The organism is Candidatus Electronema sp. JM, assembly GCF_048287415.1.
Classification (GTDB): Bacteria; Desulfobacterota; Desulfobulbia; order Desulfobulbales; family Desulfobulbaceae; genus Electronema.
Genome location: NZ_JBLWEN010000047.1, coordinates 115,344 through 169,060, shown reverse-complemented (window position 1 = coordinate 169,060; position 53,717 = coordinate 115,344). Strand labels below are relative to the sequence as shown.

General features: G+C 55.6%; 65 protein-coding genes, 1 pseudogene and 1 riboswitch (2 of these 67 cut by a window edge). Of the genes and pseudogenes, 30 read left to right on the top strand and 36 right to left on the bottom strand.

Features of this window, described 5'->3' with window-relative positions:
* Positions 1-1,232: the 3' portion of an OmpP1/FadL family transporter gene (locus ACNKH6_RS10400; RefSeq protein ID WP_417915489.1), read on the top strand. The gene continues 55 nt to the left of window position 1, outside the view; only the last 1,232 of its 1,287 coding nucleotides appear in the window; its start codon lies beyond the left edge, outside the window; the stop codon is at positions 1,230-1,232.
* A gap of 64 nt (positions 1,233-1,296) precedes the next feature.
* Here the strand turns inward: ACNKH6_RS10400 and ACNKH6_RS10395 are convergent, their stop codons facing one another.
* The 6 genes from ACNKH6_RS10395 to lepA form a co-directional block, all read right to left on the bottom strand.
* A complete protein-coding gene (locus ACNKH6_RS10395) occupies positions 1,297-1,668 on the bottom strand; it encodes a YraN family protein (protein ID WP_417915488.1) in 372 nt (123 codons plus the stop codon).
* Positions 1,631-1,900 carry a hypothetical protein gene (locus ACNKH6_RS10390; RefSeq protein WP_417915487.1) on the bottom strand — a complete coding sequence of 90 codons (270 nt, stop codon included), beginning with the start codon at positions 1,898-1,900 and terminating at the stop codon, positions 1,631-1,633. The genes ACNKH6_RS10395 and ACNKH6_RS10390 overlap by 38 nt, the downstream gene beginning before the upstream one ends.
* Before the next feature lie 232 nt (positions 1,901-2,132).
* On the bottom strand, positions 2,133-2,459 hold the full coding sequence (locus ACNKH6_RS10385; protein ID WP_417915486.1) for a hypothetical protein: 327 nt from the start codon (positions 2,457-2,459) through the stop codon (positions 2,133-2,135).
* Positions 2,446-2,589 carry a hypothetical protein gene (locus ACNKH6_RS10380; protein ID WP_417915485.1) on the bottom strand — a complete coding sequence of 48 codons (144 nt, stop codon included), beginning with the start codon at positions 2,587-2,589 and terminating at the stop codon, positions 2,446-2,448. Before ACNKH6_RS10380 ends, ACNKH6_RS10385 begins: the two co-directional genes overlap by 14 nt.
* Before the next feature lie 30 nt (positions 2,590-2,619).
* The gene (locus ACNKH6_RS10375; protein ID WP_417915484.1) at positions 2,620-2,988 is read right to left on the bottom strand and encodes a hypothetical protein; all 369 of its coding nucleotides are present in this window, start codon (positions 2,986-2,988) and stop codon (positions 2,620-2,622) included.
* A gap of 216 nt (positions 2,989-3,204) precedes the next feature.
* Positions 3,205-4,998, bottom strand: a complete 1,794-nt coding sequence (lepA, locus tag ACNKH6_RS10370) for a translation elongation factor 4 (protein ID WP_417915483.1) — start codon at positions 4,996-4,998, stop codon at positions 3,205-3,207.
* A gap of 174 nt (positions 4,999-5,172) precedes the next feature.
* Here lepA and ACNKH6_RS10365 point away from each other — a divergent pair, with 174 nt between their 5' ends.
* The 7 genes from ACNKH6_RS10365 (at position 5,173) to ACNKH6_RS10335 (ending at position 12,106) form a co-directional block, all read left to right on the top strand.
* A complete protein-coding gene (locus tag ACNKH6_RS10365; RefSeq protein ID WP_417915482.1) occupies positions 5,173-6,192 on the top strand; it encodes a sigma-70 family RNA polymerase sigma factor in 1,020 nt (339 codons plus the stop codon).
* A 39-nt stretch (positions 6,193-6,231) separates the two neighbouring features.
* Positions 6,232-7,419 (top strand): DegT/DnrJ/EryC1/StrS family aminotransferase, encoded by a 1,188-nt coding sequence (locus ACNKH6_RS10360; protein ID WP_417915481.1) that lies wholly within the window; start codon positions 6,232-6,234, stop codon positions 7,417-7,419.
* 90 nt (positions 7,420-7,509) lie between these two features.
* Positions 7,510-7,995 (top strand): transcription elongation factor GreA, encoded by a 486-nt coding sequence (gene greA, locus ACNKH6_RS10355; RefSeq protein ID WP_417915480.1) that lies wholly within the window; start codon positions 7,510-7,512, stop codon positions 7,993-7,995.
* A 157-nt stretch (positions 7,996-8,152) separates the two neighbouring features.
* Positions 8,153-9,388 (top strand): aspartate kinase, encoded by a 1,236-nt coding sequence (locus tag ACNKH6_RS10350; protein ID WP_417915479.1) that lies wholly within the window; start codon positions 8,153-8,155, stop codon positions 9,386-9,388.
* Positions 9,389-9,537: 149 nt separating this feature from the next.
* Positions 9,538-10,350: a glycoside hydrolase family 16 protein gene (locus ACNKH6_RS10345; RefSeq protein ID WP_417915478.1), complete on the top strand. Its 813-nt coding sequence runs from the start codon at positions 9,538-9,540 to the stop codon at positions 10,348-10,350.
* 63 nt (positions 10,351-10,413) lie between these two features.
* Positions 10,414-11,355: a cation diffusion facilitator family transporter gene (locus tag ACNKH6_RS10340; protein ID WP_417915477.1), complete on the top strand. Its 942-nt coding sequence runs from the start codon at positions 10,414-10,416 to the stop codon at positions 11,353-11,355.
* A complete protein-coding gene (locus ACNKH6_RS10335; protein ID WP_417915476.1) occupies positions 11,345-12,106 on the top strand; it encodes a metallophosphoesterase family protein in 762 nt (253 codons plus the stop codon). Before ACNKH6_RS10340 ends, ACNKH6_RS10335 begins: the two co-directional genes overlap by 11 nt.
* On the opposite strand, the gene ACNKH6_RS10330 is transcribed toward ACNKH6_RS10335, so the two are convergent.
* The 4 genes from ACNKH6_RS10330 to ACNKH6_RS10315 all read right to left on the bottom strand — a co-directional run bounded on the left by ACNKH6_RS10330 (position 12,011) and on the right by ACNKH6_RS10315 (position 15,274).
* Positions 12,011-13,072 (bottom strand): histone deacetylase, encoded by a 1,062-nt coding sequence (locus ACNKH6_RS10330; protein ID WP_417915475.1) that lies wholly within the window; start codon positions 13,070-13,072, stop codon positions 12,011-12,013. The genes ACNKH6_RS10335 and ACNKH6_RS10330 overlap by 96 nt on opposite strands.
* Complete coding sequence (locus ACNKH6_RS10325) at positions 13,044-13,670, bottom strand: 5-formyltetrahydrofolate cyclo-ligase (RefSeq protein WP_417915474.1); 627 nt, start codon at positions 13,668-13,670, stop codon at positions 13,044-13,046. The genes ACNKH6_RS10330 and ACNKH6_RS10325 overlap by 29 nt, the downstream gene beginning before the upstream one ends.
* Before the next feature lie 102 nt (positions 13,671-13,772).
* On the bottom strand, positions 13,773-14,027 hold the full coding sequence (locus ACNKH6_RS10320; RefSeq protein ID WP_417915473.1) for a hypothetical protein: 255 nt from the start codon (positions 14,025-14,027) through the stop codon (positions 13,773-13,775).
* 32 nt (positions 14,028-14,059) lie between these two features.
* Positions 14,060-15,274, bottom strand: a complete 1,215-nt coding sequence (locus ACNKH6_RS10315; RefSeq protein WP_417915472.1) for a YeeE/YedE thiosulfate transporter family protein — start codon at positions 15,272-15,274, stop codon at positions 14,060-14,062.
* 389 nt (positions 15,275-15,663) lie between these two features.
* Here ACNKH6_RS10315 and ACNKH6_RS10310 point away from each other — a divergent pair, with 389 nt between their 5' ends.
* The 6 genes from ACNKH6_RS10310 (at position 15,664) to ACNKH6_RS10285 (ending at position 19,766) form a co-directional block, all read left to right on the top strand.
* Entirely contained in the window at positions 15,664-15,924 is a 261-nt protein-coding gene (locus ACNKH6_RS10310) for a sulfurtransferase TusA family protein (protein WP_417915471.1), read from the top strand.
* A 49-nt stretch (positions 15,925-15,973) separates the two neighbouring features.
* Entirely contained in the window at positions 15,974-16,306 is a 333-nt protein-coding gene (locus ACNKH6_RS10305; protein ID WP_417915470.1) for a hypothetical protein, read from the top strand.
* A 12-nt stretch (positions 16,307-16,318) separates the two neighbouring features.
* Entirely contained in the window at positions 16,319-16,666 is a 348-nt protein-coding gene (locus ACNKH6_RS10300; RefSeq protein WP_417915469.1) for a hypothetical protein, read from the top strand.
* A 29-nt stretch (positions 16,667-16,695) separates the two neighbouring features.
* Positions 16,696-16,869 (top strand): hypothetical protein, encoded by a 174-nt coding sequence (locus ACNKH6_RS10295; RefSeq protein WP_417915468.1) that lies wholly within the window; start codon positions 16,696-16,698, stop codon positions 16,867-16,869.
* 294 nt (positions 16,870-17,163) lie between these two features.
* A complete protein-coding gene (locus ACNKH6_RS10290) occupies positions 17,164-18,237 on the top strand; it encodes a serine hydrolase domain-containing protein (protein ID WP_417915467.1) in 1,074 nt (357 codons plus the stop codon).
* Between the two features lie 23 nt (positions 18,238-18,260).
* Positions 18,261-19,766 carry a bifunctional metallophosphatase/5'-nucleotidase gene (locus ACNKH6_RS10285; RefSeq protein ID WP_417915466.1) on the top strand — a complete coding sequence of 502 codons (1,506 nt, stop codon included), beginning with the start codon at positions 18,261-18,263 and terminating at the stop codon, positions 19,764-19,766.
* A gap of 70 nt (positions 19,767-19,836) precedes the next feature.
* On the opposite strand, the gene ACNKH6_RS10280 is transcribed toward ACNKH6_RS10285, so the two are convergent.
* The 18 genes and pseudogenes from ACNKH6_RS10280 to rplU all read right to left on the bottom strand — a co-directional run bounded on the left by ACNKH6_RS10280 (position 19,837) and on the right by rplU (position 35,024).
* Positions 19,837-20,934 (bottom strand): glycosyltransferase, encoded by a 1,098-nt coding sequence (locus ACNKH6_RS10280; RefSeq protein WP_417915465.1) that lies wholly within the window; start codon positions 20,932-20,934, stop codon positions 19,837-19,839.
* Positions 20,935-20,946: 12 nt separating this feature from the next.
* Complete coding sequence (locus ACNKH6_RS10275; RefSeq protein WP_417915464.1) at positions 20,947-22,341, bottom strand: sensor histidine kinase; 1,395 nt, start codon at positions 22,339-22,341, stop codon at positions 20,947-20,949.
* A gap of 81 nt (positions 22,342-22,422) precedes the next feature.
* A complete protein-coding gene (locus tag ACNKH6_RS10270) occupies positions 22,423-22,998 on the bottom strand; it encodes a phosphoribosylglycinamide formyltransferase (RefSeq protein ID WP_417915463.1) in 576 nt (191 codons plus the stop codon).
* A gap of 44 nt (positions 22,999-23,042) precedes the next feature.
* Positions 23,043-23,618 (bottom strand): annotated as a pseudogene (locus ACNKH6_RS10265) (IMP cyclohydrolase); the annotation flags it as partial.
* A 165-nt stretch (positions 23,619-23,783) separates the two neighbouring features.
* The gene (locus tag ACNKH6_RS10260) at positions 23,784-24,230 is read right to left on the bottom strand and encodes a hypothetical protein (RefSeq protein WP_417915462.1); all 447 of its coding nucleotides are present in this window, start codon (positions 24,228-24,230) and stop codon (positions 23,784-23,786) included.
* Complete coding sequence (locus ACNKH6_RS10255; RefSeq protein WP_417915461.1) at positions 24,227-24,889, bottom strand: hypothetical protein; 663 nt, start codon at positions 24,887-24,889, stop codon at positions 24,227-24,229. The genes ACNKH6_RS10260 and ACNKH6_RS10255 overlap by 4 nt, the downstream gene beginning before the upstream one ends.
* A 9-nt stretch (positions 24,890-24,898) precedes the next feature.
* On the bottom strand, positions 24,899-25,549 hold the full coding sequence (gene nadD, locus ACNKH6_RS10250) for a nicotinate-nucleotide adenylyltransferase (protein ID WP_417915460.1): 651 nt from the start codon (positions 25,547-25,549) through the stop codon (positions 24,899-24,901).
* Positions 25,550-25,560: 11 nt separating this feature from the next.
* Positions 25,561-26,826 carry a glutamate-5-semialdehyde dehydrogenase gene (locus ACNKH6_RS10245; RefSeq protein ID WP_417915459.1) on the bottom strand — a complete coding sequence of 422 codons (1,266 nt, stop codon included), beginning with the start codon at positions 26,824-26,826 and terminating at the stop codon, positions 25,561-25,563.
* Between the two features lie 25 nt (positions 26,827-26,851).
* Positions 26,852-28,219 (bottom strand): hypothetical protein, encoded by a 1,368-nt coding sequence (locus ACNKH6_RS10240; protein ID WP_417915458.1) that lies wholly within the window; start codon positions 28,217-28,219, stop codon positions 26,852-26,854.
* Positions 28,220-28,342: 123 nt separating this feature from the next.
* Entirely contained in the window at positions 28,343-29,026 is a 684-nt protein-coding gene (bioD, locus tag ACNKH6_RS10235; protein WP_417915457.1) for a dethiobiotin synthase, read from the bottom strand.
* Positions 29,023-29,538 (bottom strand): bacteriohemerythrin, encoded by a 516-nt coding sequence (locus ACNKH6_RS10230; protein WP_417915456.1) that lies wholly within the window; start codon positions 29,536-29,538, stop codon positions 29,023-29,025. The genes bioD and ACNKH6_RS10230 overlap by 4 nt, the downstream gene beginning before the upstream one ends.
* A 69-nt stretch (positions 29,539-29,607) precedes the next feature.
* On the bottom strand, positions 29,608-30,123 hold the full coding sequence (locus ACNKH6_RS10225; RefSeq protein ID WP_417915455.1) for a bacteriohemerythrin: 516 nt from the start codon (positions 30,121-30,123) through the stop codon (positions 29,608-29,610).
* A complete protein-coding gene (proB, locus tag ACNKH6_RS10220) occupies positions 30,120-31,310 on the bottom strand; it encodes a glutamate 5-kinase (protein ID WP_417915454.1) in 1,191 nt (396 codons plus the stop codon). Before proB ends, ACNKH6_RS10225 begins: the two co-directional genes overlap by 4 nt.
* Positions 31,307-32,341, bottom strand: a complete 1,035-nt coding sequence (gene obgE / locus ACNKH6_RS10215; RefSeq protein ID WP_417915453.1) for a GTPase ObgE — start codon at positions 32,339-32,341, stop codon at positions 31,307-31,309. The genes proB and obgE overlap by 4 nt, the downstream gene beginning before the upstream one ends.
* Before the next feature lie 26 nt (positions 32,342-32,367).
* On the bottom strand, positions 32,368-33,318 hold the full coding sequence (locus ACNKH6_RS10210) for a DNA-methyltransferase (RefSeq protein ID WP_417915452.1): 951 nt from the start codon (positions 33,316-33,318) through the stop codon (positions 32,368-32,370).
* 4 nt (positions 33,319-33,322) lie between these two features.
* Positions 33,323-34,228: a HindIII family type II restriction endonuclease gene (locus ACNKH6_RS10205; RefSeq protein ID WP_417915451.1), complete on the bottom strand. Its 906-nt coding sequence runs from the start codon at positions 34,226-34,228 to the stop codon at positions 33,323-33,325.
* A 121-nt stretch (positions 34,229-34,349) separates the two neighbouring features.
* A complete protein-coding gene (gene rpmA, locus ACNKH6_RS10200; protein ID WP_417915450.1) occupies positions 34,350-34,664 on the bottom strand; it encodes a 50S ribosomal protein L27 in 315 nt (104 codons plus the stop codon).
* Between the two features lie 51 nt (positions 34,665-34,715).
* Positions 34,716-35,024, bottom strand: a complete 309-nt coding sequence (gene rplU, locus ACNKH6_RS10195; RefSeq protein WP_417915449.1) for a 50S ribosomal protein L21 — start codon at positions 35,022-35,024, stop codon at positions 34,716-34,718.
* Between the two features lie 285 nt (positions 35,025-35,309).
* On the opposite strand from rplU, the gene ACNKH6_RS10190 reads away from it, so the two are divergent.
* The 3 genes from ACNKH6_RS10190 to ACNKH6_RS10180 all read left to right on the top strand — a co-directional run bounded on the left by ACNKH6_RS10190 (position 35,310) and on the right by ACNKH6_RS10180 (position 38,792).
* A complete protein-coding gene (locus ACNKH6_RS10190) occupies positions 35,310-35,468 on the top strand; it encodes a rubredoxin (protein WP_417915448.1) in 159 nt (52 codons plus the stop codon).
* Between the two features lie 72 nt (positions 35,469-35,540).
* Positions 35,541-36,515 (top strand): lipid-binding SYLF domain-containing protein, encoded by a 975-nt coding sequence (locus ACNKH6_RS10185; protein ID WP_417915447.1) that lies wholly within the window; start codon positions 35,541-35,543, stop codon positions 36,513-36,515.
* 54 nt (positions 36,516-36,569) lie between these two features.
* A riboswitch (cyclic di-AMP (ydaO/yuaA leader) is annotated at positions 36,570-36,703 on the top strand.
* Between the two features lie 64 nt (positions 36,704-36,767).
* Positions 36,768-38,792, top strand: coding sequence for an APC family permease (locus tag ACNKH6_RS10180; protein WP_417915446.1), 2,025 nt, complete (start codon positions 36,768-36,770; stop codon positions 38,790-38,792).
* A 36-nt stretch (positions 38,793-38,828) separates the two neighbouring features.
* Here the strand turns inward: ACNKH6_RS10180 and ACNKH6_RS10175 are convergent, their stop codons facing one another.
* From ACNKH6_RS10175 to ACNKH6_RS10165, 3 genes are all read right to left on the bottom strand, one after another.
* On the bottom strand, positions 38,829-39,485 hold the full coding sequence (locus ACNKH6_RS10175) for a phosphoribosylanthranilate isomerase (protein WP_417915445.1): 657 nt from the start codon (positions 39,483-39,485) through the stop codon (positions 38,829-38,831).
* Between the two features lie 5 nt (positions 39,486-39,490).
* Positions 39,491-40,255, bottom strand: coding sequence for an indole-3-glycerol phosphate synthase TrpC (gene trpC, locus ACNKH6_RS10170; RefSeq protein ID WP_417915522.1), 765 nt, complete (start codon positions 40,253-40,255; stop codon positions 39,491-39,493).
* Between the two features lie 123 nt (positions 40,256-40,378).
* On the bottom strand, positions 40,379-40,666 hold the full coding sequence (locus tag ACNKH6_RS10165; protein WP_417915444.1) for a hypothetical protein: 288 nt from the start codon (positions 40,664-40,666) through the stop codon (positions 40,379-40,381).
* A 24-nt stretch (positions 40,667-40,690) separates the two neighbouring features.
* Here ACNKH6_RS10165 and ACNKH6_RS10160 point away from each other — a divergent pair, with 24 nt between their 5' ends.
* From ACNKH6_RS10160 to ACNKH6_RS10145, 4 genes are all read left to right on the top strand, one after another.
* Positions 40,691-41,146, top strand: a complete 456-nt coding sequence (locus ACNKH6_RS10160) for a CZB domain-containing protein (RefSeq protein WP_417915443.1) — start codon at positions 40,691-40,693, stop codon at positions 41,144-41,146.
* A 19-nt stretch (positions 41,147-41,165) separates the two neighbouring features.
* Positions 41,166-41,294, top strand: a complete 129-nt coding sequence (locus ACNKH6_RS10155; RefSeq protein ID WP_417915442.1) for a hypothetical protein — start codon at positions 41,166-41,168, stop codon at positions 41,292-41,294.
* 273 nt (positions 41,295-41,567) lie between these two features.
* Entirely contained in the window at positions 41,568-41,828 is a 261-nt protein-coding gene (locus tag ACNKH6_RS10150) for a hypothetical protein (RefSeq protein WP_417915441.1), read from the top strand.
* Positions 41,825-42,235 carry a PIN domain-containing protein gene (locus ACNKH6_RS10145; RefSeq protein WP_417915440.1) on the top strand — a complete coding sequence of 137 codons (411 nt, stop codon included), beginning with the start codon at positions 41,825-41,827 and terminating at the stop codon, positions 42,233-42,235. The genes ACNKH6_RS10150 and ACNKH6_RS10145 overlap by 4 nt, the downstream gene beginning before the upstream one ends.
* Positions 42,236-42,865: 630 nt before the next feature.
* On the opposite strand, the gene ACNKH6_RS10140 is transcribed toward ACNKH6_RS10145, so the two are convergent.
* Positions 42,866-43,186: a hypothetical protein gene (locus ACNKH6_RS10140; RefSeq protein ID WP_417915439.1), complete on the bottom strand. Its 321-nt coding sequence runs from the start codon at positions 43,184-43,186 to the stop codon at positions 42,866-42,868.
* Between the two features lie 407 nt (positions 43,187-43,593).
* Here ACNKH6_RS10140 and ACNKH6_RS10135 point away from each other — a divergent pair, with 407 nt between their 5' ends.
* Positions 43,594-44,070, top strand: coding sequence for a Uma2 family endonuclease (locus ACNKH6_RS10135; RefSeq protein ID WP_417915438.1), 477 nt, complete (start codon positions 43,594-43,596; stop codon positions 44,068-44,070).
* Positions 44,071-44,165: 95 nt separating this feature from the next.
* The gene (gene lysA, locus ACNKH6_RS10130) at positions 44,166-45,437 is read left to right on the top strand and encodes a diaminopimelate decarboxylase (RefSeq protein WP_417915437.1); all 1,272 of its coding nucleotides are present in this window, start codon (positions 44,166-44,168) and stop codon (positions 45,435-45,437) included.
* 134 nt (positions 45,438-45,571) lie between these two features.
* Here the strand turns inward: lysA and ACNKH6_RS10125 are convergent, their stop codons facing one another.
* Positions 45,572-46,606, bottom strand: coding sequence for a hypothetical protein (locus ACNKH6_RS10125; RefSeq protein WP_417915436.1), 1,035 nt, complete (start codon positions 46,604-46,606; stop codon positions 45,572-45,574).
* Here ACNKH6_RS10125 and ACNKH6_RS10120 point away from each other — a divergent pair.
* A complete protein-coding gene (locus ACNKH6_RS10120) occupies positions 46,575-46,799 on the top strand; it encodes a hypothetical protein (RefSeq protein ID WP_417915435.1) in 225 nt (74 codons plus the stop codon). The genes ACNKH6_RS10125 and ACNKH6_RS10120 overlap by 32 nt on opposite strands.
* A 56-nt stretch (positions 46,800-46,855) precedes the next feature.
* On the opposite strand, the gene ACNKH6_RS10115 is transcribed toward ACNKH6_RS10120, so the two are convergent.
* The 3 genes from ACNKH6_RS10115 to ACNKH6_RS10105 form a co-directional block, all read right to left on the bottom strand.
* Positions 46,856-47,230, bottom strand: coding sequence for a hypothetical protein (locus ACNKH6_RS10115; RefSeq protein WP_417915434.1), 375 nt, complete (start codon positions 47,228-47,230; stop codon positions 46,856-46,858).
* 11 nt (positions 47,231-47,241) lie between these two features.
* Positions 47,242-47,679, bottom strand: coding sequence for a hypothetical protein (locus ACNKH6_RS10110; protein WP_417915433.1), 438 nt, complete (start codon positions 47,677-47,679; stop codon positions 47,242-47,244).
* A 115-nt stretch (positions 47,680-47,794) separates the two neighbouring features.
* Positions 47,795-48,562, bottom strand: a complete 768-nt coding sequence (locus tag ACNKH6_RS10105) for a hypothetical protein (RefSeq protein WP_417915432.1) — start codon at positions 48,560-48,562, stop codon at positions 47,795-47,797.
* On the opposite strand from ACNKH6_RS10105, the gene ACNKH6_RS10100 reads away from it, so the two are divergent.
* The 6 genes from ACNKH6_RS10100 to ACNKH6_RS10075 all read left to right on the top strand — a co-directional run.
* Positions 48,544-49,146: a YncE family protein gene (locus ACNKH6_RS10100; RefSeq protein WP_417915431.1), complete on the top strand. Its 603-nt coding sequence runs from the start codon at positions 48,544-48,546 to the stop codon at positions 49,144-49,146. The two genes, ACNKH6_RS10105 and ACNKH6_RS10100, sit on opposite strands and share 19 nt — an antisense overlap.
* A gap of 102 nt (positions 49,147-49,248) precedes the next feature.
* Positions 49,249-50,157 carry a DsbA family protein gene (locus ACNKH6_RS10095; protein WP_417915430.1) on the top strand — a complete coding sequence of 303 codons (909 nt, stop codon included), beginning with the start codon at positions 49,249-49,251 and terminating at the stop codon, positions 50,155-50,157.
* Between the two features lie 16 nt (positions 50,158-50,173).
* Positions 50,174-51,169, top strand: coding sequence for a PhoH family protein (locus tag ACNKH6_RS10090; RefSeq protein WP_417915429.1), 996 nt, complete (start codon positions 50,174-50,176; stop codon positions 51,167-51,169).
* A 6-nt stretch (positions 51,170-51,175) separates the two neighbouring features.
* Positions 51,176-52,336, top strand: coding sequence for a pyridoxine 5'-phosphate synthase (locus tag ACNKH6_RS10085; RefSeq protein WP_417915428.1), 1,161 nt, complete (start codon positions 51,176-51,178; stop codon positions 52,334-52,336).
* Positions 52,333-53,070 (top strand): carboxy-S-adenosyl-L-methionine synthase CmoA, encoded by a 738-nt coding sequence (gene cmoA / locus ACNKH6_RS10080; protein WP_417915427.1) that lies wholly within the window; start codon positions 52,333-52,335, stop codon positions 53,068-53,070. The genes ACNKH6_RS10085 and cmoA overlap by 4 nt, the downstream gene beginning before the upstream one ends.
* Positions 53,067-53,717, top strand: partial view of a hypothetical protein gene (locus ACNKH6_RS10075; RefSeq protein ID WP_417915426.1) — the 5' portion only. The gene runs 351 nt beyond the window's last position; the window shows 651 of its 1,002 coding nt (coding positions 1-651); it begins with the start codon at positions 53,067-53,069; the stop codon falls past the right edge of the window. Before cmoA ends, ACNKH6_RS10075 begins: the two co-directional genes overlap by 4 nt.

Below are 53,717 nucleotides of genomic sequence, written 5' to 3'. Positions count from 1 at the left end.
TGAGCGGCATGGCGCAGGCCAATCCGCACGCCCTGAGCAGCAGCGGCCATTGGGCGCTCCACCTGCCCTTTGACCTGGAGCCGTCGGAGCTGACGGGCGGCCGGTATCTCGGCATGGGCAATGCTGCTGCCGCAGTCGCCGATGATGTGCGGGCCGTTGGCCTGAATCCGGCAGGACTGTCCGGCCTGCGCACCATGCAGTTTGCCGCCGACCTCAGCTATTCGTCCTATGAAAAGGACTATATGGACACCTATGCCGCCGTCAACAACATCGGCTTGGGACCAGAGCTGGGAGAAATCAGAACCTTTGACGACAGCCTTGGCGATCTGTCCTTTGCCGGAGCGGCCATGCCGGTGATTCCCGACAAGCTGACCGCTGCTGTCTATTACCGCAGTTCAGCGTTCACCGGCAGCGATACCCAGAATTCCGGGCCGCAGGCTGTGCTCGACGGCTTGGTGCTCCAGCAGAATATTTCGGAAAAAAATATCGAAGAATACCGAAAGAACAGCTACGGGCTTGCCGCCGCTTTTAATTACAGCCGACAGCTCTCTTTCGGCATGACGGCCAGCTTGGAAACGCTGAACACTGATCTGCGCGAAATGTGGACCAGCAACACCTACATTGGCAGCACCCGCAACAGTTCCAGCAGCTACGGCGGCACCATCGAAGGTGACGACAAAGATTACGGCTTCAGCGTCGGTGTGCTGTTCAAGCCGTCGTCCGATCTCTCCGCCGCTGCCTCGTACCGCAAGGGCAGCTCATTCAGCATTGATTACCGCAGCATGGAGTCCGCCTGCTCTTTTGGCAACTGCTACAATGCCGCTGAAAATTCGCAGGCCGCCTTTGACACCCCGGATATCTGGACTCTTGGCGTGGGCTGGAATCCGGCTCCTGACTGGCTGCTTTCCGCACAGACCGACTGGGTGGAATACTCCGCGCTGGCTGATGCCAGCACCAGCGGCAACACGCTGGATGAGGCCATTGACGACGGCGTGATTCTCCGCTTTGGCGCGGAAAAAACCTTTGCCATGTCCAACGGGCTGGCCTGTCAGCTCCGGGCGGGCTTCTTCCGCATCCCGGATCATGACGGCTTTCAGGCAATTGACTCCGACCAGCTGCACTACACGCTGGGCGGCGGCATGAACTGGAACAAGCAGCTCCGGCTGGATTTGGGCGCAAGCATATCCGAAGACACCTTCAACAGCCTGCTGTCGTTGACCTACAATCTGTAAGTACCCGTAGGGGCGAAAAATTTTTCGCCCCTACATCTCGCATACTCCTTCCCGCAGCAGTCTTTCAGTCCAAGCCCCCGCAGTCAAAGGCGTTGCGCAGCAGCTCCACCCGGAACGAATCTTTTTCAGCAAAGACAGCGGCCACATCAAAACGCAGCGGCATTTCCAGCCCGTGCGCGGTCAGGTATTCCAGCGCGGCAGCAGCCAGCCTGCGCTGCTTGCGCAAATCCACTGCCTCGAAAGGACTGCCAAACTTGCCGCTGCGCCGGGTTTTCACCTCAACTACGACCAGGCAGCCGCCGTCTATGGCGATGATGTCAATTTCCCCGGAAGGCAGGCGGCAGTTGCGCTCGGCAACCGTCCAGCCCAGCCGCTCTAAATGGCGGGCCGCTGCTTCCTCACCGGCTTGGCCGGTTCTTTTGCCGGAAGGATTCAAGGGCATTTTGGGAAAGAAGGAATTTTTTGCTTTGTGCAGCGTATTTCTTTGTATTATTAGCCATATCGCTGACTTGATAATCAAAGGAGCCGCAGCAGTCCTGTGTCAGCGATTTGAGCTTGTCGTAGAAGTCGACCTCGGCAAGCTGCAGCTCGCAGTGCAGCTCAATCCGGCCCGGCGTTGGGTAGTTGTAGGTGATGTTCTCGCCGCGTTTCTCCACGCAGAGGTTCATCAGGCCGCCAAGATTGTCCCCCGCTGCTGTTTAGTTTGAGGGCAGAGATGCAATTGCAGATTGAACATGTTTTTCCTCATTGGCGGCGGCGAATTATTGCTGCTCCGCCATCTTGCGTTTCAGGTCGTCGTAATTTTTCTGATAAAGATCAAGGTATGGATGATAGGAAATTTTTTCTTCATGATGGCGATAGCCTTATGGTTGATGCAAATGGCACATCATCCAGAACAATCTATTTTTCTATAATGCACTGTGCCAAATTGGAGATCATAGACTGCGAAATCACCTTTATCACCTTTGCGTGCTTCTGGAATAATGAACAACATTTTCCCACTAAAATAAAAGACTGTCGGTCACCAATTGGTGAACCGAATATTGCCATTCTTAGACTTTTTTTATCAATCTTCTGGAGAATATCCTCCAATACGTCATTGCTTTTTTTCTCTGCAACTATATCGCGCTCAAGGTTCTTGTCCTTCAGCGCAATTTTGTACTGCCGCATATAGGGCTGCGCCTTTTCGATCTGGGCTTCAGGAATCAACCTTTTATAACTGCTCAAGGGCCGCTCCTGCCGCCTTGCGGCGCGACAGCTCCTCCTTCCAGCTTTTCTCTGTGTCGGCAAATTTTTCCTGCACATTTTTTAACTGCTGTTCTAAAAGTGCACGCTGTCCGGCATCGGCATTCTGCATCCTGCGGACAATCTCATCCGCCAGCTTCTTCTATCCTTCCTCGTACTGCTCCTTATTGAGACCATAATTATTGACAGTGACTTCACCAGGGCCGGTGTTGTTCACCGAAACATTTTGATTGTCCCCACTGCGTTCGGCAGCAGGCTTCGCGCCTTTTCCTTCATCCGCGCCAGCCTTGCCGCTGCTCTTCCAACTCAGCAGCAAACCGCCTGCAATAGCCAGCAGGGCCAGCACAAAGGCAAAATTCATCCCTTTGTGCAGCAGCCGCTCCATTGCTGTGCCGGAGAGCTTCTTGTTGTTGAGAAATAACGGCTTGATCAAGGCCGCGAAAAGAAAAAGGCCGAATCCGGCAAGCACCAAAGGGTGCTGCAACGCCTCAATCCATTTGTCAACATTCATCGCCGATGTCTCTTTGTCCTACAGGGGTGAAAAATAATCCACTGCGCCTGCCAGAAAGCATATTTTTTATACCTTTTCATCCAAAAAATATATGAGCAAACAGTCCGCGTCTATTTCCTCATATATTTTTCCTATTAAAAGATAGTCGCGGACTATGAGCAGATATAAAAAATATACTTTCTCATAGTCCGCGACTGATTCTTTCTCTGTCCCGCCTCAATGCTCCGTCTTCAGCACGGACAGAAAGGCCGACTGGGGAATGTCGACATTGCCCACGGTTTTCATCCGCTTTTTGCCCGCCTTCTGCTTCTCCAGCAGCTTGCGTTTGCGGCTGATGTCGCCGCCGTAGCATTTGGCCGTGACATCCTTGCGCAAGGCCGAGATGTTCGTCCGTGCCACCACGTTGCCGCCAATGCTGGCCTGAATGGCAATTTTGAACATCTGGCGGGGAATCTCCTCCTGCAAACGCTCGCAGGCAGCCAAGCCGCGCTCCCGCGCCCTCACCCGGTGCGTGAGCTGGGACAGCGCATCCACCCGCTCGCCGTTCACCAAAATATCCAGCTTGACCAGATCGCTGGCGCGGTAGTCAATAAGCTGATAATCAAAGGAGCCGTAGCCCTGGGTCAGCGACTTGAGCTTGTCGTAGAAGTCGTAAATGACCTCCGCTAAGGGCAGTTCGCAGTGCAGCTCAATCCGGCCCGGCGTGGGGTAGTTGTAGGTGATGTTCTCGCCGCGTTTTTCCACGCAGAGGTTCATCAGGCCGCCCATGTAGCGTTCCGGGATGAGGATGTTGGCCTTGATGAACGGCTCCTCGACCTGCTCAATGGTGCTGGGATCAGGGAAATAGGATGGGTTGTCGATCATCTGCACCACGCCGTTCTGGAGGGTGATGCGGTATTTGACCGAAGGCACGGTGAGAATGATGGAGATGTCGAACTCGCGCTCGATGCGCTCCTGAATGACTTCCAGATGAAGCAGGCCGAGGAAGCCGCAGCGGAAGCCAAAGCCTAAGGCTGCCGAGGAATCCTTTTGGAAGGTCAGCGAAGCGTCGTTGAGCTGGAGTTTTTCCAAGGCAGCGGCCAGCTCCTCGTAATCGTCGGCGGAAATGGGATAAATGGAAGAAAAGACAACCTGCTGCACTTCTTTGAAGCCGGGCAGGGCGACAGCGCAAGGGTCGTCCTTTCTGGTGATGGTGTCGCCGGGCTTGGCATCAGACAGGGTTTTAATCCCAGCAATGACATAGCCGACCTCGCCTGCTGACAGGATGTCCTTCTGGTTGCGGGTGATCTGAAACCAGCCCACTTCCTCGACTTTATATTCCGAGCCGTTGTGCATGAAAACAATCGTGTCGCCCGGCTTGAGCGTGCCGTTGACTATGCGCACGGAAATGACCGTGCCCCGGTAGGGGTCGTATTTCGCGTCAAAAATCAGGGCTTGCAGCGGAGCCTCAGGGTCGCCCTGCGGTGGCGGCAGGTATTTGACGATGGCCTCCAGAATATTTTCCACACCAAGGCCTGTTTTTGCCGAGCATTTCTGCACGGTCTCCAAGCTCAGGCCGAGATCGTGGCTGATCTCATGGGCCACCTTTTCTGGTTCAGCGGCAGGCAGGTCAATCTTGTTGATCACCGGAATAATTTCCAAATCGTTCTCCATCGCCAGATAGAGGTTGGCGAGGGTTTGCGCTTCCACGCCTTGGGCCGCGTCAACTAAGAGCAAAGCACCCTCGCAGGCGGAGAGGGCACGAGAGACCTCATAACTGAAGTCCACATGGCCGGGGGTGTCGACCAGATTAAGGACATACTGCTGGCCGTCCTTGGCCTTGTAAGGCAGGCGCACGGTCTGGCTTTTGATGGTGATGCCGCGCTCCCGCTCAATGTCCATGTTGTCCAGAAGCTGATCTTGGAATTCCCGCGCCGTGATCACGCCGCAGAGCTGAATGAGACGGTCGGAGAGCGTTGACTTGCCGTGGTCAATATGGGCAATCACGCTGAAGTTGCGGATGTTTTTCATATTCTCTTGTATCTTGTCTGAAAAGGGGGTATTCTTGGCCGCTGGCAGATGGAAGGCAGTATAAATATACTGAATTTGAAACTTTTTCAAGCAATAGAGCGCAGAACCGGCCCGGCGGCCTGTTTTCCCTGCGCAATGCGTGAATTTTCTGCCGGAATGCGGTAAGCTGAAGCCATGATTGACGAGACCGAACAGAGCATTCAGGACGACGAGGAACTCCGCGAGGAGGAGCCGGAAGCCGAAGACGGGCAGCCGTATTATCCGGTGACGTTAGTCACGCCCAGTGATGACGCGAACCTGCCTGCGGTCAGCAACCCGGCCTTGCACCGTTATTTGCAGGAAATCAGCCAGTATGAGCTGCTTTCCCGTGAGGAGACCGAGGAGCTGGCCATCCGCTTCCGTGAAACCGGCGACCCGGAGGCCGCCTACCGCCTTGTTTCCGCCAACCTGCGGCTGGTGGTCAAGGTGGCGATGGATTTTCAGAAATACTGGATGCAGAATTTCATGGATTTGGTGCAGGAAGGCAATGTCGGCCTCGTCCAGGCGACGAAAAAATTCGATCCGTACCGGGGGGTGAAGTTTTCTTATTACGCCGCCTACTGGATCCGCGCCTATATCCTCAAATTTATTATGGACAACTGGCGGCTGGTGAAGATCGGCACCACCCAGACCCAACGCCGCCTCTTTTTCAGCCTGAATAAAGAAAAGAAGCTGCTGGAGGCGCAGGGCTTCAAGCCGGATGTCAAGCTCTTGGCCGAGCGGCTTCAGGTCAAGGAAAGTGAAGTGGTGGAGATGGGCCAGCGCATGGACAGCTGGGATGTCTCCTTAGAAGCCCCGGTGCTCGGCGATTCCGATGACGAGCAGAAGGAGTTCTTCCCAGCCAGCGGCCCGGCGGTGGAGGACATCGTTGCCCTGAATGAGGTGCGGGAGCGCATCGCCAAAATTCTCGGCCATGTGGACGAGGTGCTGAATGAGAAAGAAAAAGTCATTCTCAACAGCCGTTTGCTCAGTGACGAGCCGGAAACCCTGCAAGTCATCGCCGAGCAGTTTAAGATTTCGCGGGAACGGGTGCGGCAGATTGAGGCCAACCTGCTGAAAAAGTTGAGAGCTATTTTTGAAAAAGAACTGCCCGATGTCCGGGATTATCTTGATGTTGAACCAAATGCGCCTGCCGCCAGCTCCAGCCGTTATTGAGCCGGGTTTTCTCTGTTATTTTTTGCCGTTGAGGTGAACATGAATGTTCCTCTGCTGGATCTGCATCCGCAGACCGCCGCCCTGCGTGACGAAATCCTCCGGGCTGTCACTGAGGTGCTTGATTCCACTGCCTACATCCTTGGCCCCAAGGTCACGCGGCTGGAGGAGGAGGTTGCCGCGTATTCCGGCGCGGGCTTCGGCATTGGTGTGAGCAGCGGCACCGATGCCCTGCTGATGGCCCTGATGGCTTTGGAAATCGGGCCGGGCGACCGCGTTCTGACCACGCCATATTCCTTCTTCGCCACAGTCGGGGCGATTTTGCGCGTGGGTGCACTGCCGGTCTTTGCTGACATTCAGGCAGAGACCTTCAATATTGATCCCGACAAAATGGCCGAGCTGCTTGCCGACGATGCCAAGAAGGGTAAGAGCATCAAAGCGATTATTCCGGTGCATCTTTTCGGCCAATGCGCGGACATGGGCAAAATCGTAGCCTTGGCCGAACAATACGGCATCCCGGTGATCGAGGACGCAGCGCAGGCCATTGGCTCCGAATATCCAATGTCGGAGAAAGACGGCTCGGTGCGGTGGCGCAGGGCAGGTTCAATGGGATTGGCAGGCTGCTTTTCCTTCTTCCCGTCGAAAAACCTTGGCTGCTTGGGCGACGGCGGCATGGTCATCAGCTCCGACAAAGCCTTTGCCGACAACCTGCGCTGCTACCGCAATCACGGGGCGCAGCCGAAATATTATCATGCCAAGATCGGCGGCAACTTCCGTCTTGATCCGCTTCAGGCCGCTGTTCTCAGCGTCAAGCTGCCGCATCTGGAACAATGGCACAAGCAGCGGCAGGAAAACAGCCGCATCTATCGGGAGCTGTTCGTTCAGGCCGGACTGACGGACAATCCGGTGATTTTGCCCAAAGCGGTTTATGCCAACAGCCCGGACGCAGCGGCCCACCATCACCATATTTACAACCAGTTCGTCATCCGTGCGCCGCGCCGCGAGGAGTTGCGCAATTATCTGCACAAGCAGGGCGTGGGCTGCGAGGTTTATTACCCGGTCTGCCTGCACAAGCAGGATTGCATGAAAAAATACGGCACAATCGAGCTGTCTCTGCCAATCGCCGAGCAGCTGGCGCAGGACTCGCTCGCCCTGCCGATTTTCCCGGAACTGGGCCGCGAGCAGCTTGCCCGCGTGGTTGAGGTTATTGCCGAGTTTTACCGTTCCTGAATCCGGCTGAAGAAGACTGTCCTTTTCCTTCCGCTGCGGCCTGCGCCGTCAGCGGAGGATTTTTTATTTTTATTTCACGAGTGCTGAATCATGGTTGAACGCATCCCCATGTCCCAAAATGGCTATGCCAAGATGAAACAGGAGCTGGAGCGGCTGGAGAAAATCGAGCGGCCCGATGTGGTCAAGGCGATTGAAACCGCCCGCGCCCACGGCGATTTGAAGGAAAACGCCGAATATCACGCGGCCAAGGAACGGCAGAGCCTGATTGAAGGCCGCATTCTGGAGCTGAAGGACAAGCTGGGCCGGGCCGAGGTGATTGATTGCACCAAGGTCAGCACCAAGCGGGCCGTCTTTGGCGCGGTCATCACGCTGATGGACATGAAGACCGACGAGGAAGTGACCTACCAGCTCTTGGGGCCGGAAGAATCGGACGTGAAAAGCGGCTCGATCTCCGTGCTGGCGCCGCTGGGCCGCTCCATTCTCGGCAAGGCCGTGGGTGATGAAATCACCGCCAAAACGCCGGGCGGGGTGCGGGAGTTCGAGGTGATTGAAATTAAGGCGGGGACGTTTTGCTGAGATATTCTTATCCGCCAGCAGTTTTTCTCACGTTGCTTTTATCAGCATAATATTACCTTGCTTATTTCGTTGGCAATACCAACGAAAGCAGTTTGGAAATCGCAACAGTGGATTATAAGCAATCAATGAAATCAACCTTCAACCAAGCAAAACAGCTATGGCGCTGATTGTGCAGAAATTCGGCGGAACCTCGGTCGGTTCCACGGATAAGATAAAGAATGTGGCCAAGCGGGTGCTGCGCTACAAGGAGCAGGGCCACCAAGTGGTGGTGGTGCTCTCGGCAATGTCTGGCCAGACCGACAAATTGCTCGGCATGGCGGCGGAGATGCAGCGGCTGCCTGATCTCCGCGAGACCGACATGCTTATTTCCACCGGCGAGCAGGTGACGATTTCCCTTTTCGCGATGGCGGTGAAAGAGGCGGGCAGCGACGCGGTCTCCCTGCTCGGCGATCAGGTGCGGATCATCACTGACGCGATGCACACCAAGGCCCGCATCCGCGACATCGAAACTGACTTGATCCGCAGGCATCTGGATGCGGGCCGGGTGGTGGTTGTCGCCGGTTTCCAAGGTGTGACTGCCGAGGGCGAGATCACCACGCTGGGCCGTGGCGGCTCCGACACCACGGCAGTGGCACTGGCCGCTGCGCTCAAGGCCGACAGCTGCGAGATTTACACCGATGTTGAGGGCGTGTACACCACCGATCCCAACATCTGCGCCCAGGCGCGCAAAATCAAGATGATCACCTATGACGAAATGCTGGAGCTGGCCAGCCTCGGCGCCAAGGTGCTGGAAATCCGCTCCGTGGGCCTGGCCAAACGCTACAAGGTTCCGCTGCATGTTCGTTCCACTTTTTCAGAAAACGAAGGCACTTGGGTCGTCGAGGAGGACAGACTTATGGAGTCCATGCTGGTCTCAGGCATCACCTACAGCAGAAAGGAAGCCCGCATCACCATCAAAGGCGTGCCGGATCAGCCGGGCGTTGCTTCCAAAATATTCCAGCCTATCTCCACTGCGGGGATACTGGTGGACATGATCATTCAGAACACCAGAGAAGGGCAGCTGACTGACATCACCTTCACGGTGCTGCGGACAGATTTTGCCAGAACCATGGAGATGCTGAAAAAAACAGCAGCGGATGTCGGCGCGGAGTCAGTCAGCAGCGACGAGTCCATCGCCAAGATTTCCATCGTTGGCGTAGGAATGCGCAATCATTCCGGCGTGGCCTCAACCATGTTCCAAGTCATGGCCAATGAAGGCATCAACATCATGATGATCGGCACCTCGGAGATCAAAGTTTCCTGCGTCATCGCCGAGAAATACACCGAGCTGGCTGTGCGCTCGCTGCACACCGCCTTTGCCTTGGACAAGGCGAATCAGCCTGCTGAGGAATAGCTTTCGCTACTATGAGTTAGTATAGGGTGATAATTTATTGTATAATTACCCTATACCAACTCATCATCATCTGCTATCTTAATAGTATTTTTTATATTAAAAATATCCTCTTTGGGGCAAATTTAAATTTACTATCGTAAGTATAAAAAATGATTAAAAAATATCAATTTTTGATTGCATTTTTTATAACATTTTTTCCATCACTACTATTAGCTTCCGTTTTCCTTTCTGATAATTTTAGTGATAGTTCTGTTGATGTAAAAAAATGGCATTATCCATATTGGGGAGGATACAGACTTGGAAGAACAATATTTAAGGATGATGGATATCCAGAAACAAAAAATGGAAATGTAATCATCTCTGTTGAGAGTTATAACCCACAAGATGATTTAAAGTCAACTTTTTACGGAACAAGTCTCGTGAGTAATGATCACTTTTATTCGGAAAATAGTTATGTTCATGTAAAAGTTCGCGCTAAAATGAGTACTGATACTCCTGGTATTGTTTGTGGAATTTTTATGTTCTCATTTAGAGATGAAAGTGAAAACTTGCATGATGAAATTGATTTCGAGATTGTCACTTCAGAGCCAGATGCAGTCATGACTAATGTTTACAAAAATGAACCACTTGGTGCTGGATATCCCGAGTTTTATGTTTATGACTCAGGAACGATAACAGATTTTCATATTTATGAAATAATATGGGAAAAAAATAAAGTTTCTTGGATTGTTGATGGCAATATCGTTAGAACAGAAACTGAAAAAGCTCCAGAAATCCCTATGGAATTGCATTTAAATGCTTGGGCGGCTGATTCGGAATGGACACAGGCATATAATCCATATTTAAATCCTGCTGAATCGTTGATCAACAATCAAAAAATTGATATGATTATTGATTATGTAGAAATTAAAACATCTTTCAATTTATCCCCTATCTTGTATCTTCTGAAAATGAAGCAATGATCGAATCACCATGTTTTTAGAAAAAACTCTTAATCACTACCAAAAAAATTCCGCTCGCCGAACATGTCCGCCGCCTCACTGACCCGCTTTGCGTGGCTGTCCATCGCCGCCGCACTTCTCACGATTTTACTGAAATCCGTTGCCTATCTGCTCACCGGTTCGGTCGGCCTGCTTTCGGACGCGCTGGAATCGCTGGTCAATCTGGCTGGCGCGCTGATGGCCTTGGCCATGCTGGCGATTGCAGCCAAGCCTGCTGACGAAGATCATGCCTATGGCCACAGCAAAGCGGAGTATTTCTCCAGCGGCGTGGAAGGCATTCTGATCCTGATCGCGGCGGTCAGCATCGGCGTGACAGCAGGGCAGCGGCTTTTCGCGCCCAAGCCGCTGGAGCAGATTGGCATGGGCTTGGCCGTTTCGGTTGCCGCCTCCTTGGTCAATCTCTTCGTCGCCCTGTTTTTGCTCAAGGCGGGCAAACGCTATCATTCAATCACCTTAACCGCCAACGCGCACCACTTGCTCACCGATGTCTGGACTTCGGCAGGCGTGCTGCTTGGCGTGGGCGCGGTCGCCCTGACTGGCTGGCAGCGGCTTGATCCTCTGGTCGCACTCGCCGTGGCAGGCAACATCGTCTGGGCCGGATTCCGCATCGTCCGCAGCTCAGTGCTGGGGCTGATGGACACCGCCCTGCCGCCGGAAGAGCAGGCAGCCATCCAGCAGGTGCTGGACAACTACAGCCAGAGCGGGGTGCAGTTTCATGCCCTTCTCACCCGGCAGGCAGGAATGCGCCGTTTTGTTTCGGTGCATGTGCTGGTTCCTGGCACGTGGACTGTGCAGAAGGGCCATGAGCTGCTGGAGCAGATTGAAGCCGATTTTCGCCGGGCTGTGCCGAACACCACCGCCCTGACTCATCTGGAGCCGCTGAACGACCCGGTTTCGTGGCATGACACTGGCTTGGACCGGACAGAACAGCCCGAATCGACAGAAAAAGAGAACAATGCTTGTTGATGCTGCCAAAACCTGCGTCATCGGCGACATCCACGGATGCAGCGACGTGCTGGCCGAGCTGCTGCCCCTGCTGGAAAGTCGGACGGAGTATTTCGTTTTTCTTGGCGATTACATAGACCGGGGGCCGGACTCAAAAGGGGTGATTGACCTGTTGCTCGACTTCCGCAAGCGGCATCCGCGCACAGTCTTCCTGATGGGCAATCATGAGATGATGCTGCTGGAATACCTGCAAGGGAACGATGAGGAGTTTTTTCTCAACGCCGGTGGCCGCGAGACCTTGGCCAGCTACGGCATCAGCGTGGACGCAGGCTCGGCGGAGGTGGAAGCGCAGTTGCCGCCGGAACATCTGCATTTCTTCAAAAATCTTCCCATCCTCTGGGAAGATCAGCACGCCATCTATGTCCATGCCGGACTGGAGCCGGGTGTGCATCTCAGCCGTCAGCTCGCTGCCTGCTGCCTCTGGATCAGGGACGAGTTCATCCGCTGCCAGCACCGCTTTGGCAAGCCTGTGGTCTTTGGTCACACGGTATTTATCAAAAAGCCGTTGGTGCAGCGCAACAAGATCGGCATTGACACCGGCGCAGTGTATGGCGGCAGATTGACCGCCATGCTGCTGCCGGAGCGCGAATTCATCTCTGTCGCTGCACCGAAACGCTCAGACTGGCCAGAACTCTCTGGCGAGGAGGAGGGCGTAGTCGAGGGCAGGACATGGGGCTTTGGTCTTGGCAAGCTGCTCCGCCTTTTCCGCTGAGAGATTGACCGGCCAGCCTGCAATCGGCTCGCCGGACAGCTCGGCCAGCACCGCCAGCGCACCGTTGCGCAAGGCATTCAGATAATAGCCGCCTTCCAGCGTCACCAGCAGCCTGCCGCCGCAGACCTCAGCCGCAGCCTCCACCATCTTCCGCGTCATCCAAGCAATGCCGTCCGGCGTGACCTGCATGTCACCAAGCGGGTCGCCTTTGCAGATGTCAAAGCCGCAGGAGATCAGGATCAGCTCCGGCTGATAGGCCCGCGCCACCGGCACGACCAGCTCATTGAAGATGCGGGCGTATTCCAGATCGCCCTGCCCGCCTGGCAGCGGCACATTAACCGTATAGCCCTCGCCTTTGTCCATGCCGTTTTCCAGCGCAGCACCAGTGCCTGGATAGTAGGGATACTTGTGCGTGGAGAGATATAGCACCTCCTTCATGTCATGGAAGCTCTCCTGGGTGCCGTTGCCGTGATGCAAGTCCCAGTCCACAATCATGATCCGCTTCAGACCCAGCTCGCGCATGGCCCAGCGGGCAGCCACAGCCACGTTGTTGTAGAGACAGAAGCCCATCGCGTTTTCCTGCTCGGCATGATGACCGGGAGGACGGACGAGGCAGAAGGCGTTGTCGATCTCCCCTGCGAAAATGCGGCGGATGCCGTCCACCAATGCGCCGACCGCCAAACAGGCCGCCTCGTGCGAGCGGGCCGAGACATGCGTGTCCGCGTCAAGAGCGATGGTCTCATGCCCTTGCGTGGCTGCCACCCGCGCCACCAATGCAGCGGAGTGGTTGAGCCGAAGCACGTCTGCATCTGCTGGTCCAAACTGCGGGCGGACAAAGCGGTCGCCAAGGCCGTCCTTGTCCAAAGCCTCGTAGATCACCCGCAGCCGGTCAGGTGACTCAGGATGACCATAGCCCGGCTGGTGCTGCAAGAAAAACTCATCCCTGTATATTGCTGTCCTGCGCATCGCGGTTCCTCCGGCAGTCGTAGCACTGCTCTTCAGTGACAAGTATATCCATGAGCTGGTCATGGGCTTCAAGCGGCACCGCATGATCAGCTAGCTGGAGTTCATAGGCCAAGGCGGCCCGCAGAGCCTGCGGCGCGTCTTGGTTGAGGAAACGGTCGTAGTAACCGCCCCCATAGCCCAGTCTGCCGCCCAGCCGGTCAAAGACCGAACCGGGCACCACAGCCAGATCAATCTCAGCCGGGTTCACCGCCGCCTGTTCCGCCTGCGCTGCAGTCGGCTCTAAGATACCAAAGCAGCCGGGCGCAAGCTGGCTGTCCGGCTCGGTGATGCGCACCGCCAGCAGTCTCTTTTCCTTGCGCAGCGTGAGGGGCACAGAGACAGTCTTCCCAGCGGCAAGAAAATGTTCAAGCAGCGGCAATGTCTCCACTTCGCTGCGGAAGTGGACATAGACAAAGACATGCGCCGCCGCTGTGACTTCAGGCTGCGCAAGCAGCAGACTGTAGATGCGGCGGCTTTTCTCCGCACGGCTGGCCGGTGCTATCTGCTCGCGGGCGGCGAGCATGGCTCGGCGGAGTGTGCAAGTGCCTGTGTCGTTCATAGCCTGAATCATGTCCTGAAAATGGAAAAATCGCAATGCCCAAAGCGGACAGTGCGATTTTTTTGATCTGACTTGATCACCGATCAAAACTGATGATGATTCCTATGTCCTTAGACATGCTTTCACCCCAAAGTAAACCGCCAGCAAGAGGCATATAATTGGCCCTGCATAAGGAATCCAAATAACAAGTTCAAATTTATTTAAAATTGAACTTGGCTCATCAATTGGGGTCAACTGCAATGCGGATTGCATAGAAAGAAAAGTCAGAAATGAAAATACAAAAAATAGCATGGCATAACCTATTCGCCATACTTTTTCTGACTTTTCAAAAAGCATAAACAATAACTCTTCGATCATATCATCACTCCCTTTATAGGGTTTAAATCGTATCACATCGGCACGATCAGCTTGTTGCTGTCTTCGTTCCAAGTAACCACCACATACCACAGGGCCATCATGAAGGCAATGATGCCCAGCGTCCAGCCGTAGCCCAAGGCTTCCGGCATGAATATCTTCCGGCCAAGATAGCCTTTTCCTTCAAAATCATAGACCCGGAACCACTTGGTCATCAGCGAGTTGGCAATGCCGAAGAAGGGCACGACAATCCACAGCTTGAGCTGGCCTTCGCCAACACGCCACAGTGTGCCGGAACCGCAGCCGCCAGCCAGCATTCCGCCCAGTCCGAAGAGGAATCCGCCGACCACGCCGCCCCAGCCAAAGGTGCCGCGCACATACTGCATCGCATCCAGCACCGGCTTTCCCTCCAGCCGCGCAGGAACTGCGTATTTGATCACTGCGCCGCCGACAGCAAGAATGAAGATGGACAGAGCCACCGATTTGGCCAAGGTGCAGTCGCCGGTCATGTGCGGCTCGCGGAAGCCCTGAATCATGCACCAGCGGCCCCGGTGCATGGCATAACCCAGCCCGGCAGCGATCAGCAGCACGCCGGACAAGGAGCTGATGTATTCCACCTCGCCGTCGCCGTTGTAGCCTGCGTACCAGCGCGCCCAAGCAATCAGGCCGACCAGCGTCGCCAGGCCAAGCAGGGTTTGGATGATGCGCGGCAGCTCAATCGTCCATGCGCCGTTGGAACCCCAGCTGATGTGCTCCATTTCCTTGTAAAGCAGCCAAAGGCCAAGAATAACACCGGCAACAATGCCCAGCCACATGCTGAAGCCGTTGGCCGCCAGATTGCCGATGGCGTTGTACATGCCGCCGACATTACAGCCACCGGCTAAGGTTGAACCGATGCCCATCAGCACACCGGCGATGGCACCTTTGACTGCCTCACGGTAGGGCGGAAAACGAAAGGCGAACTGGCCGCCGACAAAAGCGGAAAGAAAAGCGCCGCCAAGAAAGCCAAGACCAATCACCGAGCCAGAATCAAGCAGCGGCGAGGTCGGCGTGTCGCCAATGCCGACACCATACACTAACCAGTCGCCCCAGTTGCGGATTGCCCCCACCGCGCCCCAAGGCCGCCACCAGACCATCATCAGGATGCTCAACAGCGCGATGATCACGCCGGTGATGTTCGCCTCCCACTCGGTCTCGCAGACCTGTTTGTACAGCTTTCTGATTTTGCCTAAAAAACTCGACTCGTTCATTGGTGCTTCTCCCTCTGTGTAAAAAATATGTTTGCTGCGGCGCAGCGGTTCTTTTTTCCAGAAGTGTCCGGCCTGACTGCAACCGAATCAGGCTGCCATTGTACAATTTATTGCACTGGTTGCACAGTTTTTTTGCAGCGGCAGCGCACTTCTTTGCCGGAGCAGCAAAAAGAGGACACCACAGAAAAATTAAATTTTCTGTTTTAAAGTAAATGCGTTAAACAAAATTAGCCTGTTGCGCCGCCCGCAATAACTGCTTGACAGAAAGGATGCTATTCGTTATAGAGAACAAATCCTACAGAAAAAAAAAGCAGCCTGACAGGAGGCTGTTCAACGAGGTTATTGACTCCCTTTTTTATTTTTCATTCTTTCAACATTAGGAGGTTGAAATGAGCGACGTAAAAACCGCACCCGACGGACTGGCAGTGGCAGCAGTGCTTGATGCGAAAGGCCTGAGCTGCCCGATGCCGCTGCTGCGCACCAAGAAGGAAATCGGCAAGATCAAGACCGGCGAAATTCTTCAGATTGACGGCACTGATCCCGGCTCGCGCAACGACATTCCTGGCTGGTCCTCGCGCTCCGGCCACGAGTATCTGGGCGAGAAGGAGCAGACCGGCTACATCAGCTTCTTCGTCAAGAAGGGCGCTTGATTTTCCTCAAGCATTCATAACCTACACACCGTCAAGGAGGAACAGGCCGATGTCTGCCGATCCAAACAAGCTCGCCATCTTCGTCACCTCGCCCCAAAACATGACGCACGTCGTGGGGATCGCCGAGGCTGCGGCGCGGGCTGGCAAGAAGCCCATGATATTCTTCACCTACAAATCCATCCACCTGACCAAGGATCCCCGCTTCGAGCCGCTGGCCAAACTCTGCGGCGAGGACAACCTCGCCATCTGCGCGGACAGCTACACCTGCGAAGGCTACGACTCGGTCAAGGACATTCCCGCCGGGCTGACTGCCAAGCAGATGCGAACTCAGGCATTCCACGGCGCGCTGCTGGACGAATGCGGCAAGTACATCGTTCTATAAGGAGCCTGTGACATGGAATCGCTGAAAGTTTACATCCTGATCGCCAACCGCATGTACAACGACGGCATCCGCTCCGCGCTGGGGCTGGCGGTGGAAAACCACTACGGCTATCCGGTGGTGATGAACGGAGAGTTCCCGAAGTTCTCCACCTACATGGCTGAGAACATAGCCTGGATCGGCGACATGGAGGGCGAGGTCTTCACCTGCGGCGCGCCCGCGCCGGAGAACCTGCCGGAGGATGTCTCGCTGACCGAAATCAGCTTGGAAGAGCTGGGCGAGCGGATGCGCGACGCTGACTATATCATTCCCTACGGCCTGCCCAAGCAGACCAACACCCCGCCCCCCGCCTGCGCGGAGTAAGGCGCGACGAAGACGAGGAGAAGACGATCATGAAAATGCTTCAGGTGTACCGCTCCGAGCCGAGCAAGGATGTTCAAACCTTGGTTGCCATTCTCAACCGTGACCGGGAGGCGGACGAGTTCAAGCTCTATGCGGAGAAACCCGACTACGACGAGCTGGTGCGGAAAATTTACGCTGCCGACAAGACTGTCTGCTGGTGGTGAGTCAAGCCGCTGAACCGCTGTGGTGAGCGCGAGGCCCGTGATCGGAAACGATCATGGGCCTTTTTCGTTTTCCACACTTGGCCCCGTTTCTTCTAACAAGAGTTTTATATATAAAAAGCCTTGTTGTTATTGGTGCTGCTCAATTGTTGAAAACGTTGCTAACGCTATGTTTTTACTGGAATTCATATCTTGATAAGTTCTTGATAACTTGTTGACAGACAGGCCTCTGCGGCTGCTGCTGAACTGAGTTATCAACAGGCTGAACCGAGTTATCAACATTTTATCAACAGAGTTATGAACAGGCTTCTGCACGAGCTGCTGCAAGAGGGCATCAAGGGCCAAGTCTTTCCCGGCGCCGCTGCTGCGGTCGCCTGCGGCAGCGGCACTGCCCGGCAATCCGCCTTTGCCTATGCCGGTGTTTTGCACAGCCGCAGCCCGCTGCCCGTGACACCAGACACCCTCTTTGACCTGGCCTCGTTGAGCAAGCCTTTGTCCACGGCGCTGCTCTGCTTCAGTCTCTTTATGGAAGGGCGCATCTCGCCGGACAGCCGCCTTGCTGATCTGCTGCCGGACATTCCGCCCGACAAAGCACAGATCAGCCTGCGCAGCCTGCTTTCGCATTCCTCCGGGCTTGCGGCGTATCAGCCGTGGTTTCAGCACTTCGCGCCGACGCAGCAGCAGGAGAGCAAAACGCGGCTGCTCCGCCTTATTCTGGCCGAGCCGCTGGCTTATGAGCCGGGCAGCCGCTGCCTCTACAGCGACCTTGGCTTCATCCTTCTTGGCCATCTGGTGGAGGAATTGACCGGCCAGAGCTTGTCAGAATGCTTCCGCGAGCGCGTGGCGGCACCGCTGGGCTTGGAGGAAGAGCTGTTCTATCATCCGCCAACGGCGGAGCGACGGCACTGCGCGGCGACCGAAGACTGTCCGTGGCGGGGCAGGGTGGTGCAAGGCGAGGTGCATGACGAGCACTGCTGGCTGCTGGGCGGGGTAGCTGGCCATGCGGGTTTGTTCGGCACCGCAGCGGCAGTGCTGCGGCTCTGCGCGGCGATTTTAGACGGCTGGCAGAACAAGGGCGCGAGCGGCTGCGCATGGGCGGCATTTCTGCCTGAGGCACTGCGCCAGCAGCTGCCCGGCCAAACCTGGCGCATGGGCTTTGACAGCCCGACTCCGGGAACCTCCAGCAGCGGCAGCTGCTTTTCTCCGTCCAGTGCTGGCCATCTCGGCTTCACCGGCACGTCGTTCTGGCTGGACCCGGAACGCGAGCTAATCGTTGTCCTATTAAGCAACCGCGTCCATCCCAGCCGCGACAACACCCGCATCAGGCAGTTCAGGCCGTTTTTTCATGATGCTCTTCGGAGCTTTTTCTAAATCTTCCATCAAGGAGCCGTTCCATGTTGAAAAGAATTCTCGCTGTCTTCATTCTCTCCTGCCTGCTCGCCGCCTGCGCGGCTGGCAGAAAGGAAACCGCGCCTGCGGTGCCGCAGGCCGCAAGCCCGGTCAGAATCACCATTCTGCAAATGAACGATGTTTATGAAATTGCGCCGGTCAGCGGCGGCAAGGAGGGCGGACTGGCGCGGGTCGCGACCCTGCGTGACCGCCTGCTGGCCGACAATCCCAACACCCTCACTGTGCTGGCCGGCGACCTCTTCAGTCCCTCCGCGCTGGGCACGGCGCCGTATGCGCAGAGCCGTCTTGCGGGCAAGCAGATTGTGGCGGCTATGAACGCCCTCGGTCTGGATTACATCACCTTCGGCAATCATGAGTTCGACATCAAGAAAGAACAGTTTCATGAGCGGCTGAAAGAGTCGCAGTTCACCTGGATATCCAGCAACTGCTTTGATCAGGACGGCAAGCCGTTTCCAGCAGTGCTTGAGAGCAAGATCGTTGAGGTGCAGGGCGTGAAGATCGGCCTTTTCGGGGTGACGCTGGACAGCAACAAAGCTGAGTATGTCAGCTACAAGGATCCATTTGCCGTCGCCAAAGAAAAGATTGCCGAGCTGCGGCCCAAAACAGACATTCTCATCGCCCTGACCCATCTCAGCTATCAAGACGACATAGCCTTGGCGAACCGCTTCCCTGAGCTTGACCTCATCCTTGGCGGCCATGAGCACGAGAACATGCAGCTCCTGCGCGGCAAGGACTTCACCCCGATTTTCAAGGCGGACGCGAACGCCCGCACAGTCTATGTCCATGAACTGAGCTGGGACAAGACCGCCGCCCAGCCGCTGCATGTCAGCTCGCGCTTGGAGCGCGTCACCGCCGCGCTGCCGGAGCAGGAGAAAACCGCGAAAGCGGTGGCGGAGTGGCAGGGCATCGGCTATGAGGGCTTCCGCAAAGCAGGCTTTGAGCCGGAACGGGTGGTGGCGGTCAGCGCTGAGGAGCTGGACGGCCTTGAAGCCAGCGTGCGCAACCGCTCCACCCGCCTCACCGAGCTGATCACGCAGGCCATGCTGCACGCCGCGCCGGGCACGGAGCTGTCCATCTGCAACAGCGGCGCGATACGGATAGATGATGTGCTGCCTCCAGGCAAGATCACGGAATACGATGTCATCCGCATCCTGCCCTTCGGCGGCGACATAGTGACCACGAAGATGAAAGGCTCGCTGCTGCGGAAGACCCTGGATCAGGGCCTGAAGAACAAGGGCGGCGGCTCGTACTTGCAGACCGGCAATGTCGCTGGAGGAGGCGGCCAGCCGTGGCTGATCAACGGCAAGAAGCTGGATGAGAAGAAAATTTATTCCGTGGCCATAGCGGAATACCTGCTCAAGGTCGGCGACAGCGGCTTGGAGTTTTTAGTCAAGAATCCAGCCGCGCCTGTGCTGGAGAACAAAGGCGACATCCGCAAGGCGCTGATTGAGGAGCTGAAGAAGGTGTATGGAGCTTCTCAGGCTGAGTAGTTCCAAATAAGAAAGCACCGTCCGTCTCTTGACGGCGGTGCTTTCTTATTGCCTGCGCAAAGAGACGGGATCAGCCGACAGCCTGCACACCGTGGGCGCGATAGACCTGCGCGATGTTCTCCATCATCCGCTTCAGGCCATACTTGGCGGCGATATCCTGCCGCTGCCGCTGAATCAGGGCTTCATCACGGACTGACTGCGCGGCCAAATCCAGCAGTCCCTGCCGGGCTGCCGCCACGTCGCCGTAGTCCACCAAGCGGTGCTGGCGGACAAACTCCAGCGGTTCCAAAATTGAGGGCGTGCGGCAGGCTAAGAGCGGCAAGCCGTAAAGCAGCCCTTGAATAAAGGACTGGGAGATGCCTTCGGTTTCATAGGAGGAGAAAAAAATCATGTCCATCGCCGAAAAAAAGCGTTCCGGGTCTTCGCGGTGGCCAGTGAGGATGAATCTGTCCTGCACCCCAGCCTTGGCGATGTCTTCCTCCAGCAGAGCGCGGCCATTGCCGCCGCCGACGATCATGAATTTGAACTGCTTGGGCAGGGAAGCAGCGGTCCGGGCGATGAATTCATGCCCTTTGTAATGGCGGAGAAACGACACGTTGCCGACTAAGATGTCGGTCTCGGCAAGGCCGTATTGTCGGCGGATTTCCTCGCGGGCGGTGGCGGAAAACGTGAACCGCTCCTCGTCAATGCCGGTGGACTGAAAGACAATTTTTTTCCGCCGCACGCCCTGTTCGGCAAGCTGCTCGGCAATGGCTTCGCTGCACGCGAAAATCACATGGGGAAAGGCGTTGTAGCTGAAAGCGGAAGAAACCGGGGCCAGCACGTGCCGGGTGCGGGCGATCAGGGGCACGCCGCAAAGCCGGGCAACCGCGCCAGCCATCCAGGAGTCTTCAGAAGAATGGGTGTTGACCACCGCAGGTTGCAGCCGCCAGAGCAGGCGCAGCAGCGCAAGCCAAGCGCGCAGGTTGAACTTGGAGGAGAAGTCGATGAAATGCACGTCAAAGCCTTCCGCGCCGCAACGGCGGGCCAGTTCGGCTCCTTCGCGGACAATCAGGGCAGTGCGGAAGCCGAGTTTGCGCATCTCGCGCAGCTCCGTCAGAGTACGGATTTCTTGGCCGCCCCACGAGCGCGACCAGTCAGTATGAACTATCAGCGGCTGGCGGTTCAAAATGCTTTGTCCTTATTCAGCGGCGGAAACCACAGGAAGAATAAAAAAGAAATTGTTGCCTTCAGCGGTGGCCTCATGGCCGACGATGCCGCCGTGCAGCTCGACCACATGCTGGACAAAGGACAGGCCGTGGCCGGTGCCGTGGATGCCCTCAGTGTCCTTGCCGCGCACGCCCTCTTGAAAAATGTGTTTCGCCTCGTCGTGATCTAAATGCGGGCCGGTGCTGAACACGTTGAATTTCACGCCTTGCTCGCCGCAGCCGGGAAAGTTCTCCACCACTTCGCGGCCATAGGCCACCACCTTGCGGGTCTGGCCGTCGCGGGTGGTGATCTCACGGGTGTATTTGGCCGCATTGGAGAAGAGGTTGGCATACACTTGCGAAAGCAGGCCGATGTCAACATAGAGCTGAAATTCCTCATGCAGCATGTTGTTCGGCTGTTCAACCGTGATGTTGGCGGAGCGGAAGCGGCTGGCGTAATGCTCCAGCTGGGGCAGGATGATTTCCTTTTCAACAAAGCAGCGTTTGGGATGAAGAATCAGGCAGCCGCGCTCAAAATGCTCGCGCCGGAACAAACTTTCGACAAAGAGGCTGATGTTTTTGTGGTGCTTGACTAATTCGCTGTGATGGTAGAGCAGGCTGTCCTGAATGGCCGCGCAGCGTTCCGCCAGCGCGTTGTTCCGGCCTTCCGCCGTTTGCCGCAGCTCGCCGCCCAGCTCGTTCAACTCCAAGATGTTCCGCCGCAGCTTGTTGAAGAGATGGCGGAAATACATGTTCGGCACAATGATGTTGTGCTCGATGTCCTGCACCAAGGTGTTGATGAATTTGAGATGCTCGACATTCTGCAAGGCCATCAGCCGGTTGTGCAGGCTGAAGCCGATGCGGTTGGTGTATTTGCTGAGAAAAAAGCGGTCCTGCTTCGATAATTTTTCATACGGAGCAACGCTGTACATGCCCAGCACCCGGCTTTTGCCGTGCAGGCGGCCCGGCAGAGCGCATTGGGGCGGGTGATCGTCCTCCTCATCCGGCGGCGCATCCGGCTCGCGCTGCGCTTTGCTCAGGATCGGCATCACATAGCTTTCACCGCTCCGGTACGGCTCGCCGCAGAGAAGAATATGCCCCGGCGCAGCCACTTTTTTGTCCCGCACGCCCTGCTCGCAGTCGCAGACTAAATATAAGGCCTGATCCTTTTCATCATAGAGACAAAGCGTGCTGGACAGGCCCAGCATCTCCAGCGGCACCGCCACGCAGATTCGGTAGAAGTCATGCAGCGAGTCGTATTCCTGGGCCAGATCAAAGAAGGCTTTCAGGAAATCATCAAAATAGCAGGTGAAATTGTACTGCTCATAGCTGGCGGACTTCTCCCGCACCCGCTGACGCATCTTGTGAAGATCAGGGCAGTCGCTCATGGCTGTGCCGGTGGTCAGAGATTATTAATGCAGGGGCGATTGGCGAATCGCCCCAACAATGCAAGAGGTGAATAAGGCTGTTCAGTGCCGCATCCAGAACTGCTCCGCTCCGCGTTCGTCCACCACGTTGATCGCTGCCGGATAGACCTCGCATTCCAGCGCGAAGACCCGGTCGGCGATCTCGTCTGCGGTTTGGCAGTCGGCAATATCCACGCAGCGTTGCAAGACGATTGGGCCGTTGTCGTACACTTCATCAGCGAAATGCACGGTGCAGCCGCTGACCGTGCAGCCCCGCTTTAAGACCGCCTCATGCACATGGTGGCCGTAAAAGCCTGGCCCGCAGAAGGCTGGGATCAGCGAAGGGTGGATGTTCAGCACCCGCCGCCTGAGCTGCTCCGGCGGCTGATAGAGTTTGAGATACCCTGCCAGGATGATCAGGTCAAGCTGATAATCAGCGAGAATTGCATTTGTCGCCGCGCTGCCGACCGCATGAAAGGCCGGATAGCCATACTTCCGCGCCTTCTCCAAGCCTAAGGCGTTGCCGACGTTGGAGATCACGACTTGAATGTCCGCCTTCAGCCGCCCGGCCTCAATCTGCTGCTGGAAGTTATCCAGCGTCCTGCCGGAGCCGGAGAGCAGCACCGCCACTTTCTGCATTATAATCCCTCGAAATACGGGTTGCTGTCAACGTCCACCTTGGTCAGCCAAGCAGCAATGGCGGTGTCGTAGGTGGAGGTGAGCTGGAAGACCTTCACCGCCAGGCGGAAGCGGGTCTTGAGCGTGGTGTTTCCGTGCTCGCGCAGCTCGGCCAGCACCTGCGGGTAGTCTGCCGGATCAACAATCACCGTCACATCGTGGAAGTTCTTGGCTGCCGCCCGGAGCATGGTCGGCCCGCCGATGTCAATGTTCTCAATCGCCTCATCTAACGGGCAATTGGGGTCGGCAACCGTCTTCTCAAAGGCGTAGAGGTTCACCGCGATGATGTCAATCGGCTGGATGCCGTGCGCCGCGCACTGCCGCTGATGCTCGGCGTTGCCGCGCTGGTTGAGGATGCCGCCATGCACCAGCGGGTGCAGAGTCTTCACCCGGCCATCCAGCATCTCCGGGAAGCCGGTGAATTCAGACACATCCTTGACCGGCAGGCCGCTGTCGCGCAGCTTCTTGGCCGTGCCGCCGGTGGACAATATCTCGATGCCCAGCCCGCTCAGGACCTTGGCGAAATCCTCAATCCCGGACTTGTCGGTCAGGCTGATCAAGGCGCGTGCTGCTTTGTTCATGGTGTGTGTCTCCTTTGTCGGTGTGATGTCAATATGTTGAATTCAAAGTATTTTTTATGTGATTGCCGACCGTAGGGGCGGTTCGCGAACCGCCCCTACTGCTACCTGCTTTGTACAGTTGTACAGGTCAGTATGATGTCATTTTAACTGCTCCAGCTATATATCTCACGGCGTTTTCCCTTCCGCAGCAAGGCTTTTCTCAATATCTTTCAGTTCGCGCTGAAACTCCTGCTTTAGGGCGGCGGCATTGGTGACTTTCTCAATCAGAAGCCGATATTGCTGCCTTTTTTCAGCTTTCGAGAGATTGCCGCGCTCGATCAGCTCCATTGCTTGATCAACCGTATCATTGCCGATGGGTTTCTGCCGAAAAGCGGAAACTACGGTTGGAGTGTGCATGACCAGCACGCCGAGCGACAGCCAGCCCCACCACGGGCTGCTTGCAAAATCCATAGATTTTATGGAACGAAGTGCCGGGGCGAAAAGTTGAACAGCAAAAGAGAATATGCTGCCAAGCACTAAACCAAGACCAGTCCTGGTCGGATATTTCATCAGGAGGATGTCGAGCACTTGACTGGCAACCCTCGTGATCAAATCAACCTGATCAATCTTCATGCGCGTGCCTCCTCGCCCAACGTGCCGGAAATGCGCTCTTCTACAGCGTCCTTTGCTTCAGGCAGCAAGGCGCGGCGTAAATTGCCGTTGCTGTCAGTGAAATCAAGATTGTCAGAATTTTTAATGATGAAGTCAATCAACTCGCGGGCTTCGGTGCGGTTGGTGCCAAAGAGACCTCTTTTGATTCTATATTCTATCAGTAATTCTTTTGTTATCAAAATTGATAAAAAAATTAAAAGAAAAATAGATGAATAGAAAAGACTCGCTAACACTGAAATGCTAATAGGAATAAAAAAATAACTAAAGAAAAAGTACCCAGCGATAATTAGTATAAATTTCTCTGTGGTGTACAATTTATTTTTCATCTCTTGCATATATTTTGAAGAAACACATACAATTCCAGTTTCTATGTTTTCATTGTATTTATGAGAAAGTAGAGCAGTTACAGCTTTCCTTAATAGGTACGTAGATGAATATGAAAATATCAATCCTGATACAACTCCGGCTACTAATGATGATACCCCGCGTTTTAATCCGAAGGTTAAAGAGAGATACTTATCAATTTCTGTAAGAATTTTTAATGTAAAATCTGGAAAAATCTTAAACTGAAAAAAAAGTGTCAATGCGCATCCTATTATTATCTTTGTTTTTTTATCCATGGTAATTTATTAAATCTGCTGTTTATCTTTATACACCTTCTTCCGCTCAATATACCCCATCACCCGCCCGTCCAGCAGCTCCGTTTTTTCACCCCGCCGTAGCTGCTCCCGAATTGCTGACGAAGAAATATCTTCTTTCAGCCGGTTGATCAGAAAAACAAATTCTGCGCCATCCACCCTTCGCCAGCGCATTCCTGCCGCATCCGGCAAGAATGGGCCGGGCAGCCGCGCCATCGCCTGCCGCATCGCGTCCAAAGCAATGCCGGGCCGGGAAATGACAACGAAATTCGTCAGCTGAAGCAGCTTCTGATGCCGATGCCACAGATGCAGTTCGAGCAAGGAATCCGCGCCGATGAGGAAATAGAACTGCCCTGTCAGCCGCTTGCGCAGCTCCAGCAGGGTGTCCACGGTGTAGGAAGGCGCGGGCAGCTCGGCCTCAATCAGCGAGATGCTGAAGCGGCTGTGATCAGCCAAAGCCAGCTCCAGCATGGCGACGCGCTGGGCGTAACTGGCCCAAGTTTTGCGCTTGTGGGGCGGATCAGCCGCCGGGATGAACAGCAGCTGATCCAAGCGCAGCTCTTCGGCGGCCTGCTCCGCAATCGCCAGATGCCCGCGATGCACCGGGTCAAAGGTGCCGCCGAAAAGGCCAATCCGCTCCATTGCCGCTGCGCTTACTGGCGGATTTCGCCCGCTCCATAGACCACAAACTTGCGCGTGGTCAGCTCTTCCAATCCCATCGGGCCGTAGGCGTGCAACTTGGTGGTGGAAATGCCGATTTCCGCGCCAAGCCCGAACTGGCCGCCGTCGTTGAGGCGGCTGGAGGCGTTGATCATCACCGCCGAGGCATCCACCTCGCGCAGGAACCGCTGGCTGTTGGCGTAGGAGTTGGTGACAATTACTTCGGTGTGCTGCGAGCCATATTGTTCAATATAACCAATAGCCTCGTCCATGTCTTCCACCACCCGGACGATCATTTTTAGGTCGAGAAACTCGGTGCCCCAGTCGGAATCGGTCGCGGGAACAATCTCCGGCACAATCGCCCGGCTTTGCTCGCAGCCGCGCAGCTCAACACCGGCAGCCAGCAATTCTTTGGCGGCGGCAGGCAGGAAACAAGGGGCAATGCTCTTGTGAATCAGCATTCCTTCCAAAGCGTTGCAGACACCTGGTCGCTGCGTTTTGCCGTTCATGACCAAGCGGATGCCGGTGGCGATGTCGCCGCTTTCGTCCATGTAGAGATGGCATACGCCTTTGTAGTGCTTGAGCACCGGTATTTTTGAGTTCTCTGTGACAAAGCGGATCAGCCCTTCGCCGCCGCGCGGAATGATCACGTCAATGAACTGCTCCTGCGCCAGCATGACGTTGATGCCGTAGCGGTCGGTCACAGGAATGACCTGCACGGCCTCGCACGGCACGTTATGCGCTGCCAGCACCTCTTGCAGCAGCGCGGCCAAGGCAAGGTTGGAATGAATCGCTTCAGAACCACCACGCAGGAGCACGCCGTTGCCCGCCTTCAGACAGAGGGCGGCGGCATCAATGGTCACGTTGGGCCGGGCCTCGTAGATCATGCCGACCACGCCCAGCGGCACGCGCATCCGGCCCACGGCAAAACCGCTCGGCCTGCGCTTCATGTCGTCAATCGTGCCGACCGGATCAGGCAGCGCAGCAATCTCATGCAGCCCCTGAATCATGGAAGCAATAACCTTGTCGCTCAAAGTCAGCCGGTCCAGCATGGCCAGCGAAAGTCCTTTCTCACGGCCCGCAGCGACATCTTTGGCGTTCTCCGCCTTGATTTTGTCGCTCTGCGCCTTGAGCTGCTCGGCTGTGGCCAGCAAAATGCTGTTCTTCACGTCCGTTGACAGGGCGGCCAATTTGCGGGCAGCCTTGCGGCCTTTTGCCGCCATGCCGCTAATAAGTTGTTCGATTTCTGCCTGTTCCATGATGAGTCACCAATTTTGGTTAAGATCAGTGTTGCGCATCTAAATAAAGATTTAGCCGATTTTTTTTGAGATACTCCAATCTTTTTTTTAATTTTGCCGCCTGTGGGTTCGGATGAATTCTAAATTCGCTTAATATGTTGCTTCGATTGATATTTTCAGTTTTAAGATATACCTGCTTCCATTTTTCTTTTCCCGTGCGAATGCGGTCATAATATTTCTTATTTGAATTACCTATAGAAAATGTGGTGATAAAAAAGAATACCATCAAGAAGGCAATCAGCTTCACCGGCTGCTGCTTTTTTGTGGCAAAAAAAAGATAAAATGCAAAAAATCCTGGAGTCATATAGGGAAGGTAGCGAGAGGATGTCGCCGCACCCAGACCAAGACAGGCGCGGCCTATTGCCAGATTAAGCGAAAAGAGCAAAGTAAATGCGATCAAAATAATAATAATTTGCCAAAATGCTGTTTCTTTTTCCTGTTGCATATCAGAACGTTTCCTTAAGATACTGTGCAATATCTTAAGGATTGCTTTAACAAGAATAGTGATCATGAAGAAGATGATAGGTGCGGCAATGATGTATAAAATTACATGTGATATCCGCATTCCGATAAATGTCGCAAAGGTTATCAGGATAAATTTTACGTAAATTAAAGGATGTGGATGCGGAAAAACAAATCCTTCCGCCGCGCTGTTGAAGGTGTAGTTGATAAAGAAGGACAGCATGGATGCGACAGAAACGATAAAAAAGAAAATTGCTGATATTTTCCTTCTTTGATCGTTATTTCTGAAAGCGAGAATAATTTCTGACAAAAAGAGAAATGGGACTATGCAGCCGACAAACACACCAAATCCTGTGTAAATCGTCATGAAGTTGATTGCCGCGCAGATAACATACCGCAACGTGATATTTTTTATTGTCCAGCACAGACAGAACAGCGTGATCAGCAGCAGCGGCATTGCTCCATGCGATACATTCGGCGTATTGGCAAACAGCTCAAACTGCAAAGGTGAGAGATAGAGCAGCGGAATAGCGACATCCAAGGCGGTGACGCTGCCAGTCAGCCGTCGTTTCAGCAGCAGCGCGACAACTGCGGCAAGGCAAATGACCGTGCCGATCATGAAGCATTCAACACGAGTGTTCCACCCGGAAAGATCGGCAACTATTTTCGTCAGAAAGAAGCCAACACCTTGACGATGCGGCCCATGCTGCCATGAGAACAGCTCCCACGGCCCTTTTTCTTCAAACAGGCCGCCCATGAAATCCCACTGATCCCAGAACAGCATGTTGACGCTGTATTTGTCGATCAGGAAGAACCAGCGCAGGATGATGAAGATGAGGACGGCAACTGCGGAGCTATTGATCAGAAACTGCTGTTTTTTGCTCAAAGTCATACTGGATTCTCGTTCTTTCGCGCCTGCTTGGGAAGGAAGAATTCATTGCGAGTGAAAAATTGATCAGAGCTTATTCAGCTTTTCCGCACCTGTCAAGCAGTTGCTCAGGACTGGTTGAAGAAATCAGCAAGCGGCGTTCAGCAGCACGTCCCAATTCACCGCCCGGCTTTCTTGCAGGTCAGGCATGAGGACAATTTTATCCGGGAAGCCGTATCGCCCCAGCGCGTCACGGAAAACGCGCAGCGAATCGCGAACTATTTCCGGCGGATGGCTGCCGTGCAGGTTGTACACAAGGCCGAGCAGGCGCATCTGCCGCAGCTTGATTGCCTCCAAGCAGAGCAGGGTGTGGTTGATCGAGCCGAGGCGGGGCGTGGTGACGAGCAGCAGCGGCCAATTGCGGGCTTGCAGATAATCAAGCAGGAGCAGCGAGCGGGTCAGCGGCACCAGCAGGCCGCCCGCGCCTTCGACGATGAGCTGATCAAACTGGGCGGCAAGGCTGTCGGCGGCATGGTCGAGCTTGGCCGGATCAATCGCCGCGCCAGCCTGTTCGGCGGCCAGATGCGGCGAGGCGGGCAGCGGAAAGCAGTACGGGCAGGTCAGTCCCTGTTCGTCCGCAGGCAGCCAGCCGCTGCCCATCAGCCGCCGGTGCAGCAGGATGTCCTCGGATTTGCCCGCGCAGCCGGTCTGCACTAATTTCAGGGTGACAGCGGACGTGCCGCGCTCAAGCAGATGCCGGGCCAGCAGGCCGCTGACTATGGACTTGCCGACCCCAGTGTCTATGCCGCAGACCGCGACAGGCGGATTCATGCGGCCAGCCGTTTTTTCTGAAATAACGAGAGGAAACGGGCGAACACGCTCGGCTTTTTGCTGAAATCGCTGGCTGCGGCCTGCTCCGCCTCCTCCTTGGCCGCGCAGTCACGCAGGGCGGTGTCCACTTTAGAAATATGCTTGATCAGCCACGACTGCAAAAAAATATGCAACTGAATCAGCGAGCCACGTGTGATCGCCCCAGCAGTGAGCTTATTTTTGTACTCCAGATACTTGGCGACAAAACGGCGGTGCTCCTCTTCATTAACTACTTTCATGGGATGATCGCTCTTGGCAAAAAGAGCTTCTTCATCACGGAAATGGTTGACCGCATATTCGCCGAGAAAACCGATCAGCTCAACCGCTTTTTCCTGCTCCTCCGGCTGCTCAATATTGGAAGAATCCTTCAAAAAGATGAGCAGGCTGTTCAAGCCGTCAAAGAGCTGAAAATGCTGTTCATCAATATGAGCGTAACCTGTGGTGTACCTTTCCTGATCCCATTGCAGTGGCATAATATCTCTCCAAAGTATCTCTTTCTGATGCGACATGGCTTTAATCTCTTGAGTGGATGTAAAAAATATTTATTTCATCTGAAATAAAGCAAGAAACTTGGCAAAGACACCTTTCTTCCCAGCCGAGCTGCGGCAGTCTATGCCGGATTTCTCCGCATACTCGTGCAATGTCATATCAATTTTGAGGATGTGATTGATCAGCCAAGAATGGAGAAAGCTGTGAAGCTGCTGAAGCAGCTCCAGCGAGAAGGTGCCGCTGATCAGCTTGTCATTATACTCAAAATATTTTTCGTAAAAGACCTGATGGGCCTCTTTGTTGGCATCCGCCAGCGGATGGCCGCACTTTGCAAAGATTTCCTCCTCCTCTTGAAAATGCCTGATCACATATTCGCCGAGAAAATAGAGCAGCTCTATGACCTTGTCCTGATTTTCCGGATCATTTGCCGCCGATGCGTTTTGCAGAAACAAGGTCAGGCTGTTCAAGCCATCAAACAGCTCATGGTGCTGATCGTCAACATGAGCAAAGCCGGTTCCATAGTGCTGCGCGTCCCATTTCAGGAGCGTGGCGGTCGTCAGAGAATTCATGCTCCTGCGCTCCTCATTTTCTCGCTGCTGTCTAACAGCACCAGATTGTCGCGATGAATCACCTCTTCGCTGTCGCTGAAGCCAAGGATTTCTTTGATCTGGCTGCTTTTCTGCCCTCTGATCCTTTCAATATCCGTTGAGGCGTAATTGACCAGCCCGGCAGCAATCGCCCGGCCATCCGGGCAGCGGCACTGCACCGGCGCACCGACCTTGAAGCTGCCTTCCACCCGGACAATGCCGGAGGGGAGCAGACTTTTTCCGCGCTCCAAAATAGCCCGGCAGGCGCCTTCGTCCAAATCAAGAAAGCCAGCAGGACGGAGCACATAGCCGATCCAGTGCTTTCTGCCGCTGATTTTCACCTGTTCCGGCAAAAAGAAGGTGCCGACCATCGCCCCGGAAAATAATTCCTGCAATACCTTGCTGTTGCGGCCAGGCCCGATGAAGGAGCTGCCGCCGCAGGCCGCGACCATCTTCGCCGCCCGGATTTTCGACTGCATCCCGCCGGTGCCGACCGCGCTGCCGCTGCCGCCTGCCATCGCCTCGATTTGGCTGTCTATTTTCGCCACCGTGTAGATGGCCCGCGCCGCCGGATCAGCCGCCGGATTGGCGGTGTAGAGGCCGTCCACGTCGGAAAGCATGATGTACATGTCCGCGCCGATCATGTTGGTGATCAGCGCGCCGAGGTTGTCGTTGTCGCCAAAGCGCAGCTCCTGCACCGACACTGTGTCGTTTTCATTGATGATCGGCACCGCGCCGAACTCAAACAAGGTGAGGATGGTGTTGCGGATATTCAAATAGCGGTCGCGCTGGGAAAGGTCGGCGTGGGTGAGCAGAAGCTGCGCCACCTGCTGGCCGCGCTCGGCGAAACGCTGCTCATACGCCTGCATGAGCAGGCCCTGCCCGACAGCGGCCAAGGCCTGCTTGACCTTGAGCGGCTCGCCCGGCTGTTTCTCCACGCCCAAGCGCCGCCGCCCGGCAGCCACAGCCCCGGAAGTGACTAAAATCACGTTGCGGCCTGTGCCCCGGAGAAAGCAGATTTGGCGGCAGAGGCTGTCAATGGTGTTAAAATTCAGGCCTTCGGCGGTGGTCAGCACTGCGCTGCCCACTTTCAAAACCACGGTTTTGGCCTGATCAAAAAGCGTTTGCCGGTAAAACAGTCCGTCCTCGCGGGGTAGCTGCAAGGTCATGGCTGCGCCTCCTCTACAGCGGCTGCGGCCTGCTGCTCGCGCTGCGCCTCCAGCAAGTCCTCAATCTTCGCCTTGAGCGTGTCTATGCCGCTTTCTTCCAAGGCGGAAATCAGCAGCACATCAGCCATGCCGTTGTCCGCAAACAATGTCTTGACCGCCTCCTGCTCCTCCTCGTAGAGCGAGTCCATTTTATTGAGGACAATCAGGCGGGTGCGGTCGGCCAGCTCTTCTTTGTACGCCGCCAGCTCTGCGGCTAAAACGTGGTAGTCGGCCAAAGGATTTTCGCTCGACGCATCAATGAGATGGAGGAGGATGCTGGTGCGCTCGATATGGCGGAGAAAACGGTGGCCCAAGCCCAGCCCCTCGCTCGCCCCTTCAATCAGGCCAGGAATATCAGCGATGATGCACGGCTCGGCCATTTTGAAATGCAAAACGCCAAGCTGCGGCTCCAAAGTGGTGAAGGGGTACGGCGCAACCTTGGGATTGGCGGCGGAGAGCTTGGACAGCAAGGTGGATTTGCCCGCGTTGGGCAGGCCGATCAGGCCGACATCGGCGAGCAGCTTCAGCTCGATTTTCAGCCAGTGCTCATCGCCAGGCGTACCGGGCGTGGCCTTGCGCGGGGCGCGGTTGGTGGAAGTGGCAAAGCGGGTGTTGCCAAGGCCGCCTCTGCCGCCCTGCGCAGCGAGAAAACGCTGGCCCGGCTCGGTCAGATCAGCCAGCAGCTCGTCCGTTTCCGCGTCCCGGATCATCGAGCCGACCGGCACCGGCACAACCATGTCCTTGCCGCCGCGCCCGTGGCGGTCGCTGCCCATGCCGTGGCCGCCGCGCTCCGCCTTGAAATGCGAGCTGTAACGGAAGTCAATCAGCGAGTGCTTGCCCGGATCGGCCTCCAGATATACGCTGCCGCCGCGTCCGCCGTCGCCGCCGTTCGGCCCGCCTTTGGGGACAAACTTCTCCCGCAGGAAACTGACGCAGCCATTGCCGCCGTCGCCGGCCTTGACGAAAAACTTTACTTCATCTATGAAAGCCATCTATTGGTATGTCTCGCTGAATTTTTTCAAAAAAGCAGGGGCTGGAAATGAGCGGGCCGCACAGCATGAGATATTGCCGCACTCTTCTGGCCCAGCCGCTGGAGCGCGGCGGCATGGAATTCCGGCGCAGCTTCAAAGCCGATGAAATGTCGTTGCAGACGGGCGGCAGCAACCGCAGTTGTTCCGCTGCCCATAAAGGGATCAAGCACTGTCTGTCCTTCCGTCGTTGTGAGCTTGATTAAAAATTCAATCAGTTGCAGCGGCTTCTGCGCTTCATGAATCCGTTCTTCATGTTTGCTGAAACCAAACTCAAGCAGATTGGACGGATTGGCGCCGTGCAGCTGGCAGGCTTCAAGATTCATCGCGCCCACGCCATGTTCCAGCACGTTGTCAGCAAGAGTGCCGCCAATTCTGTACGGTTTCATGAACCAAGCGATTGGCTCATAAATTGGAGCAAGGTTGCCCAGCCGCCATCCTTGCCAAGCCGCCGCCTCTTGCTGCAGCCCGCGCCGGTCAAAAACGATGCTCAAGCGCTGCGCCCGGTGATGGGCTGCGTCTTTTTTCCACGCAAGGATGTCTTTCAGCAAAAAACCGCAGTCTTCAAAGGCGTTGACAACCCGATGCATGGTGCGGCGCGCCCCAAAGACAAAAAGCGATGCGCCATCCTTCATCTTGGGCAAAATCATTGCCGCCCAAGAACCGCACCATTCCTCATACTCTTTGCCCATGTTTCTGTCTGACTGCGACCAACCATTAATTGGCTTGCCTCGGCGTTTGAAGCCTGATTTGCCGATTTGCGCTGGCGACTGGCCCAGCAGGGCGGAATTGGTGTTGCTATGCAGCACATCCCAATCGTCCAAGCTGATTCCATACGGAATATCAGAAAGAAACAGCTCAATACTGCTGTCCGCCAGCAATGACAGATGTTCGCGGCAGTCTGCGCAGATGATGGTGTCGATATACTCTTTGTTTTTCACAATGTCACACGGCTTCCAGCAGCCCGTTGTCCGCAACAGATTTGACTGCGCGAATTCGGTTCTCAATCTTCCGCTGCCTGAGCACTTCGTGAATGGCCTCTTCATGGGAAAGCCGCATGATGCGTTCACGCTCGGCAGCAAGAAAGGCAAGGGCTTCTTCTTGAGCTATTCGTATGGATTCAAGGGCGGCAATTTTCTCTTCCCGCCAAATGGCTGCAAGACGATCATCCGTACCAAGCAAGGTGCGGTTCAGCGTCTGCCAATACGCCCCGGCATCCTGCGACGGATTCATGGCTTCAACAGCTTGAAAGATATTGTGCAGCAAAGAGACCGTGCTGATTTTCCCTGCGGATTCAGCGTGCCGGACAAGAACGGCAAGATGCGTGTAGGTGGAGATGCACACCGATCTGGCGGCGGCCTGCTGGTAAATCTGACTGGCGCGGGCGGGCAGCTGATAAACAGGGCAGACCACCATCGCAAACGGCTTGCCGCGTTTCCAGCCATCGAGTGCTTGAATTTTGAAATCTTTCTGGTTCTTCGCGGTGCGGCTTAAACGGAAGGCTTTGGCATCAGCAACAAAACTGTAGTTGTCACAAACACATTCCACATCTGCGGCATCGGCCCGCTCTTTCAAAACCAAGCTGGTGAGGCCCATCGCCGCGAATGCCTCATGAATGACGGCATCCGTATATTTTGAATACAGTTTTTCCTCGCTGCTGTCATGGGCGTATCCTTCAGGTATCACGCCGCACAATCTGAGGTGGGACAGAAGAGAAGACAGACCATTTTGTTGTATTTCGGCGGCCAGCTCTTGTTCAACCCGCCCCGCGTCAACACCGAAGTCGCCGCTGAGGCTGCTGATCTTCTTGACCCAGCAGCTTCGGCGGGTCACATCCTGTTCTGCAAGCACCGTCAGTTTCATGAAATCAAATCGTCGGCTGTATGTCAGGACACCTCCCAACAAAAAAACCCGACACCAAATTGGCGCCGGGTCAGTGCTTCTGCCTGTGCTTTGCCGCAGCGCGGTCAGATCAGCAGCCTGCTCCGCATTGCTCGTGGGTGCAGGCGCAGGAAGCCTCGCAGCAGGCCGCAGCCGCCGGATACACCGACACCCGCTTGCGGTCTTTGCCAAAGGCTTCGTACTGCACCACGCCGTCCACTTTCGCGAACAGAGTGTAGTCGCGTCCGCAACCGACATTGGTGCCCGGATAAATTCTGGTGCCGAGCTGCCGGACAAGGATGCTGCCTGCGGTCACGCTCTGGCCGCCGAAGCGTTTCACGCCGCGCCGTTGTCCTGCGCTGTCGCGACCGTTTCTGGAGCTGCCGCCCGCCTTTTTATGAGCCATGAGATAGGTCTCCGAAATAAAATGTGAATGGAATCAGCCGCCCGGCCTAAATCACGCGATCTGCTCGATGCTCAGGGCGGTGAAGGGCTGGCGGTGACCGCGCAGCACCTGATAATTTTTCCGGCGTTTCTTTTTGAAGACCAGCACTTTCTTGTCCCGGCCCTGCTCGACGATCTTGGCCACAACTTTGGCCCCGTCAACCACCGGCGCGCCGATCCTGACGTTGTCGCCGTCAGCAACCAGCAGCACGTCGGCCAGCTCAACGGTGTCGCCCACCTCTCCCTCAAGTTTCTCGACTTTCAGCCGATCTCCGGCTGCGACCTGATACTGCTTGCCGCCAGTGCGTACTATGGCATACATGCGCCCGTCCTCCTGTATGTGAATCAAATCAGTGACAAATAGATTATCGACTTGTTTATGCGAAATATTTAATTAGACTACAAGACAGGGGCTTCTGTCAAGGGCAAAAAAATCCTCGCCGCCGAATCCCTGCTGGAACCAGTCTTGGCGGCGGACTTCCTTTCCCTTGCCTAATGTCCGCCGTTTCATTATACTTGTCAGCAGGCTGTGGGCTTCGCAGCCTGCTCAGGCGGAACCGGAATTCCGCGTCCAGCTTCCATTCACCCCTATTTGGAGGAACACGGTATGAAGAAATACGAATGCCCCTGCGGCTACATTTACGATCCAGAAGAAGGCGACATGGACAGCGGCGTTGAGCCAGGCACCGCCTTTGACGATCTGCCCGACGACTGGGTCTGCCCGAAATGCCAAGCCGAGAAAGAGCATTTTTATCCGGCTGACTGAGCCGCCGCCTTGCCGATCAGCGCCGTTGGTCGGCAGCGCACGACCTTTTTCAATTATCCCCTTGTAAAAAAAATGAACGCTATCTCTTTGCGCAACGCCGCGTTAGGTCTTATTGCGCTTGCCGCCGCGCTGTTGCTGCCCTTGTCCGCCCGCCGCGCCGCTGCGGGCAATCTTGATGAAGCCCAAAGTCTGGTGCTGAAAAGCGAGGCGGTCTTCAGAAGTTTCATGAACGACCCCGGCATGGTCTGGTTTCATGAAAATGTCGGCATGGCCCGGGGCATTCTGATCGTGCCGCAGATGCTGCGCGGCGGGTTCATCATCGGCGGCTCTGGCGGTTCCGGCGTGCTGCTGGTGCGCGACGACCGCCACAGCGCATCTGGCTGGAGCTATCCGGCCTTCTACACCATCGGCTCGCTTTCACTGGGCCTGCAAGCCGGAGCAGATGCCTCTGAGCTGGTGCTGCTGATCATGACCGAACGCGGCCTGAACGCCATGCTCTCCACAGAGATCAAGGCTGGAGCGGACATGTCTATCGCCGCCGGGCCGTTGGGACGGAACGCGAAAGCCCAGACCGCTGACGTGCTGGCCTTTGGCCGCGCCAAAGGGGTGTTCGGCGGGGTTTCGGTGGAAGGCGCAGTGATTGAGCCGCGCACGTATTGGAACAGCGCCTATTATGGCACCGCAGTCAGCCCGATTGATATCCTGCTGCGGCGGACAGCCCGCAATCCCCAAGCGGAGCCGCTGCGCAGCCTGATGCCGGGTGGCAGGAAGAAAATACAGCCTGCTTTGCAGCAGCCGGTTTATCCCGTCCCGTCAGACAAAAACTCCGGTTACCCATATCCTCCTCCGGCTGAACCGCTGCCGCCTGCGCCGCCGGAGAGCTACTATCCCGCTTCTGACACAGGGAATTATGCGTCGCCCTTGCCGCCGCCAAATAACAAGTGGCGGGAACCTGAACCGGATATTCCTTGGGGAAACGGCAATCCGGCGCAACAACAGCAGCCGTGGCGGAACCCGGACGGGCCGCAGCAGCGAAATATGCCCTGAGCCGCTTTCGTTACTCTCCGCTTGACACCGAATTGGCGGCAGGTCTATACTTGCCGCCACAAATCGCCGAATCCAGCCACGGCTGGAGCGGGGGACCCAATTTTCCGGGGCGAAGCGCGAAGTTTGCGCGGGGCTACTCTTCGGCCCCAGCCCGTCAGCTAACCTCGCAGGCGTTGAAGGGGCGAACCTCTCTTTGACCACGGGGGCTTATCTCCTTTTTCTACCAGCACGTGGTCATAAAGGAGGTCTGCCATGACGCAGCCTGAAAAATCCGGCGCAACGATGCCGGAAAGCCCCCTGTCTGAAGACAACAGTTTTCTCCATCGTCTCTGGCGCACGCTGATCGGCGCGCCGCGCGGCTTGACTGACAAGTCGCTCTTCCATCACCTCTCGCTGATCCCCTTCCTCGCTTGGGTGGGGCTTGGCGCAGACGGCCTGTCGTCCTCATCCTACGGCCCGGAAGAAGCCTTCCGCGCTCTTTGCGGGCACACGTATCTGGCTGTGCCGCTGGCCCTGCTGATGATCAGCACGGTTCTCATCATCTCGCTGGCCTACAGCCGGATCATCGAAGCCTTTCCCAGCGGCGGCGGCGGATATCTTGTCGCAACGAAGCTGCTGGGGCCACGGGTCGGCGTGGTCTCAGGCTCGGCCTTGGTGGTGGACTACATCCTCACCATCACCATCTCCATCGCTGCGGCGGGCGATGCCCTGTTCAGCTTTGTGCCGCTTCATCTTCATCACTGGAAGCTGACCGTTGATGCCATCCTTCTGCTCGGCCTGACCACGCTCAACCTGCGTGGCGTGCGCGAGTCCGTGGTTGCGCTGACCCCAGTCTTCATCGTCTTTGTGCTCACCCATGTCGTCCTCATCGGTTATGGCATCTTCAGTCATACCGGAGAAATGCAGGCTACGGCAGCCAAAGTCACGGACGGCTTCTCACAGGGCATGTCGAATGTCGGCGTGTTCGGCCTGCTTTTGCTGCTGCTGCGGGCCTTCTCGCTCGGCGGCGGCACCTACACCGGCATTGAGGCGGTTTCCAACGGCCTGCCGATCATGCGGGAACCGCGTGTGCCGACAGCAAAACGGACTATGCTCTATATGGCCTCATCGCTGGCCTTCACCGCCGCCGGACTGCTGCTCTGCTATCTCCTCTGGGGCATCAGCCATGTGCCGGGCAAGACCATGAACGCGGTGCTGGCCGAGCGGGTCGCCGCCCAGTTTCCTTTCAGCAGCACCTTTGTCTTCCTGACGCTGTTTTCAGAAGGTGCCCTGCTGATCGTCGCCGCTCAGGCAGGCTTTATTGACGGACCGCGTGTGCTCGCCAACATGGCGGTGGACTCGTGGATGCCGCACCGTTTCTCCGCCCTCTCCGACCGCCTGACCACGCAGAACGGCATCTTCCTGATGTGCGGAGCCGCGTTGGCCGCCCTGCTCTATACCCACGGCAATGTCAACGCGATTGTGGTCATGTACAGCATCAACGTTTTCCTGACCTTCTCGCTGTCCATGTTCGGCATGTTGAAGCACTGGCTGGCCCAGCGGGACACCGAGCAGAACTGGCGGGGGCAGGCAGCGTTGTTTTCCATCGGCCTGGCCCTCTGCTCCTCCATTCTTGCAGTCACGGTTTTGGAGAAGTTCACCGAAGGCGGCTGGCTGACTGTAGTTGTCACTGGCATTTTGGTCGGCCTGTCCTTCATCGTGCGGCAGCACTACGGCACGGTTTATGCAAAAATTTCCGAGCTGTATCAGGAAGACATGCTTGAGCTGGCCCATGCTCCTGCTGACGGCGAGGACGAGGAAACCGCTCCGCTGGATCCCAGCCAGCCCACGGCCATCCTCTTAGTCGGCGCATACAGCGGTCTTGGCATTCATACCATGCTCAGTATCTTCCGCATGCTTCCGGGCTATTACAAAAACCTGATCTTCATCACAGTCGGTGTGGTGGATTCCGGCGTGTTCAAAGGGGAAGAGACGGTTGCCGCCTTGCAAGAAGAGACGGAGAAGATGCTGGCCCGCTATCTGCGCTTGGCGAAACGGCTCCGCATCCCCTGCGAATGCGACTACGAGCTGGGCACAGATGCGGTTGACGAGGCGGAAAAACTCTGCCGCAGGCTGCACCGCGAGTTCCCCAAAGCCACCTTCTTTGCGGGCAAGATCGTCTTTCAGCGCGAACGCTGGTATCAGCGGCTCCTGCACAACGAAACCGCCTTTGCCATTCAACGGCAGCTGCAATGGAACGGCCAGACCATGGTGATCATTCCGGCCCGGATGGTGTAGGGGCGAAAAATTTTCCGCCCCTACATAAGCTGCGGCTTATGCAAGAGGTCTATGGGTTGCTTCATGCACAATCTGCACAATTTCTCTGATCAGCGCATGATCTTTGCGGCCCGGACTGCTTTCCACGCCTGAATTGACATCCACGCCGCAGGGCCGCACCGCCTCAACAGCGGCGCGGATGTTGCTGGCATCCAGCCCGCCCGCGAGAATGAAATGCCGTTGCAGCTTGAGCCGAGGAATCAGCGACCAATCAAAGGTCTGGCCAGTGCCGCCCTCCTGTCCTTTGCGGTAGGTGTCCAAAAGAAAAGCCCGGACATGGGCATGATATGGCGCCACATCCTCGGCTTGTAGCTGCGGCCCCACGCGCAGGGCCTTGATGATCTGACAGGGCGCGGCGGCGCGGGCCAGCCGCTCGCAATAGTCGGGCGGCTCCTGCCCGTGCAGCTGGGCGCAGCTCAGGCCGCAGAAGCGGATGATCTCAGCCAGCTCCGCCAGCGGTCGGTCAACAAACACGCCCACTGTGCTGACAAAAGGCGGTAGCTGCTCGATGATCAGGCGGACTGTCTCCGGGGCAACATGGCGCGGGCTTTTTTCATGAAAGATGAAGCCCAGCGCGTCCACGCCCGCCTCGACAGCGGCCTGCGCGTCCTCCAGATTGGTGATGCCGCAGATTTTGATGCGGATTCGGCTCATGGTCGTCAAACGGCAAGGAAATCCCGCAGCGTTCCAGCCTGCTCCGCGCTGCGCATCAGGCTTTCGCCGATCAGCGCGGCCCGCACACCCGCCTCTTTCAGCCGCAGCATGTCCGCCCGGCTGCTGATGCCTGACTCGCTCACCACCGGAATTTCCGCCGGAATCAGCCGCTTGAGGCGGAAGGTGGTCTCTAAGTTCATGCTGAAATCCTTCAGATTGCGGTTATTGATGCCCACCAATTTGGCTCCGGCGGCCAGCGTTTTTTCCAATTCCGGCTCGTCATGCACCTCAGTCAGCACGTCCATGCCGCGCTCCTCAGCCTGCTGGCGGAAATCGCGTAGCTGGGCCTCATCCAGCAGAGCGGCGATGAGCAAAATCGCGTCCGCGCCATAGGCCGCCGCTTCCTCGATCTGAATCGGATCAAGAATGAAATCCTTGCGCAGCACTGGCAGCTCGACCGTGTTGCGCACCAGCGGGATGTATTCAATTGCGCCTTGGAAGAAATCCCGGTCGGTCAGCACGGACAGAGCCTGCGCGCCGCCGTCGCGGTAGTTGCGGGCAATGGCGCAGGGATCAAAATCAGGACGGATCACGCCTTTGGAAGGTGAAGCCTTCTTCGCCTCAGCAATGATGGCCACGCCGGGCGCGGCAAGCAGGGCGTGGAGGAAGCCGCGCGGCGGAGCAACGCTGCCTTCCGGCGGACGGATGCCGCCGCGTTTCAAGATGGCGATTTCTTCCCGCTTGCGGGCGGCGATGGTGTTGAGAATCATAATATCCATCCAAGTTGTGGCCTGCAACATTGCATTTTTAATGCCGCAGTGTTTTCCGTTGACAGGCCTTTGTCGGCGCGGTTAGAGAGGAGTCCAGGAGTATGACCTGATGGAGGCGAAAAGTCAAGCTGCTGGGCAGGAGGAGCGGGCGGATAGCCCCCTGTAGTCCGCACCGCCGAACGCTGGCCGCTCCTGAATCAAGTCCGCCGCAGCACTCGTTTTGGCAGTGCAAAATTGTTCTCCCGCTGGTATGCTGATTTTCGGAATGACAAGCATGTGGTTGTGAGCGAAAGCGCAGCCGGACGGCATTGGATCATCACGTCGGAAGGAGAATTGGAATGGCAGAAAAGCGGCGGCGTGAATGCCGGATGGATAAGCGATAAAAGGAACTGTTGGGGATTGCTTCGCCATCCTCAATCTACGGGACTGAAGACTATGAACAAGAACGAACTGATTGTTGTGTTACGGGATGCGGCGCGGAGTCATAAAGAATGGGTCGGCAATGCCTTGGCCCTGATTGAAGGCGTTCCTCTGGACAAGGAGAAAGTTCCTGTCAACGCGACCGAGTGCAAATTCGGCCAGTGGTATCATGGTGAGGGGCAGAGCTTGCGGGGCATTGCCGGATTCAAAGAACTGGAAGCACCGCATGACGAGCTGCACAGAAAATACATGGAGATTTTTGCGATTCTGTTTGGCGAGGACTATGAACCGTCATTCTTTGCCAAGCTGTTCGGAAGCTCCCGCAAGCTGGCTGCTGAAAAGCGGGAGCTGGCAATGGAGAAATTTCGTCTTCTGGAAAAGCAGTCGGATTTGATCGTCAAGCAGCTCATCCAGCTGGAGAAGCTCATTACGGCTATGGGCGAGAATCAGCTGGAAAAGTATTTGGCGTAGAGGCCAGCCATGATCAGAAGTGCGCCTTCTCTTCCTCCGTCTGGCTGAATGCAGCCAGACGGAGGAAGAGAAGGGCATTGGAAAAAACATCCGGCATGTTTTGGATGCGGGCAGAGGGAAGCAGGCCGGAGAAGGCGGCGCGGGATGATGTGGAGAAGGGCCACGAAAAACTATCAGGATGGCACCGAGGGAACTATTAGGTATGCACCGGCCTTCCCATACAGTATGTTTTGGGAAACCATCAGGTATGTTCCCTCGGTGCTATTCTGTATGTTTCCTTGGAACCATCTGCATGGTTTTTCCGAAACCATATAGTATGTTTTGCTGATGGATTCGGTGCTGGACACTGTGCAGGCGCGGCTGCTTCAGCTTGAGAGAAAAGCGGCGGCGTGAATGCCACGCTTGACAGGAGTGAAAAAATATGGAAATGATGGAACTGCGTACGCAGATTCACGGTCTTTCGCGCCGGGAGAAATATTTCCTCATCCAGTTCATTGTGCTGGAACTGGCGCAGGAGGATTCTTCACGGCCAGATGAAAGTTCCGCTCATCAGCGCGATGCAGTTACAGAGACGCTGAATGCGCGGGCTGTGGACAAATTCCTTGGAAGTTGGAAAGGCTGTCTCAAAGGTGTTGATCCTGATGAAGCGAAACAAAGCTATCTGATGGCAAAATATCAATGAATGTCCTGTTGGACACCAATGTTGTCTTGGATTTCGTTCTTGACCGGCAGCCATTTGCCAAGGCGGCGGAGCTGGTGTTTGAAACGGCCAAACGCCGCCCGGTTCAGTTCTATCTGTCCGCGACCACGGTCACTGATCTGTTTTATATCGCTGCAAAAGCAAAGGGAAAAGCTTTTGCGCTGGCGTTGATCAAAGACTTGCTGGAGTTTGTCGAGATTGCCGCTGTGAATAAGACGGTGATTCTTGATGCGCTGCATTCTGGCCAGCCTGATTTTGAAGACGCTGTGCAGGCAGGAGCTGCAAAGCAAGCCGCTGTCAGCGTCATCGTCACGAGAAATGCGGCGGATTTTGCCGGAGCTGAGGTTGATGTTTGTCATCCTGATGAATTTTTGCGGCGTTGCAGCTAAAAAGGCGAATTCAGCGGACGCTTGCGCTGGCGGGAGAATAAAGGCGGGGCGATTGCCATAGGCTGTGTGTTATCTTTACGGGCAGGGTGGGCAAACGGTTTTATTGTTTGCCCATGCGGAAGCTGATATAATGGTGGGCAAGCAAAAAGACGCTTGCCCATCCTATGGTACTATGAACAGGGCATGGATGGTGCCATAACCAATTCCCGTCTCGACACATAGCATAAAAACATTTAAACCGCCCATTAAACATGTTTCGCACAAAAAAACTTTGCCTTGCCATCACTTTACTAAGTTCGTTTTTTTCCACACAAGAGGCCCAAGCCAACCCTTTGTTAGCAAACATAGGCATAAACCTTCTTTGCAGTGCTATATACGACATCATTACGTCTTCATTAAAATACTGCAAAACCGAAGCAGGAAAAGAAAAATGCTCACAGAGTGACATGAAAAATCTACAAGAAAAATACAATATTATAGAAGAATTCCAGAAGAACAAACCAGAAGAAGTATATTCACAAAAAGACAGAGAGATGCTAAACGGATTATATTACGAAATAAAACAAATAGAAGTAAATATAAGAAGCAATAATGCTTTAGATAAAAAAATTGAAACGATACAGAAAGATGTCAACGAATTAAAGCGTAAATACAAAAAATCAAATTCTCAACCCCGATCTGCAATAAATAGCCACACCCCTTCTCTACCCGCACAAGGGTATATTCCATCTCAGCCATCGTATAATTTTTCGCTGCCGACCATCCCAAATCAACAGCCATCCACATTTTCGCTACCAAGCACACCGCCTCAGTCATCGTATAATTTTTCACTGCCAAGCATATCGCCTCAGCCATCGTATAATTTTTCATCACAACCGAGCTACCATAACGAACACACCAGGCACCATTCGAGAAACAGGAGATGGTATTCTTCCGAGTTTTCGCCGTCATCGAGCTATTCACAGGGATATCCTGACGATTCTAACAGACACCATTCCAGAAACAGGTGGTCTTCCTCTGATTTTCCTCCGCCATCGAGCTATCATGACGACCACAACAGACACCATCACAGGAGATAACATACACCCTGTCCCTTCATTATGGGCAATTGGTGTGTTCGCTAAAGTGAAGACAGCTCAGTGAGACGCAGGTGCCGGAGTCAGATCACAGCAATAACGTGGCAGCCAAGGAATTTGTGGTGGAGCCGTAAACCTGCAAGCAGCCTTTGACGTAGCTGCATCTGCCCTGAATCCCCAGCCGGATTCAGGGCGTTTTGCTTCCGCCTTGCCGTCCCTTGCCGCATCCAGTATATTGTGCTTAATCTGACAAAAACGCTTGGAAAATAATCAGGAGACATCATGAACTGGCAGGAAGTCTGCGCTGATCCGTGTTTGCATGATTTGCCGTATAAGATTGAACTCAATGAACAAGGACAAATCCTGATGAGTCCAGTCCGTTTGTATCATTCCGCTTTTCAGGGGAAAATCATCAGGATGCTGGCGCAACTTATAGAGCATGGCGAAGCATTTCCTGAATTTGCTGTCGCCACAGAGAAAGGCACTAAAGTTGCTGATGTCGTCTGGTGTTCTGATGCGCTCTGGCAGCAAATCAAGCATGAGGATGAAAGTTCCGTTGCCCAGGAAATCTGTGTGGAAGTGCTGTCCTCAGCAAACACAGCGGCAGAAATGTTGGAAAAGAGAAGGCTGTATTTCAGGCACGGCGCAGAAGAGGTTTGGATGTGCAATCAAGATGGAACGATGCAGTTTTTTATTGCCGCTGGAGAAATCGCGCATTCGCACCTTGTTTCTGCTTTTCCCAAGCGTATTGACGTGTGATTGACGTGTTTGCAACCAGCCTGAGATAATGCCCTTGCTGCCGCTTTCTGTCTTCTGCGGAACCCGGCGGCTTCTTTTTTTTCACTACAGCAATCATGAACCATTTCACCTACAAGAACGGCGAACTCTGCTGCGAGGACGTGCGGATTCAAGACATCGCAGCGCAGGTCGGCACCCCGTTCTACCTCTACAGCTCCGCCACCCTCAAGCGGCACTTCACCGCCTTTGAGTCCGGCTTCAAGGGCATGGCCCACCAGACCTGCTTTGCAGTCAAGGCCTGCTCGAACATCGCCATCCTCAACCTCTTCGCCAAATTAGGCGGCGGCGCGGACATCGTCTCCGGCGGCGAGCTGTTCCGCGCCCTGAAAGCCGGGGTTGATCCGCAGCGGATCATCTACTCTGGAGTGGGCAAGAGCCGCCGCGAGCTGGCTGAGGCCTTGCAGGCGGGCATACTCATGTTCAATGTCGAGTCGCCGCAGGAGCTGGACCGGCTGAACGAGGTTGCGGCGGAGCTGCAAATCCGCGCCCGCATCGCCTTCCGCATCAACCCGGACGTTGACCCGAAAACGCACGCCTACATCTCCACCGGCCTGGCGAAGAACAAGTTCGGCATCCCGGTGACTGAGGCCTTGGGCGAATACCTGCGGGCCAAGACGATGGTGCATATCGAGATCGTCGGCGTGAGCTGCCACATCGGCTCGCAGCTCACGCAGATTGAGCCGTTCATCGAGGCACTGCGCAAGGTCAAAGCCTTCATCGCCAAGCTCAATCAGGAAGGCGTTCAGATCAAATACGTGGACATGGGCGGCGGCATCGGCATTCCCTACGACGACGAGCAGCCGCCGCATCCGATTGATTACGCGGCGGCTGTGCGGGCCGAGCTGGCGGGCATGGATGTGACCCTGATTCTGGAGCCGGGCCGGGTGCTGGTCGGCAACGCGGGCGTGCTCGTCACCGAGGTGCAATATACCAAGGTCAACAGCGGCGGCGACAAGGAAAAACGCTTCATCATCGTGGATGCGGCCATGAACGACCTTGCCCGGCCCTCGCTCTACGGCGCGTACCACGAAATCCTGCCGGTGCGCGATCCTGTGGAAGGCGGCGGCCAGCAGCAGGCGGATGTGGTCGGCCCGATCTGCGAGAGCGGCGATTTCCTTGCTAAGGACAGGCTGCTGCCGGAAGTCCAGCCCGGCGAGCTGCTGGCCGTGATGAGCAGCGGCGCCTACGGCTTCTCCATGTCCTCAACCTACAACTCCCGGCCAAGAGCGGCGGAAGTGCTGGTCAGTGGCGGCAGCTTCGAGGTCATCCGCCAGCGCGAGTGCTACGATGACCTCGTGCGCGGCGAGGCGGTGAGCACATTCGAGTAAGTGCCTGCCTAATCCGCCGAGGAGGGAAAACAAAAAGCCGGAACTGACATATAGCCAGTTCCGGCTTTCTTGATGAGACATCTTGCATAACTGTCCTTACGTTGAGCACTGTAGGGGCGAAAAATTTTTCGCCCCTACAGCAGCGCGTTATTTTGCTTAAACAGCTTCTCTATTTTCTTTGCATCAATTTTGAGATAGAGCTGAATAAACAAATCGCCAAGATTGTTTCTTGTGTGCGGAATCAGCATGTCATGCTCAAATTTCGCTTCGTAGGCCGCAATCGCGCTTTGCAAGGCTATGTCGTATGTTGTATCAATTTTGCCGCTGTAATAATTCAGCTCGTGGAGCATCAGCTTGAGATATTTGATCCGCTCGTGCTCATCCAGCTCCAGCCATTTCTGATACGCCGCAACAGTCGCGTCAGGACTTGGCCCTTGCGCAGCAAAACAGCCAGAAAAATTGAGCTGCTGGTACAGTCCCTTCAGCGTCCACAGCGCGGCTGCCTCAATCAAGGTCCGCTGGGCGCCGTGCAAGCCTTCCCGCAGTCTGGCTTGCGTGGCGAAACTCATGCTGCCTTCGCCGTAGCCCAAACCGATGGAAAATTTGTCCGATTCAGTGTAGGTGTTGAGCGTCAACGTGGTGGCCGCGCCGACGGTGTTGCTGATGGCATCGCCCAAATAAACCACCAGCGACAGGCTTTTAGAAGCCTTGGAGATGCCGTATTCCACATTGGTCTCACCCTGCCCGCCCTTGATTTTTCCGCCGCCGGCATCACCTAAATTGATGTAATCAGAAGAATCATTCTGGGTATATACGCCTTTCACCCTGATCACCGCCGCCGCTTTGTATAATCTGGCCAAATCCTGCACATAGACCGGCGGCAGCATTCCATATTTATCTTCCTGCTGAATCAGGCCGAGCGGCGGCGTGTACGGAATGACGATTTTTTTCGGCGAAATGCTCCGTTTGATGATTGCCTCGAAGTCATACTTGCCGCTGTCGGCCAGCGGCCCGTTTTCCCGTCCGCCTCTGCCGGTAAGCCCGCTGATTTCCGGCATCACCGGCACGGTGCCATCATAAAAATCATCGACCAACAGCAGAATTGGCTTGGCTTGCGACTCGTTGACCAGCTGCCCCATGCACTTCAGCGTTGCTGTCAGATTCGTCATCGCCGGCTGCGGTGTCTCCGACGTTATGTTGGACATGGATGAACTGACATTCGAGCAGCCGTTCGCCGCAAGCAAAAAAAAGCCGCTCAAACAGGCTGTCGCAAACAAACAATTTGTATTCCGCATGATCACACTTGCCGGGCTGGATAGAACAGCGTTCAAGCACGGGCGGAGCAAACAGCAAAAAGGATAGGAAAAGAGGAAGTATGCCGGGATGATGATGAAAAATTACAGCAGGCTACAGTTATACTACTGGCATTCAAACGTTATGGTGTTGATATCCAAATACTGAAACGCATCGCCGGAGCCTGCATTGTAATTGCCGTAAAAAATACATTTCGGCTCGGTCAAACTGTCAACGACAATGCTGCTGTTCGGCAGGATATAGCCGTTTGTTGTCACTCCGGCCAGCACCCCAGCAGTTTCTCCAGCTCCAGATGCAGTATTGACCGCTGTCATTGTTTCCCGTTGCGGCATGATGCTGTTTTTTAAACTCAGGACAGAATTTAAATTTGGCGTGAGTTCCACGTCAGGGATATCCGCTTTCATGATTTCCGCACTGCTTGTTCCGCATTCCCCTGCGGCAGCAAGAACAATTAAAAGCAGCAGTATGCCTTTTTTCATGATGATGGTTCTCAATTGCAGGAATCGCAGTCAGTGATGACATTAACACCTTGAATGCTGCCGCTGGTGCTTGGCGCGCTCAGACGCACTGCGCCGCTGGCAGCGGTTAGCTGCGTGACCGATTCTGCGCTGCCTCGGTACACATTAATTCCTTGAACAACATTATTTCCGCCGGACAGAAAAAGTGTCACACCCTGCTCCAGCAGAGCCACCTGCGCTGCCTTTCCGCTGTACGCAGTATAGGCAATCACATTGACACCTTGTGTGCTGCCGCTGCTGCCTTCTGATTCAAGACTCAGCTCGCTGCTAATCTGCGTCCCTTGAAACAGACCTGCGTCAAAGGCTGCTGTGAACTGGTCAAATGCTGTGACATCAGCACCTGATGCCTGCCAAGGACTTAAAAAAACTTCAGCCAAGAAAATTATTTTCAGACAAATCTTGTTCCTCATATTTGTCTCCTCTTGGCCGCACGGACAAATAGTCCTTTCCCTTGAAGATAGACGTGCTGCTATCGTCTGCGCAGGTTGAGCGACCCCTCTTCTTACCTGCGCAGAAAACAGCTGCTCATTCACAGCCCGCTGTTCCGCAGGCGGTGACCAAGTTGAATGCCTGCGTGGAATTTTCGCTGTTCGACGAGCGCATCTCCGCAGTGCCGGTGACAGTGGTGCTGTGCATGACCATCACTTCAACATCGCCTCTATGCATATTGACGGCCTGCATGGTGCCTTCTTTGCTGCCGCTCATGTCAAGCAGCAGGTCTCCATCCACTACTGCGCTCTGTTTGACAGCCGGCATGCCGTTGCCCACCACCACGTTGCCACCTAAGCGCGCGCCAGTATCATAAGTGGATGTCAAAGTAAGATTGGTGTTGGCCGCCAACTCCATCGCGATTCCGTCAACTATGCCTTCAAACGGATTGAAACCTGCAGCTGTTGCTGCAGCAGGGCAGAGACTCAGCCCCAACAGTGCTGCCATGCTAATTTTTTTCCACATGATCGTCTCCCTTTGACTAAAAAAAAGCAAATTGAGCGAGAACAACTTTGCCTTTTCATCTGCCTTAACTATAAAGCAAGATGAAAAAAAAAACAACATGAACACACAATGAACAGCAAAATTTTCCTGAGGTTCCGGCGGAGGGAACATTGTGTCATGCGCATGGCGTGCATGGCCGCCTGCGGAACACTGCTGCGCCGGGTGAAGAAAATGAAAAAAAACAGCGGTGCTGCTTGCCTGATGCGTCTGCTGCGGGTATGATGCGCAGTGCGGAAGGGCAGTTTCAACTTCCTCCTCAACCAATCCATGCAGAAAGAAAAATGAGAAAAGCTCTCGCATTGTGCTCGTTCCTCCTGCTGTCCGCGCAGCTTGGGAACGCCGCGCCGGGCAGCGGCCCGCGTTTTTTGGACACCTGGTCGGAAATGAACAGCTGGGAGTCTGGCGCAAGCCCTGCGGCTCTCGCCCAGACCATGGATAAAAAACTGGTTTTTGTCCTTGGCAGCGACGGCAATGTGCAGGTGTATTCCGCTGTCGGCGAGCAGCTTGGCACTGTCGCCGTTCCAGGGCAGGCGACCGCCATTGACATTGATCCGCGCGGCAAGACCTTATACGCAATTGACCGGAGCGGTTTTTGCACCGTGTTCAGCGTGTCCTTGGAGACCGGCGCGGCAGCAGGGACGGTGCGGAGTCACTGGCAGACTCAGGCCAGGCCAGTTGACATCGCCTGTCTTCCTGACCGGGGACTGGTCTTCATTCTTGAAGCGGACAGCATCGTCCGGGTTTATTCGACCGCTGGCGAGCTGCGGAACTATCTGCCAGTGCCCAAGGGCATCTCCGGCCTTGATCTTGTGCCGCGCAGCAACATGCTTTATCTTGTGAACCGGAACGGCTACTACGCCGCGCTGCGTCTCGGCGGCCTTTAAGCCGTGTTGCTGTTCAGCTTGCCGGACAGCACGCAGGACAGTATAATGCCTGCATCGTGCTGCACATCCTCTGCCAATCTTTTCATTAAGGAACGAAAGAAAATGAACAAAAAAGCACTTGCCCTCTCTTGTCTGCTCCTGCTGTCCGCCCAAATGGTTTCGGCGGCAGATGAGAAAGCTGCCGCTCCCGCCGCCCCTGCCCCGGAGCAGCCCGCTGCCACAGCCACCAAACCGGATGCGCTGACATGGACAGTCATGCAGGCGTGGAAGACTGATGCGAAGCCGGTCAGTTTCGTGCAGACCTTGGACGGCAGAATGGTTTTCATCCTCGGCGACGACAGCAAGGTGCATCTTTATTCGGCTGAAGGGCAAAAATTGGGAGTGATTCCGGCTGATGCGGGGACTATTGCCATTGACATTGCGCCCAGAGGCGAAATGCTCTATCTGATGGACAAGAGCGGGGCTTATAAGGCGATGGATATTTCTTTTGCCAAGGATATTGACCTTTCCGGCTCGCCATTTAAAGGCAATGAAAATGCGCCGGTATCCTTGGTGGTTTTCTCCGATTTCCAATGTCCGTTCTGCAGCAAGGTGCATCCGATCCTGGAAGAGGTGATGAAGAAAAATGCCGACAAGGTCAAGATCGTATTCAAGCACATGCCGCTGAACATGCACGCGCAGGCTGAACCGGCAGCCAAGGCCGCCATTGCCGCGCAGGAGCAGGGCAAGTTTTGGGAGATGCACGATGCGCTGTTCGCTGCTGCCAACAACGGCGGGTTGAGCACTGAGGCGATTGAGAAGGCTGCGACAGCAATCGGCCTGAACATGGAGAAGTTCAAAGCAGACTTGAACAGCCCGGCCACGCAGGAAAAACTGAGCAAAGACATGAGCGCGGCCCGGCTGGCTGAAGTCAATGGCACGCCGACCCTGTTTGTCAACGGTCGCCGGGTCAATGTTGGCGGCCCTGAAGGCATCCAGAAAATGATTGATCAGGAACTGACCAAGAAGTAAGGCTGTGGCGTTTTCGGTGAAAAAAACAGCAGTCCAAGCTGGCGGCGAGATTGAGCAAAGCCTTGATTTCGCCGACTCCGCCGCCGCGCAGACGCTCTTCGGCGAGCTGAACCGCAATCTGCACACTATCGAGCAGGCCGCCGGAGTCCGCATTCATCAGCGGGGCGGCGGCCTGCGCGTGCAGGGCCGACCGCACGCCGTAGAGCTGGCAGTCTCAGCCCTGCGGCAGCTCTACGAGCTGGCGCGGAAGGGCTATCCGGTTTTCAGCCAGGACGTGGCCTTTGGCCTGCGCATTCTTGAAGCCTCGCCCGCTGCCTCACTGGAGGAGATTTTCTTGGAGAAAGTCTGCATCACCTCCAAGAAGCGGATCATCTCGCCCAAGACCCTCAATCAGAAGAACTACATCGAGGCCATCCGCCGCAACGACATTGTTTTCGGCATCGGCCCGGCAGGCACCGGCAAGACCTACTTGGCCGTGGCGATAGCTGTGGCCGCGCTGACGGCGGAGCAGGTGCAGCGCATCATTCTCACCCGGCCTGCGGTGGAAGCGGGTGAGAAGCTCGGCTTTTTGCCCGGTGACTTGGCGCAGAAGGTTGATCCGTATCTGCGCCCGCTCACCGACGCGCTCAACGACATGCTGGGCGCGGAGAAAGCCGCTGAACTGGTCGAGCGCGGCGTGGTCGAGGTCGCACCATTAGCTTTCATGCGCGGCAGAACCTTGAACAAGGGCTTCATCATTTTGGACGAGGCGCAGAACACCACCCGCGAGCAGATGAAGATGTTCCTCACGCGCATCGGTTTTGACTCGCAGGCGGTGATCACCGGTGACATCACCCAGGTTGACCTGCCCGGCGGGCAGGCTTCCGGGCTGGTGGAGGCGCAGGCTCTGCTCCAGAACATCGAGGGCATCGCCTTCTGTCCTTTTGACAAAAGCGATGTGGTGCGGCATCCCTTGGTGCAGAAGATCATCCACGCCTACGACACCGCCGGCAGCCGCCGCGAGCCGTCCTGACTTTCCATGTCCATCAACTTCATCAGCGAAATCAGCCCGCAGCAGTTCAAGCTCAACCAGAACCTGCTGCGGGCGCGTCTGCTCCGCCTGCTGCGTCTGCTGAAGCAGGAAGGGCGCACGGTCAGCGTCGTCTTTCTCGACGACAAGGAGATGGCCCGCTACAACCAGACCTACCGCCACAAAGAGGGGCCGACCAATGTCCTCTCATTCCCGGCGGAAGTGGCGGACGAGCTGGGCGACATTCTTGTTTCCGCCGACACTGCCTGGCGCGAGGCAGGCGAAAAAGGCGTAACCCTGCACCAGCATCTCACCTGGCTGCTGATCCACGGCCTGCTCCATCTGCTCGGCTACGACCATGAGCTGTCCGAGGCCGAGGCGGAGCGGATGCAGGACAAGGAGGCCGAACTGTATCAGGCTGTTCAACACATTCATTCAGGAGGGGCCATGCCGCAGCTTGCTGTCAATGTTGACCATATCGCCACCATCCGCGAGGCCAGAGGCGGCGCGGAGCCGGATCCGGTTTTAGCCGCAGGCATCTGCGAGCTGGCCGGGGCCAGAGGCATCGTCGTGCATCTGCGCGAAGACCGCCGCCACATTCAGGAGCGCGATGTCCGCGTCCTGCGCCAGACCGTGAAGACCCGCCTCAATCTGGAGATGGCGGCGGTCAAAGAGATTGTTGAAATTGCCTTGGACGTGAAGCCGGATTTAGTTACGCTGGTGCCAGAGAAACGGCAGGAGCTGACCACTGAAGGCGGTCTGGACATCCTCGGCAACGAGAAAAAGATACGAAAGACCATCGGCAAGATGAGCGAGGCGGGCATTCCGGTCTCGCTCTTCATTGATCCTGACTTGGAGCAGGTCAAGGCTGCGGTCGAGGTCGGCGCGGCGTATGTGGAGCTGCACACGGGCCGCTACGCCGATGCGAAAGACCACGAGGAGCAGGAGCGCGAGTTCCGCCTGATTGAGCAGGCAGCAGAGGCCGCCTACGCCGCCGGGCTGCGGGTCAACGCGGGGCACGGTCTCAATTATCTCAACGTAGGCCGCGTCGCCGGGCTGCCGGTGATTGAGGAACTGAGCATCGGCCACGCCCTGATCGCCCGCGCCGCCTTTGTCGGCCTGGAGCAGGCGGTGCGCGAGATGCAGAACTGCATTGATCTGGCTGGGTGAGCAGCGACAAGCTCTACAGCAGCGGCGAGGTACATGAGGACTTCACCTTCAATGAGGGTGTGGCGGAAGTCTTCGATGACATGCTCGACCGTTCCGTGCCCTTTTACCGCACGGTGATCAAAACCACTGCCGCGCTGATCCGCCAGCTCGCCGCGCCGGGCGGAACTGTGGTTGACCTCGGCTGCTCCACCGGTTCCACCCTCTTGGAGCTGGCCCGCCTGCTGCCAGACCTGCAATTGCGGTTCATCGGCTTGGACAACGCCCCGGCCATGCTGGAGAAAGCCCGGCGCAAGGCGGCAATGTTCAGCAAAAACATTGAGTTCCGCCAGCAGGACATCACCTCCCCTGATTTGATCGGGCAGCTTGCCGGGGCAGATGTCATCCTCTGCAACTACACCATGCAGTTCATCCGGCCTCTGCTCCGGCAGGATTTTGTCCGCCGTCTGCACACCGCCCTTTCCGCAGGCGGCATTCTGCTCCTCAGCGAAAAAATCGTCAGCAGCCACAGTCTTCTGAATCGGAAATTTATCAATATCTATCATGAATTCAAGCGGGAGCAGGGTTATTCCGAGTTGGAAATTGCCGCCAAGCGCGAGGCTCTGGAAAACGTCCTTATCCCGTTCACTGTGGAAGAAAATCTCAGCCTGCTGCGCGACGGCGGCTTCAGCTGGGCGGAACTGCACTTCCGCTGGATCAATTTCGCCTCATTTGTGGCTGTAAAGCAGCAATTATGAAACAACCGACCATCACTGTCATCACCTCTGTCCCTCCTGTCATTCCTTCTCGGCCAATTGACGGCAGTGATGTCGGCAAAGCGTACCGCCAAGCCTGCATTGACTCGTGGCAGCGTTTCGGCGGGCGGATTCTGTCGGTTAATAACAACAAAGAAGCTGATGCAGTCAGAGCAGCAACTAAGGGCATTTTCATCTGTCCGGTTGCATCTGATGGAACGGCAGTGGCGAAAAGACCCTTAGTGCTGTTTGATGATCTGCTGCACTGCGCGGCTCAGGAAGAAACTGAGCTGATCGCCCTGACGAATTCAGATATTTTTTTGGCAGATGCCGAGCTGCTGCGGAAGCAGGCTGCTGGTCTGAAGAGCGGGGAAGTGCTTGTCTCGCGCCGGGTGAATGTGGAGAGTCTGCGCAATGCTTCTGGCGCGACCTACAAATGGGGCTATGATCTTTTTATTCTGCGCCGGGAGGATATTGCCCGGCTGCACCGGGAGACGACACTTTTTTTCGGCGAGCCGTGGTGGGATTATTATTTCTTAAGCAACCTTGTTTTGAGCGGCTTGTCTGTTGTCACCACAGACAGTGCGCATGTATTGCATCTCGCGCATAAAGAGGCTTATTCGTCAGAGCGATGGCTGGCCACTGGGGAA

Coding starts and splice junctions, on each gene's coding strand:
- ACNKH6_RS10390 (WP_417915487.1), bottom strand. CDS start 1,900: ATGAACCTCTGCGTGGAGAAACGCGGCGAGAACATCACCTACAACTAC.
- ACNKH6_RS10380 (WP_417915485.1), bottom strand. CDS start 2,589: ATGCAGAATGCCGATGCCGGACAGCGTGCACTTTTAGAACAGCAGTTA.
- ACNKH6_RS10375 (WP_417915484.1), bottom strand. CDS start 2,988: ATGAATGTTGACAAATGGATTGAGGCGTTGCAGCACCCTTTGGTGCTT.
- lepA (WP_417915483.1), bottom strand. CDS start 4,998: ATGAAAAACATCCGCAACTTCAGCGTGATTGCCCATATTGACCACGGC.
- ACNKH6_RS10365 (WP_417915482.1), top strand. CDS start 5,173: ATGATTGACGAGACCGAACAGAGCATTCAGGACGACGAGGAACTCCGC.
- ACNKH6_RS10360 (WP_417915481.1), top strand. CDS start 6,232: ATGAATGTTCCTCTGCTGGATCTGCATCCGCAGACCGCCGCCCTGCGT.
- greA (WP_417915480.1), top strand. CDS start 7,510: ATGGTTGAACGCATCCCCATGTCCCAAAATGGCTATGCCAAGATGAAA.
- ACNKH6_RS10350 (WP_417915479.1), top strand. CDS start 8,153: ATGGCGCTGATTGTGCAGAAATTCGGCGGAACCTCGGTCGGTTCCACG.
- ACNKH6_RS10345 (WP_417915478.1), top strand. CDS start 9,538: ATGATTAAAAAATATCAATTTTTGATTGCATTTTTTATAACATTTTTT.
- ACNKH6_RS10340 (WP_417915477.1), top strand. CDS start 10,414: ATGTCCGCCGCCTCACTGACCCGCTTTGCGTGGCTGTCCATCGCCGCC.
- ACNKH6_RS10335 (WP_417915476.1), top strand. CDS start 11,345: ATGCTTGTTGATGCTGCCAAAACCTGCGTCATCGGCGACATCCACGGA.
- ACNKH6_RS10330 (WP_417915475.1), bottom strand. CDS start 13,072: ATGCGCAGGACAGCAATATACAGGGATGAGTTTTTCTTGCAGCACCAG.
- ACNKH6_RS10325 (WP_417915474.1), bottom strand. CDS start 13,670: ATGAACGACACAGGCACTTGCACACTCCGCCGAGCCATGCTCGCCGCC.
- ACNKH6_RS10320 (WP_417915473.1), bottom strand. CDS start 14,027: ATGATCGAAGAGTTATTGTTTATGCTTTTTGAAAAGTCAGAAAAAGTA.
- ACNKH6_RS10315 (WP_417915472.1), bottom strand. CDS start 15,274: ATGAACGAGTCGAGTTTTTTAGGCAAAATCAGAAAGCTGTACAAACAG.
- ACNKH6_RS10310 (WP_417915471.1), top strand. CDS start 15,664: ATGAGCGACGTAAAAACCGCACCCGACGGACTGGCAGTGGCAGCAGTG.
- ACNKH6_RS10305 (WP_417915470.1), top strand. CDS start 15,974: ATGTCTGCCGATCCAAACAAGCTCGCCATCTTCGTCACCTCGCCCCAA.
- ACNKH6_RS10300 (WP_417915469.1), top strand. CDS start 16,319: ATGGAATCGCTGAAAGTTTACATCCTGATCGCCAACCGCATGTACAAC.
- ACNKH6_RS10295 (WP_417915468.1), top strand. CDS start 16,696: ATGAAAATGCTTCAGGTGTACCGCTCCGAGCCGAGCAAGGATGTTCAA.
- ACNKH6_RS10290 (WP_417915467.1), top strand. CDS start 17,164: ATGAACAGGCTTCTGCACGAGCTGCTGCAAGAGGGCATCAAGGGCCAA.
- ACNKH6_RS10285 (WP_417915466.1), top strand. CDS start 18,261: ATGTTGAAAAGAATTCTCGCTGTCTTCATTCTCTCCTGCCTGCTCGCC.
- ACNKH6_RS10275 (WP_417915464.1), bottom strand. CDS start 22,341: ATGAGCGACTGCCCTGATCTTCACAAGATGCGTCAGCGGGTGCGGGAG.
- ACNKH6_RS10270 (WP_417915463.1), bottom strand. CDS start 22,998: ATGCAGAAAGTGGCGGTGCTGCTCTCCGGCTCCGGCAGGACGCTGGAT.
- ACNKH6_RS10260 (WP_417915462.1), bottom strand. CDS start 24,230: ATGAAGATTGATCAGGTTGATTTGATCACGAGGGTTGCCAGTCAAGTG.
- ACNKH6_RS10255 (WP_417915461.1), bottom strand. CDS start 24,889: ATGGATAAAAAAACAAAGATAATAATAGGATGCGCATTGACACTTTTT.
- nadD (WP_417915460.1), bottom strand. CDS start 25,549: ATGGAGCGGATTGGCCTTTTCGGCGGCACCTTTGACCCGGTGCATCGC.
- ACNKH6_RS10245 (WP_417915459.1), bottom strand. CDS start 26,826: ATGGAACAGGCAGAAATCGAACAACTTATTAGCGGCATGGCGGCAAAA.
- ACNKH6_RS10240 (WP_417915458.1), bottom strand. CDS start 28,219: ATGACTTTGAGCAAAAAACAGCAGTTTCTGATCAATAGCTCCGCAGTT.
- bioD (WP_417915457.1), bottom strand. CDS start 29,026: ATGAATCCGCCTGTCGCGGTCTGCGGCATAGACACTGGGGTCGGCAAG.
- ACNKH6_RS10230 (WP_417915456.1), bottom strand. CDS start 29,538: ATGCCACTGCAATGGGATCAGGAAAGGTACACCACAGGTTACGCTCAT.
- ACNKH6_RS10225 (WP_417915455.1), bottom strand. CDS start 30,123: ATGAATTCTCTGACGACCGCCACGCTCCTGAAATGGGACGCGCAGCAC.
- proB (WP_417915454.1), bottom strand. CDS start 31,310: ATGACCTTGCAGCTACCCCGCGAGGACGGACTGTTTTACCGGCAAACG.
- obgE (WP_417915453.1), bottom strand. CDS start 32,341: ATGGCTTTCATAGATGAAGTAAAGTTTTTCGTCAAGGCCGGCGACGGC.
- rpmA (WP_417915450.1), bottom strand. CDS start 34,664: ATGGCTCATAAAAAGGCGGGCGGCAGCTCCAGAAACGGTCGCGACAGC.
- rplU (WP_417915449.1), bottom strand. CDS start 35,024: ATGTATGCCATAGTACGCACTGGCGGCAAGCAGTATCAGGTCGCAGCC.
- ACNKH6_RS10190 (WP_417915448.1), top strand. CDS start 35,310: ATGAAGAAATACGAATGCCCCTGCGGCTACATTTACGATCCAGAAGAA.
- ACNKH6_RS10185 (WP_417915447.1), top strand. CDS start 35,541: ATGAACGCTATCTCTTTGCGCAACGCCGCGTTAGGTCTTATTGCGCTT.
- ACNKH6_RS10180 (WP_417915446.1), top strand. CDS start 36,768: ATGACGCAGCCTGAAAAATCCGGCGCAACGATGCCGGAAAGCCCCCTG.
- ACNKH6_RS10175 (WP_417915445.1), bottom strand. CDS start 39,485: ATGAGCCGAATCCGCATCAAAATCTGCGGCATCACCAATCTGGAGGAC.
- trpC (WP_417915522.1), bottom strand. CDS start 40,255: ATGATTCTCAACACCATCGCCGCCCGCAAGCGGGAAGAAATCGCCATC.
- ACNKH6_RS10165 (WP_417915444.1), bottom strand. CDS start 40,666: ATGGCGAAGCAATCCCCAACAGTTCCTTTTATCGCTTATCCATCCGGC.
- ACNKH6_RS10160 (WP_417915443.1), top strand. CDS start 40,691: ATGAACAAGAACGAACTGATTGTTGTGTTACGGGATGCGGCGCGGAGT.
- ACNKH6_RS10150 (WP_417915441.1), top strand. CDS start 41,568: ATGGAAATGATGGAACTGCGTACGCAGATTCACGGTCTTTCGCGCCGG.
- ACNKH6_RS10145 (WP_417915440.1), top strand. CDS start 41,825: ATGAATGTCCTGTTGGACACCAATGTTGTCTTGGATTTCGTTCTTGAC.
- ACNKH6_RS10140 (WP_417915439.1), bottom strand. CDS start 43,186: ATGACGGCGAAAACTCGGAAGAATACCATCTCCTGTTTCTCGAATGGT.
- ACNKH6_RS10135 (WP_417915438.1), top strand. CDS start 43,594: ATGAACTGGCAGGAAGTCTGCGCTGATCCGTGTTTGCATGATTTGCCG.
- lysA (WP_417915437.1), top strand. CDS start 44,166: ATGAACCATTTCACCTACAAGAACGGCGAACTCTGCTGCGAGGACGTG.
- ACNKH6_RS10120 (WP_417915435.1), top strand. CDS start 46,575: ATGCACTTCAGCGTTGCTGTCAGATTCGTCATCGCCGGCTGCGGTGTC.
- ACNKH6_RS10125 (WP_417915436.1), bottom strand. CDS start 46,606: ATGACGAATCTGACAGCAACGCTGAAGTGCATGGGGCAGCTGGTCAAC.
- ACNKH6_RS10115 (WP_417915434.1), bottom strand. CDS start 47,230: ATGAAAAAAGGCATACTGCTGCTTTTAATTGTTCTTGCTGCCGCAGGG.
- ACNKH6_RS10110 (WP_417915433.1), bottom strand. CDS start 47,679: ATGAGGAACAAGATTTGTCTGAAAATAATTTTCTTGGCTGAAGTTTTT.
- ACNKH6_RS10100 (WP_417915431.1), top strand. CDS start 48,544: ATGAGAAAAGCTCTCGCATTGTGCTCGTTCCTCCTGCTGTCCGCGCAG.
- ACNKH6_RS10105 (WP_417915432.1), bottom strand. CDS start 48,562: ATGCGAGAGCTTTTCTCATTTTTCTTTCTGCATGGATTGGTTGAGGAG.
- ACNKH6_RS10095 (WP_417915430.1), top strand. CDS start 49,249: ATGAACAAAAAAGCACTTGCCCTCTCTTGTCTGCTCCTGCTGTCCGCC.
- ACNKH6_RS10085 (WP_417915428.1), top strand. CDS start 51,176: ATGTCCATCAACTTCATCAGCGAAATCAGCCCGCAGCAGTTCAAGCTC.